Origin of the sequence: Microvirgula aerodenitrificans DSM 15089, assembly GCF_000620105.1 — a bacterium.
In the GTDB taxonomy this organism is placed as follows: Bacteria; Pseudomonadota; Gammaproteobacteria; order Burkholderiales; family Aquaspirillaceae; genus Microvirgula; species Microvirgula aerodenitrificans.
Genome location: NZ_JHVK01000026.1, coordinates 1 through 41,091, shown reverse-complemented (window position 1 = coordinate 41,091; position 41,091 = coordinate 1). Strand labels below are relative to the sequence as shown.

At 64.3% G+C, this 41,091-nt stretch carries 33 protein-coding genes; 21 read left to right on the top strand and 12 right to left on the bottom strand.

The features are described 5' to 3' along the window. Together Q352_RS23930 and Q352_RS0115880 are read left to right on the top strand one after the other, a co-directional pair. On the top strand, nucleotides 1–1,133 hold a 1,133-nt coding region (locus Q352_RS23930), incomplete at its 5' end, for an RHS repeat-associated core domain-containing protein (RefSeq protein WP_036386682.1). Between the two features lie 15 nt (nucleotides 1,134–1,148). After that, nucleotides 1,149–5,417 (top strand): hypothetical protein, encoded by a 4,269-nt coding sequence (locus tag Q352_RS0115880; RefSeq protein WP_036386680.1) that lies wholly within the window; start codon nucleotides 1,149–1,151, stop codon nucleotides 5,415–5,417. Nucleotides 5,418–5,428: 11 nt separating this feature from the next. Here the strand turns inward: Q352_RS0115880 and nudC are convergent, their stop codons facing one another. Then, nucleotides 5,429–6,208, bottom strand: a complete 780-nt coding sequence (nudC, locus tag Q352_RS0115875; RefSeq protein WP_028500189.1) for an NAD(+) diphosphatase — start codon at nucleotides 6,206–6,208, stop codon at nucleotides 5,429–5,431. 115 nt (nucleotides 6,209–6,323) lie between these two features. Here nudC and Q352_RS21535 point away from each other — a divergent pair, with 115 nt between their 5' ends. After that, nucleotides 6,324–7,106: a M90 family metallopeptidase gene (locus Q352_RS21535; RefSeq protein ID WP_199489890.1), complete on the top strand. Its 783-nt coding sequence runs from the start codon at nucleotides 6,324–6,326 to the stop codon at nucleotides 7,104–7,106. On the opposite strand, the gene Q352_RS0115865 is transcribed toward Q352_RS21535, so the two are convergent. The 3 genes from Q352_RS0115865 to Q352_RS0115855 are packed head-to-tail and all read right to left on the bottom strand — an operon-like array spanning nucleotide 7,094 to nucleotide 9,710. Continuing rightward, entirely contained in the window at nucleotides 7,094–7,852 is a 759-nt protein-coding gene (locus Q352_RS0115865) for a hypothetical protein (RefSeq protein ID WP_028500188.1), read from the bottom strand. The two genes, Q352_RS21535 and Q352_RS0115865, sit on opposite strands and share 13 nt — an antisense overlap. Continuing rightward, entirely contained in the window at nucleotides 7,849–8,748 is a 900-nt protein-coding gene (locus Q352_RS0115860) for a LysR family transcriptional regulator (RefSeq protein ID WP_028500187.1), read from the bottom strand. The genes Q352_RS0115865 and Q352_RS0115860 overlap by 4 nt, the downstream gene beginning before the upstream one ends. An 11-nt stretch (nucleotides 8,749–8,759) precedes the next feature. Then, complete coding sequence (locus Q352_RS0115855) at nucleotides 8,760–9,710, bottom strand: D-2-hydroxyacid dehydrogenase (protein ID WP_028500186.1); 951 nt, start codon at nucleotides 9,708–9,710, stop codon at nucleotides 8,760–8,762. Between the two features lie 434 nt (nucleotides 9,711–10,144). Here Q352_RS0115855 and cobA point away from each other — a divergent pair, with 434 nt between their 5' ends. Further along, on the top strand, nucleotides 10,145–10,900 hold the full coding sequence (gene cobA, locus Q352_RS0115850) for a uroporphyrinogen-III C-methyltransferase (RefSeq protein ID WP_028500185.1): 756 nt from the start codon (nucleotides 10,145–10,147) through the stop codon (nucleotides 10,898–10,900). A gap of 115 nt (nucleotides 10,901–11,015) precedes the next feature. Here the strand turns inward: cobA and Q352_RS0115845 are convergent, their stop codons facing one another. From Q352_RS0115845 to flhB, 5 genes are read right to left on the bottom strand one after another with little or no spacing between them, the layout of a single operon-like run. Further along, entirely contained in the window at nucleotides 11,016–11,753 is a 738-nt protein-coding gene (locus tag Q352_RS0115845) for an RNA polymerase sigma factor FliA (protein ID WP_028500184.1), read from the bottom strand. A gap of 10 nt (nucleotides 11,754–11,763) precedes the next feature. Continuing rightward, entirely contained in the window at nucleotides 11,764–12,633 is an 870-nt protein-coding gene (locus tag Q352_RS21530; RefSeq protein WP_051529020.1) for a MinD/ParA family ATP-binding protein, read from the bottom strand. Further along, complete coding sequence (gene flhF / locus Q352_RS0115835) at nucleotides 12,630–14,087, bottom strand: flagellar biosynthesis GTPase FlhF (protein ID WP_028500183.1); 1,458 nt, start codon at nucleotides 14,085–14,087, stop codon at nucleotides 12,630–12,632. Before flhF ends, Q352_RS21530 begins: the two co-directional genes overlap by 4 nt. Nucleotides 14,088–14,109: 22 nt before the next feature. Beyond that, nucleotides 14,110–16,194, bottom strand: a complete 2,085-nt coding sequence (gene flhA / locus Q352_RS0115830; RefSeq protein WP_028500182.1) for a flagellar biosynthesis protein FlhA — start codon at nucleotides 16,192–16,194, stop codon at nucleotides 14,110–14,112. Next, complete coding sequence (gene flhB / locus Q352_RS0115825) at nucleotides 16,194–17,381, bottom strand: flagellar biosynthesis protein FlhB (protein WP_028500181.1); 1,188 nt, start codon at nucleotides 17,379–17,381, stop codon at nucleotides 16,194–16,196. Before flhB ends, flhA begins: the two co-directional genes overlap by 1 nt. 265 nt (nucleotides 17,382–17,646) lie before the next feature. On the opposite strand from flhB, the gene Q352_RS0115820 reads away from it, so the two are divergent. From Q352_RS0115820 to Q352_RS0115785, 7 genes are all read left to right on the top strand, one after another. Then, complete coding sequence (locus Q352_RS0115820) at nucleotides 17,647–18,441, top strand: thymidylate synthase (protein ID WP_028500180.1); 795 nt, start codon at nucleotides 17,647–17,649, stop codon at nucleotides 18,439–18,441. After that, a complete protein-coding gene (locus tag Q352_RS0115815) occupies nucleotides 18,438–18,935 on the top strand; it encodes a dihydrofolate reductase (protein WP_028500179.1) in 498 nt (165 codons plus the stop codon). Before Q352_RS0115820 ends, Q352_RS0115815 begins: the two co-directional genes overlap by 4 nt. A 153-nt stretch (nucleotides 18,936–19,088) precedes the next feature. After that, complete coding sequence (locus Q352_RS0115805) at nucleotides 19,089–19,874, top strand: enoyl-CoA hydratase/isomerase family protein (protein WP_028500178.1); 786 nt, start codon at nucleotides 19,089–19,091, stop codon at nucleotides 19,872–19,874. 138 nt (nucleotides 19,875–20,012) lie between these two features. Beyond that, complete coding sequence (gene recA, locus Q352_RS0115800) at nucleotides 20,013–21,083, top strand: recombinase RecA (protein WP_028500177.1); 1,071 nt, start codon at nucleotides 20,013–20,015, stop codon at nucleotides 21,081–21,083. 124 nt (nucleotides 21,084–21,207) lie between these two features. Next, nucleotides 21,208–21,666: a recombination regulator RecX gene (gene recX / locus Q352_RS0115795; RefSeq protein ID WP_036386686.1), complete on the top strand. Its 459-nt coding sequence runs from the start codon at nucleotides 21,208–21,210 to the stop codon at nucleotides 21,664–21,666. Nucleotides 21,667–21,695: 29 nt separating this feature from the next. Further along, complete coding sequence (gene prmB / locus Q352_RS0115790; RefSeq protein WP_028500175.1) at nucleotides 21,696–22,601, top strand: 50S ribosomal protein L3 N(5)-glutamine methyltransferase; 906 nt, start codon at nucleotides 21,696–21,698, stop codon at nucleotides 22,599–22,601. Between the two features lie 8 nt (nucleotides 22,602–22,609). Then, a complete protein-coding gene (locus Q352_RS0115785) occupies nucleotides 22,610–23,347 on the top strand; it encodes a hypothetical protein (protein WP_028500174.1) in 738 nt (245 codons plus the stop codon). A 7-nt stretch (nucleotides 23,348–23,354) separates the two neighbouring features. On the opposite strand, the gene lysE is transcribed toward Q352_RS0115785, so the two are convergent. Then, nucleotides 23,355–23,966: an L-lysine exporter gene (lysE, locus tag Q352_RS0115780; RefSeq protein WP_199489891.1), complete on the bottom strand. Its 612-nt coding sequence runs from the start codon at nucleotides 23,964–23,966 to the stop codon at nucleotides 23,355–23,357. Nucleotides 23,967–24,067: 101 nt separating this feature from the next. Between lysE and Q352_RS0115775 the strand changes: the two genes are divergently transcribed. From Q352_RS0115775 to Q352_RS0115765, 3 genes are read left to right on the top strand one after another with little or no spacing between them, the layout of a single operon-like run. Further along, nucleotides 24,068–24,958, top strand: coding sequence for a LysR family transcriptional regulator ArgP (locus Q352_RS0115775; RefSeq protein WP_028500172.1), 891 nt, complete (start codon nucleotides 24,068–24,070; stop codon nucleotides 24,956–24,958). A gap of 57 nt (nucleotides 24,959–25,015) precedes the next feature. After that, nucleotides 25,016–25,630: a LysE/ArgO family amino acid transporter gene (locus Q352_RS0115770; protein ID WP_028500171.1), complete on the top strand. Its 615-nt coding sequence runs from the start codon at nucleotides 25,016–25,018 to the stop codon at nucleotides 25,628–25,630. Nucleotides 25,631–25,648: 18 nt separating this feature from the next. Continuing rightward, nucleotides 25,649–25,864 (top strand): hypothetical protein, encoded by a 216-nt coding sequence (locus tag Q352_RS0115765; protein WP_028500170.1) that lies wholly within the window; start codon nucleotides 25,649–25,651, stop codon nucleotides 25,862–25,864. A gap of 1 nt (nucleotide 25,865) precedes the next feature. Here Q352_RS0115765 and Q352_RS0115760 read toward each other — a convergent pair whose 3' ends face one another. After that, entirely contained in the window at nucleotides 25,866–26,645 is a 780-nt protein-coding gene (locus tag Q352_RS0115760) for an enoyl-CoA hydratase-related protein (protein WP_028500169.1), read from the bottom strand. 133 nt (nucleotides 26,646–26,778) lie between these two features. Between Q352_RS0115760 and Q352_RS0115755 the strand changes: the two genes are divergently transcribed. From Q352_RS0115755 to Q352_RS24190, 3 genes are all read left to right on the top strand, one after another. After that, complete coding sequence (locus Q352_RS0115755; RefSeq protein WP_028500168.1) at nucleotides 26,779–27,453, top strand: sulfite exporter TauE/SafE family protein; 675 nt, start codon at nucleotides 26,779–26,781, stop codon at nucleotides 27,451–27,453. Between the two features lie 67 nt (nucleotides 27,454–27,520). Beyond that, nucleotides 27,521–28,675, top strand: coding sequence for a UbiH/UbiF family hydroxylase (locus tag Q352_RS0115750; protein ID WP_028500167.1), 1,155 nt, complete (start codon nucleotides 27,521–27,523; stop codon nucleotides 28,673–28,675). Between the two features lie 98 nt (nucleotides 28,676–28,773). Next, complete coding sequence (locus tag Q352_RS24190; protein ID WP_276325000.1) at nucleotides 28,774–28,995, top strand: MGMT family protein; 222 nt, start codon at nucleotides 28,774–28,776, stop codon at nucleotides 28,993–28,995. A 384-nt stretch (nucleotides 28,996–29,379) separates the two neighbouring features. On the opposite strand, the gene dinG is transcribed toward Q352_RS24190, so the two are convergent. Beyond that, nucleotides 29,380–31,512: an ATP-dependent DNA helicase DinG gene (gene dinG / locus Q352_RS0115740; RefSeq protein ID WP_028500166.1), complete on the bottom strand. Its 2,133-nt coding sequence runs from the start codon at nucleotides 31,510–31,512 to the stop codon at nucleotides 29,380–29,382. 177 nt (nucleotides 31,513–31,689) lie between these two features. On the opposite strand from dinG, the gene Q352_RS21520 reads away from it, so the two are divergent. The 4 genes from Q352_RS21520 to Q352_RS0115715 all read left to right on the top strand — a co-directional run. Further along, the gene (locus tag Q352_RS21520; protein WP_036386676.1) at nucleotides 31,690–33,639 is read left to right on the top strand and encodes an aminotransferase class I/II-fold pyridoxal phosphate-dependent enzyme; all 1,950 of its coding nucleotides are present in this window, start codon (nucleotides 31,690–31,692) and stop codon (nucleotides 33,637–33,639) included. Between the two features lie 303 nt (nucleotides 33,640–33,942). Beyond that, on the top strand, nucleotides 33,943–35,172 hold the full coding sequence (locus tag Q352_RS0115725; RefSeq protein WP_036386674.1) for an argininosuccinate synthase: 1,230 nt from the start codon (nucleotides 33,943–33,945) through the stop codon (nucleotides 35,170–35,172). Nucleotides 35,173–35,279: 107 nt separating this feature from the next. After that, nucleotides 35,280–35,513: a DUF2788 domain-containing protein gene (locus tag Q352_RS0115720; protein ID WP_373280124.1), complete on the top strand. Its 234-nt coding sequence runs from the start codon at nucleotides 35,280–35,282 to the stop codon at nucleotides 35,511–35,513. 170 nt (nucleotides 35,514–35,683) lie between these two features. Next, nucleotides 35,684–41,091, top strand: a 5,408-nt coding sequence (locus Q352_RS0115715; RefSeq protein WP_028500163.1) for a two-partner secretion domain-containing protein, incomplete at its 3' end; no start/stop codon positions are given.

Genomic DNA, 41,091 nt, shown 5'->3' with positions numbered 1-41,091 from the left:
AACCGGGAGACGGCTACCGGCTGAGCGAAAACGGCGACTTTGTCTACGACGAAAGCGGGGAAGCGGTCAGCGGACCGCTGGCGGTGCGCTGGCAGGTGGCGGCGGGAGACGAGTGCAGCGCGGGCGGGCTGGCGCTGCTGCAGTATCCGGGCTACTGCGTGGACCGCAGCCGGCCGGCACGCGAGGCGCCGCCTCTGCCGTTTGCGCAGCAATACCGGGATGCGACATTGAAGCCGGTGCTGACCCAGCGTGGCGACGGCAACTACCGGCTGCAGCGGCCGTGCCCGTGGTATGTGGTCGGGCAGGACGAGAACGACAGTTATCAGGGGGAGAGCGAACCGGAGCCGGATCCTGAGCCCGAACCGGACAGCGACGGCCTGCAGGCGCCGGCGGGGAACGGGGATACTCGTCCGGAGATCGGCATGCGCAGTGAACGTATCGACTGGATCGGCCCACGCAGTCAGCAGTACATGCTGGGCAATGGCGTACGCAGTTACGATCCGGCCCAGCAGCGATTTCTGACCATGGACAGCCTGAGCCCCTTTGGCGCTGGCGGCATCAGCCCCTATGCCTATTGCCTGGGGGACCCCGTGAATCGGGCTGACCCGTCCGGCCACGTGAGCTGGGACCAGTGGTGGGATATTTCCCTGCAGGTTCTGGCCATTGCGCTGACAGTGGTCACGATGATTGTGGCTGCTCCGCTGGGGGGATTCATTCTTGGTTTGACCTTGATGGGTGGAGGGATTTTCATCGGGGCGCGGCTTGCACAGATTACGGCGACTGTGCTGGAAGAGAGCCACCCTGAGGCCGCATACGTTTTTAAATTGATTACGCTGGCGCTGGATGTCAATGCTGTCATTTTGATGGCACCGGTCAGTTTCATGGGATTTAAAAACGGGATGCGCCATATCGGGAAAAAACTGAAAGCCATCCCGGCAAGAAAGGCTGCCGGTGCAGTGGGCAGCCCAACCCTTTCTACGCACCAGAAATATTTCATGCAGAGTTATGCCAATCGTTACGCGCAGGGAGGACGGACATCATTGGGGTCGTTTCCTTATTCTGCTTATTCAGCACAGTCGGTGCAAAATGACTGGATGGCCAGTTTGAAGGACAAATTTGCACTCTCATTTTGACTCGGCGGAGTGATCATGCTTTTTTATTCCAACGTATTCAGCCTGATTGACTGGTCAATCAATGGCGTAAATCCTTGTACGCTAATGTACATTCAAAATTTGAAGCTGGCGCATGTGTTTGCCAATGATTTACAGGGGCCAAATTTTGAACTCTATCTTCGTTTCAATCAGTTCAATAACAAGGACTACGGTTTTGGAACGGGGTGGGAATTAAGCCTGTCCAGAGTGGACGAAGAAAACGATACAGAAGGTAATGTTGTAAAAACCCTGGTGTTGTCGGATGGCAGCCGTTACCGAATTGACAAAGAGGACGATACGACGGTAACCCTGAAATATAAAAAAACGAATACGTTCAAGGTGATGAAAGAAAATGACCTGTACACTGTTGTCTACAAGAATGGCTTGATGGAAGCCATAGATAACGGCCAAGTGGTCACGATCACAGGCGCGAATGGGAAGACGCTTGATATTACTTGGGCCGCCAACGGTGCGTTTACGATGATTGATGATGAGGGCATCGTCGTCTTGTCCGCTGAAGTGCTGGAGCCCGTTGCCGGAACAGGAAAGGAGAAGATTCAGGTCAATACGCCACGAGGCGTTTTTTCATATGCGATGACGCGATGGAGCAGTGATGTCCGGCAGCTGGATAGCGTTGCGGTGGCCGAGGGGATGTCCGAAATTATAATTTACAAAATGGGGTATGAAATCCATAATGACAATTATCTGGCAATTACATTTTTCAATGCCTGTGTCGAGTACAAAACCATTGCTTATATAAACTATGGCATGCTGTCTGCGCCAAGTGGATTCAGTGGGGATGCGCTGGCCGTTGTCTCGACCCGTACGTATCTGAGTGGCAAGCCGAAAAATGAAACATACCAGGAATGCACTTATGGCTTCACTGAAGGAAATTATCTGGGATCAGGCGTTGCAAGCGAGTGGAACGACAGTGTTGATAACCTGGAAGGATTGCCTGCTTCCACAGCGTTTTCCAGTTCGGAAACGGTAGAGAAAAATGACAAGGTGGCCGAAATTGCCCGGAAAACCATCTGGACACATAACAAATTTTACCTGCTGACGGCCCTGGATTGGGAACCAAAATCCGCACAGCGCTCCAGGTCGGAGTACTACGATTATGCGTTGGCACTGGATAATGCTATTGATGCGCAATGTGCGTATTTCATGCTGCCAGTGAAAAAAACAGAGCGGGTAACGGTCAAGCCTGGCAATGCCGCTGCGCAGAATATTGATCGGATCTATTCGTTTGAATACGATGATTATGCCAATGTGACGCGGCAAGCTGGTCCGGACGGGCTGGTTGAAAATTGCCTTTATTATGAGGGTGCAACGGGCGAAGACGGATCCTGCCCGCCGGACCCCAATGGTTTTGTCAATTATGTAAAATCCAGAACCATCATGTCCAGCCAGTCCGGTTATGGGGCAAAGACAAAAATATGGAACTATGCCTATAAATTGATAACGGGAACTGACCTTGTGCTGGTCACTCAGGAAGCTTTTTCTGTACTGCAGGCGGTGAACCCCGTGCCGCCTGCAGTGGTGCTCTGCAAGAAAGACTACAGTTATGAGGAAACGGACCCGGCCTTTGTCGGGCAATTGCGCGCTGTGATTTCAGGCAAGGCGGTGCAGGAAAAGGATGGCACGGGAGCGGAAATCATCCGTTATCTGAATACAAAAACGGCGCTTCAGGACTCGATGATGACGTATAAAAGCAAAAAAACCTGGAAGCGAATCCGGACGGTTACCGGGTTTGATGGGAAAAAAATAAGCAGCTCTCTTTTTCTGGATGGGGCGACCGGTGATGTTGTCTGCGTGGAAGATGAGAATGATATCACTACTGATTACGAATACGACAGCCTTGGCCGGGAAACAAGCTCGGTCCGTGAGGCGAGTCAGGGCGGGGAAATTTCTGAAACGACGACTTATTCTCCGGCTATCAATGAAAAAACCATCACGAGTTCGACTAATAAATTCAGCGAAATATATACATACGACGGATTGGGGAATATTGTAAAGGAAGAAATTGCTTTCATGGTGGGGGGTGAGAAAAAAATACTGATTCGGCGTGAGATGGCTGCATCAAAATACAATAATCTGGGTCAACAGATAAAAAAGACACTGTACGATTATCTGCTGGAAGAGCATTCGGGGGCGATACTGAAAAAATATGCCAAGGAAGAGAATTCCAAATGGAATATTTATGACGAGATAGTCAAGGAAATTCATGCCGATAACAGTGTGGACCGGTATCGGTACGATATGGACGTGACCGATGTTTTCAGAAGTACGCTTGCCATTGATCATGAGCCAGGCTCGGTAAGGAAAACTTTTTTCCATGATAAATATGGTTTGCTGGTGCAACGTAAAACCTTCAGCCCTGTTGATGCAGTCCATGCAGACATCACGGAGAAGTTTGCGTATGACAATTTTCTTCGCATGATCTCATCCAGTGAAACGGACAGGGAGCTGGTGCGCTATGCCTATGATGATTTCGATCGGAAGATCATGCAGGCAGGCCTGGAGAGTGGCAAGCAGGCGACTGAATACGCGGCCCACAGCATGGGAAACCTTGTGGCCAGGATTTCCATTGATGGCGTTGTCGTGGGTGAAAAAAGCCATGATGGCCTGGACCGTGAAATCTCGACAACGACGGCAGGTGTCACCACGCTGTATGACTATGCCAATTCTGCGGTCTATACTCGCCCCGGCAGTCAGTGCGTGAAAGACGGGCGTTATATCGAATATCAATACGATGCGTTGTTCGACAAACTTGTCAGCCGGAAAGTCCGGCTTGATAAAAGAGGCGCGCCCTGGATGGCGCTGCGTGAATTCACGTATGATCCGGCCACGGGGCGTCTGTTGAGCGCAAAAAACATATCGCAGGACAGAGAGACCGGACAGCCTTTTTTTGAGTTCAGGCAACTATATGCTTACAATCTGTTCGGGATTCTGACCGAGGAAAGCGGAGAGTGTGTCCTGCCAGACAGAAACAAATACAGTCATGCGCACACACTCACCCTGCGCGGACTTCGGGAGGGCTCTGTCATCAAACCCGCGCCCTCTGTCACCTTCTCGCGTTTTAATGGTTTCAACTCCCGTGGGCAGCTGACGTCTGCCAGATTTCTGTACAATGATACCGTGCTTTCTTCTTCCGTTATTTCCAGAAATCAGTATGGAGATATCGGAATGATCGAGCATGAGAGTTATCTGTACAGCAATCAGCCCTCTGCCGGAAATCTCAAGCCATTAATTCATAAAAGACATTATCATGCCCGATATAATACGGTCAGCGAAGTTTCGTTTTTTCATCAGTTTGAGGTGGGGGCCACTCCCAGGAAAACAAAAAAACAGGATCAGATCCTGGAGTGCCAATTTGAATATGATGCCCACCACTTGCTGACACGATTGAAAAACAAATTCTCTGCCACGAGCACATTCAACTGGTCTGAAAGATATCGTTATACAAGACTCGGGCAGTTGCAAAGCTGGAGCCGGCATGGGGATATGGTCTTTTTTGATGAATATGGCAATAAAATAGCCAGTCAAAAATTTTTCATGGACAAGATGGGAAATATGAAAAAATTGCTGACGGAAATAGAAGGCGTCAGCAATGAATCCACCTATTCATACACGAACAATTTCAGGTTGCTGCGTATAGACAACAAAAATGCATGGGCCAGACTGGCGGTGCCAAAGGTGGTCGATTTTACCTATAGTGCAGAAGGCCAGCTTATTACCAAACGCTACACCATTGGCGAACTCTCCATGGTTGATAATTATTCCTATGCCGGGGAGGATAATATTGTCCAGGTCTTGCAGACCATTACACCGGGCGATGAAACGCATCTGCGGAATTATTTTTATGATGCGCATGGGAATGTGGCACGATCGCTGCAGACAGATAAGGCCAGTACATTGGAGTTGCTGAACTACTATGATGGCAGCAATATCTTTTTCTCATTGAATACTGCGAGCACCTCCCCGGAGAAACCGGGCTACACGCTTTACCATCGCCTCGGAGAGGAGGTGGTGTTCATCACGCATATCGATACCGAGGGGGAGATCCGGGTCAGCCCCTGTCTGGGGCTTCCCAATGGCAACCAGATTGCACGCGGCCGCCCGTCATTGAGCTACCGCTATGACCGCCCCTACAAGAGCAAGTACACTTTCAATGTCCGGTATTTGTTCAATATCAGCGGTCAGAATGCCTATGGGATGAGCTTCGACCTGGCCGTGAATATTCCATTCCAGATGAAGGGATTGTGATTGGCCGCTGCTCAGCGCGGGATGCCGGCAACTGCCTGACCGATCAGCCAGTGGGCAATGCTGTGCCGGGCGGGGATGGCAGGCAGACGATCCACTGCGAACCACTGCGCATCGGCAATTTCCCCTTCTTGCGGCACGATGTCGCCGCTGTGGTAATCGGCTATAAAAGCCAGCATCAGCGAATGCGGGAAGGGCCAGGATTGCGAGCCGGCATAGCGCAGGTTGCCGATGCGCAAGCCGACTTCTTCCATCACCTCTCGGTGGACGCAGGCTTCCAGCGTTTCGCCGGCTTCGACAAAACCGGCCAGCGCCGAATACATGTCTGCCGGAAAGTGCGGCGCGCGGGCCAGCAGCAATTCGCGGCCGCGGGTCACGACCACCATCATCGCCGGCGCCAGCTTCGGGTAATAGGCGGCACCACAGCTCGGACACCCTTTGCCGCTGTCATGAGGGTGATTGTCGAGCGGATGGGCGCAGACCGAACAGAAACGGTGTTCGCGATCGAAACGGTGCAGCTGTCGTGCCCGGACCAGTGCCGGCGCCCACTCATCCGCCAGCAGCGAGAACGCCTGGCGCAACGGTACCCACAAGGCGCCCGGTGGCGGTTCGCCGACCAGCGAACCGGTCACGACCGGCTGGCCATCGAAGTCGCCAATGGGACGGATGCCGGTCAGTGGCAGGGCGCTCGAGAGCGCGGGAAGCTGCTGGTCTGTCAGCAGCAGGTTGTCGCCAAGCCAGATGATGGCGATGGCCGGGGTGGTGACGGATGGGGCGGACAGCGTGAACGGCATGGTATTCCGGGGACATCCGCGCTGAAGCCTTGCCGTGGGGGCAGGGCGCAACCGAGAATGCCGCAGTCTGATACGGAGGATTGCGATGTTATTCGGATTCTGGCGCCGGCGTCGAATGAAAAAAGCACTGGCTGGAGAGCCGATAGACCGGGCACGGTGGGCGCGCGAGGTGGCGGCGATGCCGCTGCTGGCCGGGCTGGACGCGACGGCGCTGCAGGCGCTGTATCAGCGGACCGCATGGCTGCTGGCTGACAAGGATTTTGCCGGTGCCGGTGATTACGCGGTCAGCTACGACATGGCGCTGTGCATTGCCATGCAGGCGGCGTTGCCGATCCTGGCACTGGATCTGGACAGTTATGGCGACTGGCAGACCATCGTGGTCTATCCGGATGCCTTCCTGACCCGCGAAGCCTGGGGGGACGAATTCGGTCTGGTGCATGAGGGCGAGCAGGAGCTGATCGGCCAGGCGCGCGGCGATGGCCCGCTGCTGCTGTCGTGGCCGGACAGCGCGCACTCGCCGCTGCTCGATGGCTGGAATGTGGTCATCCATGAGTGTGCGCACAAACTCGACATGCTGGACGGCACTGCCAACGGCTGTCCGCCGCTGCATGCCGGCATGCATGCCCGCGACTGGTCGGATGCTTTCGGCCGTGCCTATGAGCGCTTCTGCCACGATGTCGATCACGGGCGGGATGGCTGGCTGGACCCGTACGCCAGCGAGGCACCGGCCGAATTCTTTGCCGTCCTGTCAGAATATTTCTTTGAGGCGCCGCACTGGGTGCGTCGCGATTATCCGGCGGTGTACGAGCAAATGGTTCGTTTCTACCGTCAGGACCCGGCGCTGCGGCTGCCGGACTTGCCGCTCGATGCGCTGCTGCCGCCGGTTCACGCCGGCTGAGTGCTGCTGTCCGCCGCCTGTTGCAGCCAGACGGCCAGGCGGCGATCCATCTCGCTGGCCAGCGGCAGGCAGGCAATCAGCCAGTCGGCCAGCGCATCGGCAAAAGGGGGCGGGCCCTCGTCCGGTGGCGACAGTCTGCGCCAGCATTGTGCGGCGGTCAGCAGCGGTTCGAGCTGGGTGTCGTGCTGGCGCAGGCGATCCACCCAGTGGGTGATGTCCAGGGTTTCCGGTGACAGGGTTGACCACGGAGCGAGCTGGCTCAGCCAAAGATGGCGTACTGCTTCGGCGATGCCGTAGCTGAAGCTGGCCGCGCCGGCGCGACCGACCACGGCGAACAGCCCGGCCGTCGGTGCCAGTGCGTCCAGCAGCGGACGGCAGGTATCAATGGCGGCCGGGTCGTCGCTGCCGACGGCCAGTCCGAAGCCGAGCGTGGCACCGCAGGGGTGCCAGGGGCCGGCCAGTTCCAGATAGGTGCAGCGGAAGGTGGCTGCCTGCGCGGCCCGGGCCGCGATCTGCCCGAACCAGTCACCGGAGACATCGACAAAGCAGCGCGGTCCGGAGGCGGGAGGGGCCGCACACAGCCAGTTCCAGCCGGTGGCGTCGCCAATCAGCAGCGTGGCGTCGCCGACCGGCGGCGCCGTGACCCGCATCGCGGCCAGACCCTGGTGGTCCAGTCGCTCGCGCACCCAGTCCAGTCGTTCTGACTGGCCCGGGATGGCGATGAGGGTCGCGCCGGGAGTGTTCATGGCAGCAGCAGCCGATCCGGCATATCGGGTTCAGCCAGTCGCTTCAGCCACCACGACAGCGCACGGGCCGGGCGTTTTTCGGCCCAGGCATAGGAAATCGGCGTGCTGTGCAGCGGTTCTTCCAGCAGCAGCTCCACCAGGTCGCCCCGTTCCAGCGCATCATGCGCCAGTTGTGCCGGCAGGAAGCCGACGCCTAGACCGGCAATCTGCGCGGCCAGCTTGTCTTCCAGTCTCGGCACGGTCAGCGTGTCCTGCCCGGACAGCAGGGCCGAGGTGCGTGGTGCCAGAGTGCGCGAGCTGTCGGCGGCGACCACGGCGCGGAAGCGACGGATCACGTGCGGCGGCAGCGGCTGCGCCTCCTGCGCCAGCGGATGGTCGGGGGCAACGGCGAACAGGAAGTCGGCATGGCTCATCTGCCGGCTGAAGACGCCGGTCGGGGCTGCTTCGGAAGCGCCAATGGCGAGATGGGCCCGTTTGCTGATCAGCGCGTCCCAGGCGCCGCCGAAGACTTCGTGCAGGAACTTGATCCGCGTGCCGGCATTGATGGCGTCGAACTCCCTGACCAGCGGGTACAGCCGGGTCACCGGCACCCAGTCGCCGCAGGCGATGACCAGTTCGGTTTCCCAGCCGCGCGCTAGCTGCTTGACGCGCTGCTCGAGCGAAAACGCCGCATCGAGCAGATAGCGACCGTCGCGCAGCAGGGTCTGGCCGACCGGCGTCAGCCGCGCGCGATGGCCGCCGCGGTCGAACAGCAGCACGTCGAGGTCCTGCTCCAGCTTCTGCACGGCATAGGTGACCGCCGACGGCACCCGGTTCAGTTCCTCGGCGGCGGCGGCGAAGCTCCCCTTGCGGTCAATCGCGTCCAGCACCTGCAGTGCGTCGAGCGTCAGGCGCATGCCATCTCCTTTCAGGCCACCACATTGCGCGGCACGCCGGCCAGCCAGGCGTCGATATTGTCGACCAGCATGCGCGCCATCGTCGTCATCGCGCGGCCGCTGGCCCAGGCCACGTGCGGCGTCACGATCAGGTTCGGCAGTTCGACATCGAGCAGCGGGTTGCCGTTCACTGGCGGCTCCTCGCTCAGCACATCAAAGCCGGCGCCGGCCAGCGGGCCATCGCGCAGCGCGGCTACCAGCGCCGCCTCGTCGACCAGCCCGCCGCGGGCGGTGTTGATCAGCACGCAGCCCGGTTTCATCCGCGCCAGCTCGGCCGCACCGATCATGCCGCGGGTACCGTCATTCAGCGGCAGGTGCAGCGACAGCGCGTCGGCGCTGGCCAGCCCTTCGTCGAACGACAGATAGCCGGGGCGGACCGAAACGGCACCACGATGTTCAAGCTGGAACACTTCCATGCCGAAGGCGCGGGCCTTCTGCGCCAGATTGCTGCCGATATCGCCGCTGCCTGCCACCAGCAGGCGCTGGCCGGCCAGATCGGTGATCGGCGCCGACAGCAGGCAGAACTGCGATGACTGCTGCCAGCGCCCGGCCAGCATGTCGGTGCGGTAGGCGAGCAGATTGCGCTTCAGCGCCAGCAGCAGCAGGAAGGCATGCTCGGCCACGCTGTCGGCGCCGTAATTGCGCACATTGCACACGGTGATGCCGAGCCGCCGGCAGGCGTCAATGTCGACATTATTGACCCCGGTCGCGCAGACGGCGACCAGCTTCAGGTCGGGAAGCTGTGCCAGCGTGGCGGCGTCCAGCACATGCTTGTTGACCACGGCGACGCGGGCTCCGGCCAGCCGGGCAAGGGTATCGACCGGTTCGGTATGCGGATGGTCGATCCATTCGTGCGAGGCGACCGGTGCCGGCAGGGCGGCGGGCAGGCTGGCGCGGTCGAGAAAAACGATGCGGATAGTCATGGCAGCTGGCTGGACGAAGGGTCGGGGCAACGATTGTAGCCTGCCGGCACCGGCTTGCGTTCGTGCCGTGTGCCGACAAACGTGCCTGCTTTTGGTGCAATGCAACACGACAGTGCGGGGAATCGCGGCTATATTGGACTGCAAGCGCTGTTTTTCAGTTGTTTCATGCATTCGGACTGGCTGGCACGCTTGATGCTTTGTTATTGACGAGCCCCGGCGGCGGGGCTCTCAGGGTTGTGTTGAATCCGGCCAGGGTACTCCGGTGCCTGCGGCCACTTTGACAGCGGCGTCCATTCGCCTGCCGTGCCAGTCACGGAAAGCGGATGCGACGCCCTTTTTTTGCCTGCCTGTCCCGTCTTTGCATATCGCCACAAAGCCTTTCCCACTTGGCGCAGTTTTTGACATCGTGGCGTCCATCTGCATGAGGAATTCATATGAACGCTGGCAAAGTCTGGCTGGTCGGGGTCGGTCCCGGCGATGCCGAACTGATGACGCTGAAAGCCGCCCGGGTGCTTGGAGAGGCCGATGTGTGGCTGGTCGATGACCTGGTCGGTGACGACGTGCTGGCGCTGGCCAGGGCGGACGCGCGGCTGGTGCGGGTCGGCAAGCGGGGCGGCTGCCGCTCCACCCCGCAATCGTTCATCAACCGGCTGATGCTGCGCCATGCCCGCCAGGGGCGCCGCGTTGCCCGGGTCAAGGGCGGCGATGCAATGCTGTTCGGCCGGGGCGGCGAGGAGGCGGCGTGGCTACGCGCGGCCGGCATCGAGGTCGAGGTGGTCAACGGGCTGACTGCCGGCATGCTGGCGGCAACGGCGATCGGCGTGCCGCTGACCCATCGCGACTGCTGTCGTGGCGTGGCCTTCGTGACAGCCCATGCCCAGGATGGCGGCGAACCGGACTGGGCCGCACTGGCCCGTTCCGGGCTGACGCTGGCAATCTACATGGGCATGAAGCGGCTGGACCGTATCCGCGACGGACTGATGGCCGGCGGGTTGCCGGCGACGACACCGGTGGCCGTCGTGCAGTCGGCGAGCACGCCGAACCAGCAGCAACTGCTGACCACGCTGGCGCAACTGCCGGCACAGGCGCTGGCGGCCGGCCTGGGCAGCCCGGCCATCGTGCTGGTCGGTGATGTCGTCGCGCTGTCGTCACTGGCGGAATGGCCGGACGGTCTGTCGCGCGCGGCCTGAAAGCCGAGACGGTCTGCAAAGGTGCAGGTGCTCGCAAAAATGCGGCACGAAGAACTGAATCAGTCGGGCCTGCACCGACGCCACTCACCACGCAGGTGCCCACAAAAAGCGGCAGTCAAATCCAGCTGCGCAGTTTGCCGCGCAGGCGCGATACCGCCTGGCTGTGCAGCTGGCAGACGCGCGACTCGGTCACGCCGAGCACCGCGCCGATTTCCTTCAGGTTCAGTTCTTCCTCGTAGTACAGATTCATCACCAGCTGGTCGCGTTCCGGAAGCTCCTTGATGGCGGCGACCAGGTGTTCGCGAAAACGCTGGTCACCGAGCATCGCGAACGGGGTCTCCGCTTCGGGGCCGGCGACATGCTCGATGAACTGGGTGCTGCTGCCTTCGTCACTTTCGTGGCGGAAATCCTCGTAGTAGACCAGCTGGTGGCCCTTGCAGTCGTACAGCATGGACTGGTACTCGTCGATGCTCATTTCCAGCCGTTCCGCCACCTCGCTCTCGTGCGGGGCCCGGCCGAACTCCTGTTCCAGTGCCGTCAGCGCCTGCTCGATCTGCTTGGCGTTGCGGCGCGCCTGGCGCGGCAGCCAGTCGATGCGGCGCAGTTCATCGAGCATGGCTCCGCGTATGCGCTGGCTGGCGAAGGTTTCGAACAGCACACCCTGGCTGGTATCGAACTGCTGGGCCGCTTCGAGCAGGCCGATCATGCCGACCTGGATCAGGTCGTCGAGCTCGACGCTGGCCGGCAGCCGGCTGACCATCATGCTGGCCAGCTTTCTGACCAGTGGCGCGTGAGTAGCCACATCGACGGTTGTCGACGCGTCTGCGGGAAGATAGGCACGACGAAGTTTCATAAGTTGACAGCTAGACGATGATTTCTGACGGGTCGGGTTCGAGCAACCGTGCGGCATCACACAGTCGGGAAAACAGTTCATGCGCGACACCGGAGCCGGTGGCCCACAGTGGCAGGGCATGGGCGAGCTGGTTGGCGGCGGTGGCGATCTCGCTGGTGTCGAACGACTGGACTGCCGTCGTCTTCAGCACCGTGGCCCGCTTGGCCCAGTGGTCTTCCGGCACGTAGCCGACCCAGCGCAGCGAAACCGGCAGGTATTCGCTGGCTACCGTGGACAGCCGGGAGAACCAGTGCTGTGCCTCGTCCAGACTGTGCACACGGTTGACCAGGACGTTGAACTTGCGGCGGCCGAACTCGCTGACCAGGTATTTGACGGCAGTGTACGTCTCGGTCAGTCCGTCCTGATCGGGCGACAACACCAGTACGATATCGCCGGCCACCGCCGCCAGCAGCGGCGTCTGCGTGGGGGCGTCGATCAGCACGAATTCGGTGTCGCGGGTCAGGGCCAGATATTCGCTCTGCACGCGGTGGGCCGAGACGTCACTCAGCGCGGCCAGCACCGACGGGCGCGCATAGCCATTGAGCAGGTTGATGGTGCCGCCGAGCGGGCTGACGGCCGCATCCAGCGCCAGTTGCTGCGACAGGACCGTATCCAGCGTCTCGCTCGTCGACAGGTTGAAGCGGCGCAACAGCGGCTGGCCGGCATGGCCGTCGAGCAGCAGCACCCGCCGGCCATGGGTCACGCCGAGTGCGATGCCGAGTTCGGCGACCAGGGTGGTGACACCGGACGCCCGCCCGCCGAGAAAGGCGAAGCTGGCCGACAGCGCGTTGCCGAGCGACAGTCGCCTCAGGCTGGCCGCCTGATCGTCGAAGCGGGTCATGCGGTCTGGCCCCACTGGGCCGCCTGCAGGATGCGGTACTCGTCGGGTTCGTACGAGAACGGTCCGCGCGGCTGTTTCAACGGCTGGAACGTGCGTTCCACCAGATAATTGGCATCGGACAGGTACAGGTCTTCCGGCACCCGCTGACCATTGGTCACGTACAGCACCGGCAGCCGGTGGCGGATTGCCACGTCCAGCCCGACCCCGAGCGTCGGCGCCTCGTCGACCTTGGACAGGATGCAGCCGGCCAGGCCCTCGCCCTGATAGCGGGTGATGACATCCTGCAGCGTATGACCGGCGGCATTGGCCGACAGCAGCAGGATGCGCCGCACCGGCCGCTTGCCGGCCGCGTACATGCGCGTCTGTTCGCTGACGCGGTTGTCGCGCTGGCCCATGCCGACCGAGTCGATCAGCACCAGCTTCTTGTGGGCGAGGTCGGCCAGCGTCAGGTGCAGGTCGGCCTCGTTGTCGACGGCGTAAACCGACACGCCAAGGATGCGGCCATACAGTTTCAGCTGGTCCTGGGCCCCGATCCGGTAGCTGTCGGTCGAGATCAGTGCGATCGATTCCGGACCGTGCTTGATGGTGGCGCGGGCGGCAAGCTTGGCCACGGTGGTGGTCTTGCCGACGCCGGTCGGACCGACCAGCGCATAGACGCCGCCCTTGTCGATGATGTCCTCTTCCTCCGGCAGCACGCGCAGATTGTGCGCCAGCGCCGACTTTGCCCATTTCAGCGCGGCGGCTTCGTCGAAGTGCGCCGGCAGCTTGGCCACCAGCTGGCGGCACAGTGCCGGGCTCATGCCGACGGCAAGCAGCTGGCGGAACAGCTCGGCCTGGCGCGGGTGGTATTCCTCGAGGTTGGCCCAGGCCAGGCTGGCGAGCTGGGCGGTCAGCAGTGCCTTGAGTTCGCGCATTTCGTCGCCCAGCTCGTCGAGCTTGGCCTCGGCGCGAACCGTGGTCGGCGCCGCTTCGGCCGGTGCCTTGTCGCGCGGCGCTGCCTCTGCCGCCGGGGCCGGTTCCGGGCGGGGTGCCGGCTCGGCGCGGGCGGGTTCCTCGCGATTGGCGGCCTCCTCGGCACGGGCGATCAGGCGGCTGAAGTCGACACGCTTGATCGACGTGTCCGGTTCATTGGGCGGAATGATCCGCGCCACCGGCTCGGCCAGCGGCTCGACCGGCAGCGCATAGGTGCGCGCCAGCGCGCTGGCGACCGGGGACGGCTTGGCCGATTTCGGCGGCAGGGCGGCCGCACTGCCGCCATGTCGCGGCGGGTGCTTGACGTTGGTGGCCAGCGAAGCCGCCAGCGTGTTCACGTCGGCGTCGGCTACCGCCATGATTTCGATGCCGCCGCCGGGCACGCTGCGGTTGCTGAGGATCAGGGCATCGGTACCCAGCTCGTCACGCACCTGGCGCAGTGCATCACGAGTGGTTTTGCCGAAAAACTTTTTGACGACCATAAGGCGTTATCCCACTGTGAGACTAGCTGCGTGCCCCGACCACGCCGACCACGCGAATGGTCTTGCTGTCGGGAATTTCATTATGGGCCAGCACGGCGAGCTGGGGCAGGGCGCGGCGCATGAATTTGGACAGGACCGGGCGCAGGGCCTGTGGCGTGATCAGCACCGGGTTCAGCCCCTGCTGCTCGATCCGCTCGGACTCCTGGGCCGCCGACTGCAGCAGGGTTTCCGCCAGACCGGGTTCGAGGCCGCCGCCGGCCTTGCTCTGCATGGCGCCGATCAGGATGCTCTCCAGCTGCGGATCCAGCGTCAGCACCGACAGTTCGTTCATGCCGGGGAACAGCTGGGCGACGATGGCGCGCGACAGCGTGATGCGCACGGCCGCGGTCAGATCGTCGATGTCCTGGGTTTGCGGCACGTGTTCGGCCAGCGTCTCCAGTATGCTCTTCATGTCGCGGATGCTGATGCCTTCGCCGAGCAGATTCTGCAGCACTTTCTGCAGCGTGCCGATCGGGATGATCTTCGGCACCAGCTCCTCGACCAGCTTTGGCGATTCCTTGCCGACATGATCGACCAGTTGCTGGGTTTCCTCCCGGCCGAGCAGCTCGGCGGCATGGTTCTGCAGAATATTCGAAATATGGGTGGCGACCACCGTGCTGGCGTCCACCACGGTATAGCCGAACGTCTGCGCTTCCTCGCGCTGGCGCGCCTCGATCCACAGCGCCGGCAGTCCGAAGGCCGGGTCGGTGGTCGGGACGCCCTTGATTTCGCCGAGCACGCGGCCCGGGTTGATCGCCAGGTACTGGCCGACAAAGGCCTCACCGCCACCGACCTCGACCCCCTTGAGCAGGATGCGGTAGGCGTTCGGGCGGATTTCCAGGTTGTCGCGGATATGCACAGCCGGCAGCAGGAAGCCGACTTCCTGTGCCATCTTCTTGCGGATGCCGCGAATGCGGCGCAGCAGCTCGCCGTCCTGGGTGCGGTCGACCAGCGGAATCAGGCGGTAGCCGACCTCGAGGCCGACAGCGTCGACCGGCTGCACGTCGTTCCAGCTGACTTCGGCCACCGGGGTTTCCGGCGGCGGCGGCGACTCGGATTCGGCCCGCGCCTGGGCTGCAGCCAGCTCCCTGGTGCGGTGGTCCTGCCACCATGCCAGCCCGGCCAGAATGGCGGCGATCAGCAGGAAGGCGAAGTGCGGCATGTTCGGGATCAGGCCCATCAGCCCGATCACGGCCGCAGTGATGTACAGCACCTGCGGCTTCATGAACAGCTGGCCGAGGAACTGCTCGGACAGGTCCTTCTCGGTGCCGACGCGGGTGACGACGATGCCGGCGGCGGTCGAGATGATCAGGGCCGGGATCTGGGCGACCAGGCCGTCACCGATGGTCAGCAGCGTGTAGGTCTCGGCCGCGACGCCGACCGGCAGGTCGTGCTGGACGATACCGACGATCAGCCCGCCGATGATGTTGATCAGCATGATCAGGATGCCGGCGATGGCATCGCCGCGCACGAACTTGCTCGCGCCGTCCATCGAGCCGAAGAAGTTCGCTTCCTCGGTGATCTCCTGCCGGCGGCGGCGGGCGTCGTCCTCGCCGATCAGGCCGGCATTGAGGTCGGCGTCGATGGCCATCTGCTTGCCGGGCATCGCGTCGAGGGTGAAGCGGGCGCTCACTTCCGCAATCCGCCCGGCCCCCTTGGTGATGACCACGAAGTTGATGATGGTCAGGATGACGAACACCACGATGCCGATCGCGTAGTTGCCGCCGACCAGGAAGTGACTGAAGGCCTCGATGACCTTGCCGGCCGCGTCAGCGCCGTTGTGACCTTCCATCAGGATCACGCGGCTCGACGCGACGTTCAGCGACAGCCGCAGCAGGGTGGTGACCAGCAGGATGGCCGGGAAGGCGGAGAACTCCAGCGGCTTCTTGATCTGCAGGCCGACCATCAGCACGATGATCGACACGGCGATGTTGAAGGTGAAAAACACGTCGAGGACCACTGTCGGCAACGGCAGGATCATCATCGCCAGGATGAGCAGGATCAGGACCGGACCGGCCAGCGCCGCGACGTTCAGGTTGAAACGCTGGAGCAGCAGGGAAAAATTCATTACGCGCGAGGCTCCTCATGCGGCGAAGTGTCGGCGGGGGCTTCATTCGCTTTTTTCTTGCTTTCCGGGTCGAGCTCGGTCGGCACGGGCAGCGATTCCGGATACAGCGGCGCGATGCCGCCATTCGACTGGTAGTTCTTCAGCTGGAATACATAGGCCAGCACCTGCGCCGCGGCGGTGTACAGCGCGGACGGGATTTCGTCGCCGATCTCGGCGTTGTGGTACAGCGCGCGGGCAAACGGCGGCGCCCGCATGATGGTGATGTTGTGCTCGCGTGCCTGCTCGATGATCTTCTCTGCCAGTTTCAGCGTGCCCTTGGCCAGAATGCGCGGTGCGCGCATGCCGTCCGCGTACTGCAGGGCCACTGCGTAGTGGGTCGGGTTGGTGACGACGACGCTGGCGTTCGGAATCTCGCTCATCATCCGGCGGCGCGCAGCCTCGCGCTGCAACTGGCGAATGCGGCCCTTGACCTCGGGACTGCCTTCGCTTTCCTTCATTTCCTGCTTGACCTCTTCCTTGGTCATGCGCAAATTCTTGTGATACTGCCAGATCTGGAACGGCACATCGACGACGACCAGCAGCACCAGCGCGCCGGCAACGATCAGCAGCGTGTGCTGGGTCAGCTCGATGGTCCGGGTCAGACTCTGGTCCATCGACAGCTTGACCAGACCGATGATCTCGGCACGTTCGTTCCAGATCACCCAGGTGGCGACGCCGCCGATCAGCATGCTCTTCAGGATCGCCTTGCCGCCCTCGACCAGGCTGTTCGGCGAAAACATGCGTTTGATGCCGCTGAACGGGTTCATCTTCGAGAACTTGGGCTCGAGTGCCTGCCAGCTCAGGTTCCAGCCGCCCATCAGCAGCGGGGCGACCACGGCGACAATCATCAGGGCCCCGAAAATCGGCATGATGGCGATCAGTGCATCCAGCCCAAGGTCATGCAGCCGGCGCGTCATGATGTCGGGTTCGGCCAGCGTCGGCTGATCGAAGGTCAGCGCCTTGCTCAGCACCAGCCGCATCTGCTGGTACAGCGAATTCCCATAGGCGATCAGCATGGCCACGGCCGTCATGGTGATGGCGAACGTACCCAGCTCCTTTGACCGCGGAACCTGCCCTTCGGTGCGGGCCTGCTGCTGTCGCTTGGGTGTCGCATCTTCTGTGCGTTCGAGACCGCTGTCTTCCGCCATGGCAATCGTTGGTCAAGGTTTTGTAAATGAATGTGAGCGCGAATTGTATCACGCAAGGGTCAGGATATTTCCTGGCGATGGTGAGGGGTTAAGCAAACATTAATGTGTCAAATCCAGAAAATATGTAGGAATGATCTTAAATTTTATCAGCACTCTGGCTGCATCCAGGCCGGGCAGGGGGTAACAACATCTCTCCTGTCTGCAGGGGATGGCGTGATGGCCGCAGGCCGGCTACAGTAACCGGTTTTCCGCTGGGCAGTGAGCCATGAAGCCTTATCTCGATCTGATGCGCCATGTCCTTGAACACGGCAACCTCAAGACCGACCGCACCGGCACCGGCACGCGCTCGGTGTTCGGCTGGCAGATGCGTTACGACCTCGCCGCCGGTTTCCCGATGGTCACCACCAAGAAACTTCACCTGCGCTCTATCATTCATGAGCTGCTATGGTTCTTGCGTGGGGATACGAATATTGCCTACCTGCAGCAGAACGGCGTGCGCATCTGGGACGAGTGGGCCGACGAGAACGGCGACCTCGGTCCGGTCTATGGCTACCAGTGGCGCAGCTGGCCGGCGCCGGATGGCCGCCATATCGACCAGATCGCCAATGTGGTCGAGCAGATCCGGCGCAACCCGGACAGCCGGCGACTGATCGTCAGTGCATGGAACCCGGCACTGGTCGACGACATGGCCTTGCCGCCATGCCACGCGCTGTTCCAGTTCTACGTGGCGGACGGCAAGCTGTCGTGCCAGTTGTACCAGCGTTCGGCCGACATCTTTCTGGGCGTTCCGTTCAATATCGCCAGCTATGCGCTGCTGACGCTGATGGTGGCGCAGGTGTGCGGGCTGCAAGCAGGCGAATTCATCCACACGCTGGGCGATGCCCACCTCTATCTGAACCACCTGCCGCAGGCCGAACTGCAGCTGTCGCGCGAACCACGTCCGCTGCCCACCCTGCGTCTGAACCCCGAGGTGAAAGACTTGTTCGCGTTTACCTTCGACGATATCGAGCTGGTCGACTACGACCCGCATCCGCACATCAAGGCCGAGGTCGCCGTATGAGCGCCCCCCGTCTGGCCATGGTGGCGGCGCGTGCGCGCAACGGCGTGATCGGGCTCGACAACCGGCTGCCGTGGCACCTGCCGGAAGACCTGGCGCATTTCAAACGCGTCACGCTCGGCAAGCCGGTGATCATGGGCCGCAAGACCTTCGAGTCCATCGGACGACCGCTGCCGGGGCGGACCAATATCGTGGTGACCCGCAACCCGGACTGGCAGGCTGACGGCGTGACTGTCGTCCTGTCGCTGGATGCGGCCCTCGAGGCGGCGGGGGAGACCGGCGCCGACGAAGCGATGCTGATCGGCGGGGCCGAGCTGTACCGGCAGGCGCTGTCGCGTACTGACGAAATCTTCCTGACCGAAATCGATGCCGACTATCCGGGGGATGCCCATTTCCCGTCGCTCGATCCGGCGGTGTGGCAGCCGGCCGAATCGGAAACCCTGCGCCGCGAGAGCGATGGCCTGGGCTGGCGCTACGTGCACTATGTTCGGGGATGACGACATCTGAAATCACGCCGAGCTGTCTCAATTCTGCATCAACAGCCGGTTTTTCCCGCTGCGTACCGTGCCGGCCACCCGCCTGTCATCTGCACGGAACGTGGCGGGGGCTACAATGATCATTCGACTCCCGATTGCAAGGAAACCTGATTCATGAACGACGCCATCCTCTACTCCCTGGATACGCGCGGCGTGGCTACGCTGGCGCTGGACCGCCAGGAGCTGCACAACGCGTTCGATGACGCGCTGATCCAGGCGCTGACCGCCAAGCTGGAGGAGATCGATGCCGACCCGGCGGTGCGCGTGCTGGTGCTGACCGGCACCGGCATCAGCTTCTCCGCCGGCGCCGACATCAACTGGATGCGTCGCATGGCCGGTTACTCGCGGGACGAGAACCTGCGCGATGCCACCTATCTGGCTGCGCTGATGCAGCGGCTGGATACGCTGCGCATGCCGACCATTGCCCGCGTGCAGGGCTCGGCCTTCGGCGGCGGTACCGGGCTGATCGCCTGCTGCGACATCGCCGTGGCGGTGTCCGATGCCCTGTTCTGCTTCTCCGAGGTCAAACTCGGCCTGATCCCGTCGGTCATCTCGCCGTATATCGTGCGCTCGATCGGCGCCAGCGCGGCGCGACGCTATTTCATGACCGCCGAACGCTTCAACGCCGGCAAGGCGCAACGCCTGGGGCTGGTGCACAAGGTGGTCGAGCGCGACGAGCTCGACAGCACGATCGGACTGTTCGTCGAGCAGGTGCTGCACAACGGCCCGGCGGCGATGACGGCGGCCAAGCGACTGGTGGCGGATGTCTATGCGCAGCCGATCGACGGCACGCTGATCGAGATGACCACCAACCGCATCGCCGATGTCCGCTCCAGTGCCGAGGGCAAGGAAGGGCTGTCGGCCTTCCTCGACAAGCGCAAGCCGGACTGGCTCGCGTAAGCGTTCCGTTTTCATCCGGACGGCGACCGGCGACGGTCGCCGTCATGCATTGTTCCCCCCCCCCGGTTTTTTCCGTGCCGGGTGGTGGCTATGCGATAATCCGTCCCGACTAAACCGACTCATTGGAGACTCGCCGAAATGGCCGATAACGACAAGCAAAAAGCCCTGTCCGCTGCGCTCGCCCAGATCGAGAAGCAGTTCGGCAAGGGTTCGATCATGCGCATGAACGAAACCCAGGTGACCGACAACATTCAGGTCATTTCCACCGGTTCGCTCGGTCTTGACCTGGCGCTTGGCGTTGGCGGCCTGCCGCGCGGCCGCGTGGTCGAAATCTACGGTCCGGAATCGTCCGGCAAGACCACGCTGTGTCTGCAGGTGGTGGCCGAAGCACAAAAGCTGGGCGGCACCTGCGCCTATATCGATGCCGAAAACGCGCTGGACCCGTCCTACGCCAACAAGCTCGGCGTCAAGGTCGATGACCTGCTGATCTCGCAGCCGGACACCGGTGAGCAGGCGCTGGAAATCTGCGACATGCTGGTGCGTTCCGGCGGCGTCGACATCATCGTCGTCGACTCGGTCGCCGCGCTGGTGCCGAAGGCCGAAATCGAAGGCGAGATGGGCGACAGCCACGTCGGCCTGCAGGCGCGACTGATGAGCCAGGCGCTGCGCAAGCTGACCGGCAACATCAAGCGCACCAACACCCTGGTGATCTTCATCAACCAGATCCGCATGAAGATCGGCGTGATGTTCGGCAACCCGGAAACCACTACCGGCGGCAATGCGCTGAAGTTCTACGCGTCCGTGCGTCTCGATATCCGCCGTACCGGCGGTATCAAGAAGGGCGACGAGATCGTCGGCAACGAAACCCGCGTCAAGGTGGTGAAGAACAAGGTCAGCCCGCCGTTCCGCCAGGCTTCGTTCGACATCCTGTACGGCGAGGGCATTTCGCGCGAGGGCGAGATCATCGAACTCGGCGTCGAGCACAAGTTCGTCGAGAAGTCCGGCGCCTGGTACAGCTACAACGGCTCCAAGATCGGCCAGGGCAAGGACAATTCGCGCGAATGGCTGAAGGAAAACCCGACCATTGCCCGCGAGATCGAGCAGAAGATCCGTACCGCCGTCGGCATCGGCGCGAGTGCGGCACCTGCCTTCGCCCCGACGGACGAAGAGCGGGCTGAAGCGGCCCTGTCGGAAGACAGCGACGCCTGACACCGGCCGGCGCCCTGGTGCGCCGCCGCTGTCGCCAGTCTGACGACGCCACGAGGCGCAATCCTCGTGGCGCTTTGTTTCCATGGCCCGCCCGCGGCGGGCGCCGCCCGATGCCATAGCCGCCATGTCCGAACCCTCGCTGAAATCCCGCGCCTATGCGCTGCTGTCCCGCCGGGAAATGTCCCGCGCCGAGCTGCGCAGGAAACTGGCGCCGCACGCCGACAGTGAAGCGCAGCTCGATGCGCTGCTGGACGAACTGACCGAAATCCGCCATCTGTCCGACGCCCGCTTTGCCGAAGCCTGGGTCAACAGCAAGGTCACCCAGCATGGCGCGCGTCGCCTGCGGCATGATCTGGCGTCGCGCGGGGTCGATGACGACACCATCCGCGACGCGCTGGACGGCATCGGGGACAGCGAAGTCGCGCGCGCCCGCGCGCTGTGGCTGAAGAAATTCGGTACGCTACCGGAAAACCTGCAGGAAAAGGCCCGGCAGATCCGCTTTCTGGCCGGGCGTGGATTCGACCTCGGCGTGATCCGGAAGGCCCTGCGCGACATCGACCTGGACGATGTCGGCGACGCCTGAACCCCGCCCGCCCCACAACAGGACCCCCCATGTTCGATATTGCCCGCCAACACCTGAAGACCCCGCGCGACCTGCTGCGTTTCGCCATGTCGCGCTTTACCGAGGCCGGGCTGTTTTTCGGCCACGGCACCGATAACGCCTGGGACGAGGCGGCCTACCTGATTGCGCACACGCTGCACCTGCCGATCGACCGCTTCGATGCCCTGCTCGATGCCCGGCTGCTGCCGTCCGAGCTCAACGATGCGCTCGACATTCTCGAACGGCGGGTGAGTGAACGCGTGCCGGCTGCCTACCTGACCCGCGAAGCGTGGCTGGCCGGGCACGACTTCTATATCGACGAGCGGGTCATCGTGCCGCGCTCGTTTATCGCCGAACTGCTGCCGGACGGCCTGTCGCCGTGGATCGAGCATCCGGAACTGGTCCATCGCGCCCTCGACCTGTGCACCGGCTCCGGCTGCCTGGCCATCCTGCTGGCCGATGCGTATCCGGATGCCGAGGTCGATGCCGTCGACCTGTCGACCGACGCGCTCGACGTGGCCACGCTGAATATCGAACGCTACGGGCTGGAACAGCGGGTCACGCCGATCGAGAGCGATCTGTGGGCCGGCGTGGCCGGCAACCGCTATGACCTGATCGTGTCGAACCCGCCGTATGTCGATGCCGAATCGGTGGCCGCGCTGCCGGATGAGTATCTGAAAGAACCGGAACTGGCGCTCGGCTCCGGCGAGGACGGCCTCGATGCGACCCGGGCCATTCTTGAACAGGCAACGCATTTCCTGAACCCGTTCGGGGTGCTGGTGGTCGAAATCGGCCATAACCGCGATGTCCTGGAAGCGTTGTACCCGGCCCTGACCTTCACCTGGCTCGACACCTCGGGCGGTGACGGCTTCGTGTTCCTGCTGACGCGGGAAGACCTGGTCACCGGCGGCCTGTGAGGCCGGCCATGCCGCCCCGGCGACCGCTCGCCGCGCTGATGTCGCTGCTGCTGGTCGCCTGTGCCGGCGCCCCGGTACAGAAACCGGTCAACGGGGACCGGTTTTCGGTCGGGGAAGTGGCGCAGAGCGATGCGAACCGGGTCGCCAACCTGGTCATGCGCGACAATCTGGACAGTCTGGCACTGCTGCTCGACAAGCTGTACCGGCGCAATCCGGCCGAGTGGAAGAAAAGCGGCGCCGCCAGCCGCGAGGCCGCCGTCCGCGCGGTGATGACGGCGGTGCGCGACGGCCAGCCGTTGCCCGCGCTCGGTCAGGCGCGCTCGGTCGGTGCCTTGCTGCGCGCATTCGATGCCGGCTATGGCGGCGACCGTGCCGGTGCGCTGATCTACGGCCTCGGCACGATGCTGACCGAGCTGTACGGTGGCCGGCGCTCGCTGTACCTGGTCAACGGTCTCGACGCGCAGCGGGTCGCCAATGCCTCGTTCAATGTGCAGGTGGCGGTATGGATGCTGTCGAACCGGACCGGTCCCGACGGCAAGCCGCTGCTGCTGTCGAACGAAATCGGCTTGGCCGGCAGCAACCTGTCGTTCGAGCGCGAGTTCGGCCGGGTCATCGGCCGGCTGGAACTGCTGGCCGAACTGGCCGACGAGTCCACCCGGCGCGGTTTCATCAATTACGTGCAGGGTCTGCTCGGCGCGCCGCTGCTGCAGTTCCTGCCGCTGGACGCAGTCAGCGCGGTCAAGTAGCGTCGTTTCAGCCCAGAACCAGTCTTGCCGCCAGCGCGAACATGATCGTGGCCACCGCCAGATCGAGCACCCGCCATGCCGCCGGGCGAGTGAACAGCGGGGCCAGCAGCCGGGCGCCGTAGGCGAGCGAGAAGAACCAGACGAATGACGCGCTGATGGCGCCGGCACCGAACAGGTAACGGCTGTGGTCCGGCTGTTGCGCGGCCAGCCCGCCGAGCAGCACCACCGTATCCAGATACACGTGCGGGTTCAGCCAGGTCACGGCCAGCGTGGTCAGCAGCACCATGCCCAGCGTGCGGCCGTCATCGCCTTCCAGCCGCATCGACTCGCCCTGCCAGGCGCGCTTCAGTGTCGCCAGCCCGTACCAGAGCAGAAAGGCCACGCCGCCCCAGCGGGCAATGTCGACCAGCAGCGGATGCGACGAGATCAGGGCACCAGCCCCGGCGACGCCAAGACCGATCAGCAGCATGTCGGAGACCGCGCAGGACAGGGCAATCGGCAGCCGGTGACGGCGACGAATGCCGTTGGACAGCACAAAGGCATTCTGCGCGCCGATGGGGATGATCATGCTCAGGCCGATGGCAAAGCCCTCGATGGCCGGCATCCAGTTGGGAATCATGATGAAGTCCTGTAACAAGCAGTTCGATTGCCACTACGGTATCTTTTCTCATGGTATGAAGTAAAATTCATTGTTCTACATCTTCGTTAGAAAAATTCAGGATGCTGGATTACAAATTGCTGGACGCGCTGCAGGCCGTGCTGGCGGAAGGCAGTTTCGAGAAGGCGGCGCGCGTGCTGTGCATCACGCCGTCGGCGGTGTCGCAGCGCATCCGCCAGCTGGAAGAGCGCTTCGGCCAGATGCTGCTGGTGCGCAGCACCCCGGTGCGGGCCACCGCCGCCGGGCACCGGCTGCTGCGCCATGTACGCCAGGTCGGCGTGCTGGAAGGGGAACTGGAAAGCGAACTGACCGAAGAGGCCGGCGACGGCTGGATGACGCTGCCGATCGCGGTCAATGCCGACTCGCTGGCGAGCTGGTTTCTCGACGCGGTCACCGATGTCGTGCTGCGCGAGCGGCTGCTGATGCAGATGACGCTGGATGACGAGGGGCACACGCTGTCATTGCTGAAAAACGGCGACGTGATCGGCTGCGTGACCAGCGCCGATACCCCGCCGACCGGTTGCGTCAGCGAGCGGCTGGGGGTGATGCGCTACCGCTGCATCGCCACCCCGGACTTTGCTGCGCGCTATTTCGCCGACGGTGTCGACCGCCGTCAGTTTACCCGGGCGCCGGCGGTCATCTTCAACCGCCGCGATACCATGCACCTCGGCTTTCTTGAATCGCGCTACGGCATCGGCCCCGGTGATTTCCCGCACTCGATCGTGCCCTCGGTACCCAGCCTGCTCGATGTGGTATGCGCCGGCATCGGCTACGGACTGACGCCGGAGCTGCAGGTGGCCAGCCTGCTGGCCAGCGGCGAGCTGGTCGACCTGCTGCCGGACGTACCGCCGCAGGTGACGCTGCACTGGCACTGCTGGGCACTGCAGGCGCCGCGGCTGGCGCGGTTTTCCGGTGCGCTGGTGGCCGAGGCGCGCGCCAGGCTGGTGCCCTGAAACCGGGCTTTGACATAGAATAAGCGTCAATTCATTTGTCGTTTGGCTGTGTCATCCATGTCGTTCCACTTTCCGGCCTTCTTTTCCGGGCTGACCATCGCACTGGGCCTGCTGGTCGCGATCGGTCCGCAGAATACCTTCGTCCTCAAGCAGGGCATCGCCCGGGCACAGATCGTGGCCATCGTCACGGTATGCATCCTGTGCGACATCCTGCTGATCACGCTGGGCGTGGCCGGGCTGGGCGCCTTTATCAGCAGCCAGCCGATGCTGATCCGCATCGCCACCTGGGGCGGGGCGGCGTTCCTGGCGCTGTACGGTTTCCGCTCGTTCCGCTCGGCGATGAAAGCCAGCTCGCTGCAGACCGGTGGCAGTGTGCAGACCACGCGGCGCGGCGCCATCCTCGCCGCCATGGCGTTCACGCTGCTGAATCCGTACGTCTACCTCGATACCGTGGTGCTGATGGGCGCGGTGTCGAGCCGTTTCAGCGAGGCGCTGCCTTCATACTGGCTGGGGTGCGTCACCACGGCCGTGTGCTGGTTCGGCGGGCTGGGATTTTTCGCCGGCCGGCTGGCGCTGCTGTTTGCGCGGCCGTTCAGCTGGCGGGTGCTGGACTCGATGGTCGGCGTGATCATGTGCGCGACCGCCTGGCATCTGCTGTCGAGCTTCGGCTGAAGAGAACGGGGAGGGCATATGGACGGGGAACGGGAACGGATCGCGGCGCTGGTCCTGGCGGCAATCCAGGCCGAACTGCAGCGGCAGGGCCGCAGCCCGGACTATCCGGGCACCAGCGCCGCAGTCGGAGCACCGGAACGGGCGGCGCTGGCCGGGGTCTTCGACCTCGAAGAAGTGGCGGATGCCGTGTGCCTGGCACTGGCGCGCGGCACCGCCGCCGCGCCGGACGTCTGAACTACTGCTGCCAGCCCGGGGCACGGCGCTCGAAGAACGCCTGCGCCCCTTCCTGCTGCTCTGCCGAATCGATGCGTGCCCGCGCCGCTGCCAGCTCCGCCTCCATGGCGGCGCGCAGCGCCGGCAGGCGCTCGGCCTGCAGCAGGGTCTTGGCCGCCCTGGCCGCGGCCGGGCCGGTGTGGCTGGCCTGGTCAGCCACCGAAATGGCGACAATCTTGGCAAAGCCGGCATCGACACACTCATCGACCAGACCGATGCGCAGCGCGCGTTCGGCACGCAAGGCTTCACCGGTCAGTGCCATCCGCCGCGCCCAGCCATCGCCGACCAGTTGCGGCAGGCGGCAGGTGCTGCCGCCGCAAGGGGGCAGGCCGAGGCGGCCTTCGGGCAGGCCGAGTTCGATCTGGCGCTCGGCAATGCGCACATCGCAGGCCATGGCCAGCGACAGGCCGCCGCCCAGCGCGTAGCCGTTCAGCGCCGCCAGGGTCAGTCCGTTGAACTGCACCAGCGCCAGTGCCGCGTCGTTCAGTGCCTGCAGCAGGGCCTCGGCCTTGCCATGGCCGGAGCGGGGGGCGTGGAACAGCTCAATGTCCGCACCCGGCGAGAAGAACTGGTCGCCTGCGCCGGTCAGCACCAGCGCCCGGACCTCGGGATCATCATTCAGAATGTCCACCTGCCGGCGCAGCTCGGTCAGGGTGGCGACCGTCAGCGCGTTTACCGGCGGATGGTTCAGCGTCAGGATGGCGGTCCGGCCAAGACGTTCGACAATCAGGTTTTCGTTCATGGTACTTCTTTCACTGTAATGGCCGTGCGGGGAAGTCGTCGCACCGCGCCCACGGCGATTTGCCGACAGGGATGACCGGGGCGGGGGGTACGACGGTTACAATGTCGACATCACTGTTTTTATAGCTATTACCATGCCGGAATACAGCCTGGCCGCATTGTTCCTCGTCGGCCTGCTTGGCGGCGGTCATTGTCTCGGCATGTGCGGCGGTCTGGTGACCGCCCTGTCGCTGCAATTGCCGGCCGCACGTTCGCGAACACCGTTCATCCTGGCCTACAACATCGGCCGTGTCGCCAGTTATACCGCAGTCGGGGCCATCGCCGGCGGCATCGGCGGACTGGGCCTTGCCGCATTGCGGCTGCAGGCGGCGCAACTGGCGCTGTTCGTGCTGGCGCAGGGGCTGATGATCCTGCTCGGCCTGTACCTGGCCGGCGTCTCCGCCTGGATCACCCGGGTGGAAAGCGTCGGTCGCCCGCTGTGGCGGCGCGTGCAGCCGCTGATGAAACGCCTCATTCCGGTGCGTTCCCCGGCTGGCGCGCTCCTTGTTGGTGCATTGTGGGGATGGCTGCCGTGCGGGCTGGTCTACTCGGCCAGCCTGACCGCACTGGCAAGCGGCAGCGTCGCCGGCGGTGCGGCCGGCATGTTCGCCTTCGCACTCGGCACCCTGCCGAATCTGCTGGCGATGGGCGCTTTCGCCGAAGTACTGAAAACCTGGCTGACCCGGCGCTGGGTGCGGGTGGTTGCCGGTTGCAGCGTGATTGCCGTGGCCCTGTGGCAACTGTCTCACGTGGTACGGCAACTGGTGTAGCCACACCCGGTTCGGGCACAATCCCGCTCCGGACTGTTTAATTGATCAAGTGGATCGGCGTCTGAGCATGAATACCCATTTCGACATCCTTATCCTCGGTGGTGGTCTGGTTGGCGCCAGTCTGGCGCTGGCGCTGTCCGGCGGGCGGCAACGCGTCGCACTGCTGGAAACCCGGCCGCCGCAGGTCGACGGGCTCGATCGCGACGACGACTGGGATGCCCGGGTCTATGCGGTCAGCCCGGCCAATCGCCGTTTCCTGCAGCAACTGGAGGCCTGGCCGGCCGACGACCGTGTCGGCATGGTCACCGCCATGGACGTGCGCGGTGACGCCGGCGGCCGCATCCGCTTTGATGCCGCCGAAGTCGGCGGTGAAGCGCTGGCGTGGATCGTCGAGAACCGCTGGCTGCTGGCCGCGATCTGGCGCCGGCTGGCCGACAGCGATGTCGAGCTGCTCGATCCGGCCGAGGCGACGGCCTTCGCCAGCGACGCACGCGGGGCGACACTGACCCTGGCTGGTGGCCGCACGCTCGGCGCACGGCTGGTGATCGGCTGTGACGGCGCCAATTCGTGGCTGCGGCGCGAAGTCGGCATCGGCGCGGCCGTGTCCCCTTACGGACACAGCGGCGTGGTGGCGAACTTCCTGTGCGAACGCGACCATGATGGCGTGGCACACCAGTGGTTCACCGGCGACGGCGTGCTGGCTTACCTGCCGCTGCCGGGACGCCGGATGTCGATGGTGTGGTCGTGCGCGGACCCGGAACGCTTGCTGGCGCTGTCGCCGGATGCCCTGTGCGCGGCGGTGGCGGCACGCGGCGGCCGGCAACTGGGCGAGCTGCAGCTGGTTACGCCGGCAGCCGGCTTCCCGCTGCGACTGATTCGCCCGGAACGGGTGATCGGCGAGCGGGTCGCGTTCGCCGGCGACGCCGCCCATACCGTGCATCCGCTGGCCGGACAGGGGGTCAATCTCGGCTTTGGCGACGTGCAACTGCTGGCGACGCTGCTGCGCGACGCCGACGATCCCGGCGCCTACGGCGTGCTGCGCCGCTATGAACGTGGCCGGATCGAAGCGGTGCGCACCATGCAGTACACCTGTGACGGACTGTTCCGCCTGTTCACCCATCCGCATCCGCTGGTCGGCTGGCTGCGCAATACCGGCCTGTCGCTGACCAATGTGGCCGGACCGGTGAAAAAACGCCTGATCCGCGAAGCGATCGGATTCTGACCATGACCGCGACCGCGTCCCCGATTCAGGCCGCGATCCGCGCGGTAGTGGCCCGGATTCCGCCGGGGCGGGTGTGTACCTATGGCGAAGTGGCGTGACTGGCCGGTTTTCCGCGCCATGCGCGGCTGGTTGGCCGCTCGCTGCACGGGCCGGCCGACGCCGTGCCGTGGTTCCGTGTGATCAATCATCAGGGCCGCATCAGCCCGCGCGGGCTGGATGGCAACGACGACTACCAGCGCATCCTGCTGGAGGACGACGGCGTGAAGTTCGACGCCAGCGGCCGCATCGACCTGAAAGTGTACGGCTGGCACGGCGACTGAACTACGCCTGCCGCCAACTGCCGAAAGCCGTCGGGCGTGTACCGACGCCACTCAAATCGTCTGCGCCCGTCCCGATCGGCAGTCGAACGGACGAGCGCAGCGAGGTTTCCCCGCGGCGGCGGGGACGGAAGGGGGCGGGGTGAAACAGGGGACTGCCGTGCCCGCACCGTGTTGCAGTCAGTCGGGCAGGCACCGACGCCACTCAAGTCGTTTGCGCCCGCCCCGATCGGCAGTCGAACGGACGAGCGCAGCGAGGTTTCCCCGCGGCGGCGGGGACGGAAGGGGTCGGGGTGAAACAGGGGACTGCCGTGCCCGCACCGTGTTCCAGTCAGTCGGGCAGGCACCGACGCCACTCAAGTCGTTTGCGCCCGCCCCGATCGGCAGTCAAATGCGCCGGAACGGCGGCAGCGCGGCGAGGATCTTCTTGCCGTAGGCGGCCGTCTTCAGCCGGGTGTCGAGAATGCTGACCCGGCCATAGTCGCTCTCGGTACGGATCAGACGACCGACCGCCTGGATCAGCTTGACCGACGCCTCCGGTACCGACAGCTCGATAAACGGATTGCCGCCCTGGCTTTCAATCCACTTTGACAGCGTCAGCCCGACCGGATCATCCGGCATGGCGAACGGCAGCTTGGCGATAATCACGTGTACACAGGCCTCGCCCGGCAGGTCCAGCCCCTCGGCGAACGAGTCCAGCCCGAAAATCAGGCTGGCGCGACCGTCGGCGACCGCTTCCAGATGGCGGGCCAGCAGCTTGGACTTCGGCAGCGTACCCTGCACCAGCACGCGCTCGGCGAACTCCGGCGGCAGACGGTCGGCTACTTCCTCCATCTGCCGGCGCGACGAAAACAGCATCAGCGTGCCGTTCGGCTGCGACAGGTCGACCAGTCGCGGCAGCCATTTGACGATTTCGGCGGTATGGCCGGCGGCGTCCTTCGGGCTGGCCGCCAGCGGCGGCAGATACAACTCGCCCTGGTGGGCAAAATCGAACGGCGAGTCCAGCGCCAGCGTGCTGGTTTCCGGCAGCCAGACCAGGCCGGTCTGGCGCAGCAGCAGGTCGAAGCTGTTCAGAGAACGCAGCGTGGCCGAAGTCAGCACCGCACCGGCCGCCTTGCGCCACAGCGTGCTGGCCAGGCTGCCGGCGGCCGACACCGGCGAGGCCGACACCCGGTAATCGCGGCGGTTACCGACTGCGCGTGCGGTAATCCAGCGCGCGATCGGCGGCGCCTTGTCCTCGGGCTCGGTGACAAACAGCGTCCACACTGCCGCGAATGGTTCGGCGCGGGAAATGAAGAAGCCCAGTTCGCTGGACAGGCGGTCGATCAGCAGCATGTCGCCGCCGGACTTGTCCTTGCGCGCTTCGGCCAGCGCGTCGGACAGCTGTTCGAGCTGCTTTTCCAGCGCGGCGCTGGTCAGTTGCAGGTTGGCGGCCAGCTGGTCGACGCCCTCGGGCAGCGGGCCGGCCGGCAGCAGCCAGGTCGGTTCGTCGTCGCCGTCGTTGCCGGACAGCGCCTCGATGCCGTCGAGCACGGCGATGAACTGGGTCAAGTGCTCGATACTGGCCGCCGCCGAATCGATCAGCAGATCGACCAGTTCGTGCTTGTCGAGCAGCGTGTCGGCGTGGCTGGCGAGCGTCGCCACCTTGTCCAGCCAGCCCAGGGTCGGGCCACTCTGGAAGTCGGCGGCAAACTGGTTGACCGCCTTTTTCGACAGATGGTGCGCCTCGTCGATGCAATAGAAGCTCTGTTCCGGCGCCGGCAGAATCACGCCACCGCCCATCGCACAGTCGGCCAGCAGCAGGTCGTGGTTGGTGACCACCACGTCGACGTTCTCCAGCGCATCGCGGGCAATGTAGAACGGGCATTCCGGCCGGTTCGGGCAGGCCGCCTTCAGGCAGCCGTGGCGGTCATTGGTGACCCGCAGCCACAGCGCATCGTCGATCATTTCCGGGTAATCGTCGCGATCCCCGTTCCATGTCTTGTAGTAGAACGCGTCGGCCAGCGCCTTGATTGCCGCCAGCTCGGCAGCCTCCGGCTTGCGCTCCCACAGTGCGGCGGCCGGATCAGGCGCCAGCAACTCGCCCTGGGTCGAATCGGCGGTCAGCTGGAACAGGCGGTAAGGACACGCATAGCGGCCACGCCCCTTGGCCAGCGCATAGGTCAGCGGCAGCTCGCTGTGCTCGACCACGAACGGCAGGTCGCGATTGACCAGCTGCTCCTGCAGCGCCACCGTCGCCGAACTGACAATCAGCTTCTTGGCGCGGTTCTTGGCCATCACGCCGCCGGCGATCAGATAGGCCACACTCTTGCCGACCCCGGTTGGTCCCTCGACCGCCAGAATGCTTTCGCCTTCCCGCTCCGGCAGTTCATCGCCGTCGCGCTCCTTGCAGCGGGACAGGGCATTGGCGATTTCCGCAATCATCCGCCGCTGCGACGGCCGCGGCTTGAAGCCGGGCAGCGCGGTGGCCAGCGTCTGGTAGTGATGGCGGATGGCGTCTTTTTCGAGATCGGTCAGCATGCGCACATTTTACAGACTGCGGGCGGCTTGGGGCGGCGCGATCGACGCCGGGCGACCGGGCGCGATCATTGCATCGCAGCATGACGTGTGTGCATACCGTGCGTAGGATTAGCTAGCGAATCGGCGGAAATTCATTCCGCCAGACAGAACAACAAAATCACGCTCTGCGAGGACACAATGAACAAACCTGGCTGCAAGGTCCTGGTGGTCGGCCGCGATGCGGTGTGGCTGCGCGAGGCGATCAAGGGCTTGAACCACAATGCGCATCAGGAAAGCGGTGCGTTCGGGCTGAGCTTCGTACCGGCGGCGTCGGCGGCCGACGCGCAGGTGGCCGTGCGGGACGACGGCAGCATCCAGATCGTGCTGATCGACAGCCAGGATCTGGACCAGCCGCTGCTGCCGTTCGTCGACTGGCTTGGCGACTTCCGGCCGGAACTGTCGCTGTACGTGCTGCTGGGGCGGGGCGAGGAGCGGGCGCAGGTGGCCAATCTGCTGGGCGAAACCCTGTCCGGCTATTTCATGCGCGACGAGCAGGACTGGGCCGGCTGGCGCCATATCCTGCAGGCGGAAATCGCCGAGAAGGCGGCAACGCCGTTCTTCGATGCCCTGAAGCGCTACGTTGAACTGGCCAAGGACTCGTGGCACACGCCGGGCCATTCCGGTGGCGACTCGCTGCGCGGCAGCCCGTGGGTCGGCGACTTTTACCAGTTTCTTGGCGAGAACACCCTGCGCGCCGACCTGTCGGTCTCGGTGCCGATGCTGGACTCGCTGCTGCACCCGGCCGGGGTGATCAACGATGCCCAGGCACTGGCCGCCCGGGCCTTCGGTGCCCGTCGCACCTATTTCGCCACCAATGGCAGCTCGACGGCCAACAAGGTCATCCTGCAGACCCTGCTGGCGCCGGGCGATACCCTGCTGCTGGACCGCAACTGTCACAAATCGGTCCATCACGCGACCATCCTGTCCGGCGCGCGCCCGGTCTACCTCGAATCGACCCTGAATCGCCGCTACGGCCTGTTCGGTCCGGTGCCGAAGCAGACCATCCTCGATGCGCTGGCCGCCCACCCGTCCGCACGGGTGCTGATCCTGACCAGCTCGACCTATGACGGCCTGTGCTACGACCTGGCGCCGATCATCGCCGCCGCACACGAATGCGGGGTCAAGGTGGTGGTCGACGAGGCGTGGTACGGCTTTGCCCGCTTCCATCCGGCCATGCGGCCGACCGCGCTCGAATGCGGGGCCGACTACGTGACCCAGTCGACGCACAAGGTACTGTCGGCGCTGTCGCAGGCGAGCATGATCCACGTGAACGACCCGGCGTTCGACGCCCACCTGTTCCGCGAGAACTTCAACATGCACGCGTCGACCAGCCCGCAGTACTCGATCATCGCCAGCCTGGACGTGGCGCGAAAGCAGGCGATGATGGAAGGCTACACCCTGATCGACCGTGCGCTCGGCATCGCTCGCGAACTGCGCGAACTCATTGCCGGGACCGGCGTGTTTCGCGTACTGGAACTCGACGACCTGCTGCCGGCCGAACTGGCGAGCGACGCCATCCGTCTCGACCCGACCAAGCTGACCATCGACATCAGCGACTCGGGCTATTCCGGCGCCGAACTGCGCGACATCCTGCTCGAACGCTTCAATATCCAGGTCGAGAAAACCACCTTCAACACCCTGACACTGCTGGTCACCATCGGCACTACCCGCAGCAAGGCGTCGCGGCTGCTCGATGCACTGATGCGGGTCGCGCGCGACAAGCGCACCCCGCGGCGGCCGCCACAGCTGCCGGCGCTGCCGGGTCTGGGCCGGCTGGTCTGCCTGCCGCGTGATGCGTTCTACGAGGCCGGCGAAATGCTGCCGCTGCTTGATGACGACGGCCGGCCCAACGTCGAACTCGCCGGACGCGTCGCCTGTGATCAGGTGACGCCATATCCGCCGGGCATTCCGGTATGGACGCCGGGGCAGCAGATCAGCGACGAGGCCGTGTCCTATCTGGGGCGCGTGACGCGGATGCAGAAGGATCTGGAGTTGCACGGGGTCGAGCAGGACGGCGACGGCTATTACGTGCGGGTATTGCGGCTTGAAGATGAGCAAATGCTTAAATTTGACCGGAATGCAAGATAGCGCTTGCATCTGTGTCGCAATTCCGTAAAAATCATCGACAGACCTTGGCTGACGTCCAGCGGCACGGACCCGGCTCCACGATCGAATTTCAGGGATGAACCAGATGCTTGACGCTTTCCACCAACTTGATGCGCTGCGACGTAGCCGCGCGGACGGCGCACGACGAGTGCGCCGCGTCCGCGGCTATCTGCATGCGTCGTTGGTGGGCGAGGGCTAGAGGCTCAGCGTTCATCTCAACCCCAAAACGGGCGGCGCTTATTCATTTAAGCGCCGCCCTTTTTTTATCCGGACGGGAAAATAGAAATGCACCACGATGTAAAGAAAGTTGTACTCGCCTATTCAGGCGGCCTGGACACCTCGGTCATTCTCAAATGGCTGCAGGACACCTACCAGTGTGAGGTGGTGACCTTCACCGCCGATATCGGCCAGGGCGAGGAAGTGGAACCGGCGCGCAAGAAAGCCATTGCGCTCGGCATCAATCCCGACAACATCTTCATCGACGATCTGCGCGAAGAATTCGTCCGCGACTTCGTGTTCCCGATGTTCCGCGCCAATGCAGTTTATGAAGGCGAGTACCTGCTCGGCACCTCGATCGCCCGTCCGCTGATCGCCAAGCGCCAGATCGAGATCGCCAACCAGGTTGGCGCCGATGCCGTCAGCCATGGCGCAACCGGCAAGGGCAACGACCAGGTGCGTTTCGAACTCGGCTACTACGCACTGAAGCCGGACGTGACCGTCATCGCTCCGTGGCGCGAATGGGACCTGCTGTCGCGTGAAAAACTGCTGGCCTATGCCGAGAAGCACGGCATCGACATCAGCAAGAAAAAGAACGGCGGCAGCCCGTACTCGATGGATGCGAACCTGCTGCACATCTCCTACGAAGGCACCGTGCTGGAAGATCCGGCCCAGGAGCCGGAAGAAGACATGTGGCTGTGGACCTGCTCGCCGGAACAGGCACCGGATGAAGCCGAATACATCGAGCTGGAATACAAGGGAGGCGATATCGTCGCCATCAACGGCACGGCCCTGAGCCCGGCTGCAGTGCTGACCAAGCTGAACCAGCTTGGCGGCAAGCACGGCATCGGCCGCCTCGACATCGTCGAGAACCGTTATGTCGGCATGAAATCGCGCGGCTGCTACGAAACCCCGGGGGGCACCATCATGCTGAAGGCGCACCGCGCGATCGAATCGATCACGCTGGACCGCGAAGTCGCCCACCTGAAGGACGAACTGATGCCGAAGTACGCCAGCATGCTGTACACCGGCTACTGGTGGAGCCCGGAACGCAGGATGATGCAGGCGATGATCGACGCATCGCAATCGACCGTGAACGGCTGGGTGCGGCTGAAGCTGTACAAGGGCAACGTGATCGTGGTCGGCCGCGAATCGAAGACCGACAGCCTGTTCGATCCGACCATTGCCACCTTCGACGAAGATGGCGGCGCCTACAACCACGCCGATGCAGCCGGCTTCATCAAGCTGAACGCCCTGCGGATGCGGATTGCCGCCAATGCCAGGGTCAAGCGTGGCTGAGACAGTCTGAGGTAAAAAACGCGAGGCGCTGTCCTCGCGTTTTTTTGCTATCAGGTTGCGGCACGTCAACCGATATAATCGGCTGATCTGCTAAAGGGGAGTGTTACATGGATTTCAGCAAGTGGGATCTGAGCAATCTGAGCGAAGAACAATTCACCAACATCTCGATGGTCGTGCTGCTTGGCGGCCTGATCGTCTTCATGGCTTTCATCATCCTTGATCTGGGACGCAAGTCCGGCGCCGGCAAGTTCGGTACTTTCGTGCTGTTCCTGGCGCTGTTCGCCGGCGTGATCGGTTTCGTGTTCAAGAACCTGCTGGTCGAGTTCCTGATCCTGAAGTAACCGTTGACCGAAGAGGGCTGGGGCACTGAACCCGGCTTTTTCTGTCTCTCTTCACAGTAAAAACCAGCAAATAATCAGCGGCTTCCCGTTTCAACTCGGGAATCCGGCAGATGGCATGCGCGCCTGTGCCGCGTAGCGTGACGGAGTCCAATCCGTCCCGCGCCGTCACCATGCCCCTCGTCCGCCGCTGCGTGCCGTCCCTGCTGCTTCCGCTGCTGTTCCTGCTGGCTGCCGGTGCCGGCGCGGACGGCATCGTCGCTGATCCGGGGGCCGCGAGCACGCAGCAGCCGGTGGTGCAGCGCACCGCCAGCGGCCTGCCGCAGGTCGACATCCAGACCCCCAACGCCGCAGGCGTTTCGCACAACCATTACCGCCAGTTCGACGTCGGCCCGCGCGGCGCCATCCTCAACAACGCCCGCCACGACGTGCAGACCGAGCTTGGCGGCTGGGTGCGCAGCAATCCGGCCCTGGCCAACGGCAGTGCCCGGCTGATCATCAACGAGGTCAACAGCAGCCAGCCCAGCCTGCTGCGCGGCCTGCTGGAAGTGGCCGGTCCTCGCGCCGACGTCATCGTCGCCAACCCGTCCGGCATCACCTGCGCCGGCTGCGGTTTCATCAATGCCGACCGCAGCACGCTGAGCACCGGCCGGCCGCAGCCCGGCCCGCAGGGCAATCTGGACAGCTTTCGCGTCAGCAATGGCACGGTGCGCATCGAGGGCGCCGGGCTGTATGCCGGCTTGAGCAGCCACACCGCGATCTTTGCCCGTGCGGTCGAAATCAACGCCGGGCTGTGGGCCAGACACCTGCGGGTGGTGACCGGCGCCAACCGCATCAGCGCCGACGGCGACAGCGTGAGCCCCGAGGCCGCCGACGCGGCCACCCGGCCGCAGTTCGCGCTGGATTCGGCCCTGCTCGGCGGCATGTATGCCGGCAAGATCTTCCTGACCGGCACCGAGCACGGCGTCGGCGTCAACCTCGGCGGCAAGGTTACCGCCGGCGACGGCGGACTGGTGCTGCATGCCGACGGCCGGCTGGAAGTCAGCGGCACGGTGCACAGCGAGGGCAGCGCCCGGCTGACGGCACATGCGCTGCACCAGCGTGGCACGCTGAGTGCCGGTGGCGAACTGAGCGTGCATGCCGGGCGACAGCAGCACAGCGGCCAGCTCAGCGCCCGCCATGTCCACCTCCACAGCGAGGGGGCCTTGCAGGCGAGCGGCACGCTGAGCGCGAGCGATTCGCTGACACTCGGTGCCGCCAGCGTCGACCTCGACGACAGCACGCTGAAGGCCGCGACCATCACGCTGGACAGTGACGGCCCGCTGAGCCTGCGCCGGGCAAAGCTGACCGCCGGCGGGCGGCTGGCCTTTGCCACCCCGGGCCAGATGGTCAGCGACGGGGCGGTGGTCAAGGCCGGGCAGATGACACTGCGGGCGGGGTCGCTGTCGGCGCCCGACAGCAAGTGGTCCAGCCGGGGTGCGCTGACGCTGAATGTCGACGGTGACGTCACCCATCGCGGCCAGTGGCAGGCCGACGGCGAGGCCGCACTGCATGTCGGCGGGCATCTGTACAACCACGGCAAACTGCTCGCGGTGGGCGCCCTGACACTGCGCGCTGCCGCCCTCGACAACGCCGCCACCGGCGAGATCCGCGCCGGCGAGACCCGGCTGCACATCGCCGGCCGCTTGCACAACCTGGGCCTGATCGATGGCGACCGGCTGGCGATCGCCAGCGCGTCCGTGCTCAACGAAGAGGGAGGCACCCTCGCCGCGAGCGAACAGCTGGACGTCGGCACCGCGTCGCTGCTGAACCGGGAACGGGGACTGCTGTTCAGTGCCGGCGGGCTGGCGATCGGCGGCACGCTGGACGCGCAAGGCCGCGCCAGCGGCCGGGCGCAGACGCTGGTCAACCGCAGCAGCACCATCGAGGCGCTCGGCGATCTGCAGATCGCGGCGGCGCAGATCCGCAATGACAACGATCACTTCGCCAGCGAGGTGGTGCCGGTCAGCGAGGAGGCCATCACCGAATTCCAGCCGTATGGCTCGCCAGACCGCTACCGGCGTGAGCGGCCCGGCATCGAGAACTTCAAAGACGAAGTGATGCGGCTGCGCACGCCGGAAGGCAAGACCGACCGCTACACCCAGTACAGCTATACCCGGCGGACCTACGCAAGCCGGATCACCACGTCGGCCCCCGGCCGGATCCTGGCCGGGGGCCGGATATGGCTGGAGGCGGACCGGCTGGTCAACGACAAGAGCCACATCCTCGCCGGCGGCCTGCTGGACGGCCCCATTGGCAAGCTGGACAACCTCGACGCGACCGGCACCCGGATCGTCCGCGACGATGGCGTCGCCGACAGCTACTGGCGCATCAAGCGGACCCCCAGCCTGCTGGAAAAGCACAAGAAGGACTGGCAGGGCTACGCGTCGCGGCCGTACACACCGCAGACCGAGCAGACGATCGGCCTCGGCGTGGTCGACTATCGCGGCCACAGCCAGCCGGTGGGCAGCGGCACGCAACTGAAGCCACGGCCGGGGAAGAAGGCGTGGACCGAGGTGGAGCGCCCGGACAGCGTGGTCCGTACCGGCGGACTGGAGCTGGAGCAGGATGACAGCCGCCTGTTCCGCCCGGCACAGGAACCGGACCGTTACGTGGTCGAAACCGACCCGCGCTATACCGACCGCCGGCGCTGGCTGTCGTCGGATGCGCAACTGGCCCAGTTGCAGGTCGACCCGCGCCATGTCCAGCGCCGGCTGGGTGACGGCTTTCATGAACAGCGGCTGGTGCGCGAACAGGTCATGGCGCTGACCGGTCGGCGCTTCCTCGGCCAGCATCGCAACGACGAGGCGCAGTACCGGGCACTGCTGGACAGCGGCGTGACCCAGGCGCGGGCGTGGCAACTGGTGCCCGGCGTGGCGCTGAGCGCCGCACAGATGGCACAACTGACCAGCGACATGGTGTGGCTGGTCGAGCACGACATCCGGCAGGCGGACGGCAGCACGACCCGGGCACTGGTGCCGCAACTGTACGTGCAGGTCCGGCCCGGCGACCTTGACGGCAGCGGTGCGCTGCTGTCGGCCGACCGGATCGGGCTCAAGATCGACGGCACGCTGTACAGCAGCGGCAAGCTTGCCGGCCGCGAACTGGCGCTGCGCGCCGGCCAGATCCGGCTGGCCGGTGGCCGGATCAGCGGCGATGAGCTCGACCTCCGCGCCACGGGCGATATCGGGCTGTACGGCACCGCCGTCGACGGCGCATCCCGGCTCGACATGCAGGCCGGGCGCGACCTGACCGTCAGCACCACCACCCGGCACACGGCGCATGCCCAGGGCAGCAGCACCCATGTTGACCAGGTGGCGCGGCTGACCCTGCGCGGGGACGATGGCCGGCTGACCCTGCGCGCCGGGCGTGACCTGCAGGTCATGGGGGCAGAACTCGACAGCCGGGGTCAGACCGGCGTGCACGCCGGTCGTGACCTGAGCCTGGGCAGCGTCGCCACCGGCAGCACGCACCTGACGCAATGGAGTAACAGCAACTGGCGCCACGACGCCCGGCGCGACGACGTCGGCAGCCGGCTCCAGAGCCGCAGCGACCAGGTACTGAGCGCCGGCCGCGACCTGCATACCCGCGCGGTGCAGGCGCGCAGCGAACACGGCGACCTGGCCGCCGTGGCCGGCCGCGACCTGCGCCTGATCGGCGGCGAGGCCTGGCAGCATGTCGACCAGCTGCTGCAGGTACAGCACCGCGGTCAGCTGAGCAGCACGCTGGAGACCACCCGCGACACACTGGACCAGCAGCAGATCCGGGCCAGCACCCTCAGCGGCGAGCGGCTGCAGCTGCAGGCCGGCCGGGACCTTGAACTGAGCGCCAGCCAGGCAGCGTCGACACAGGACACCCGGCTGCAGGCCGGCCGTGACCTGGCGCTCAGCGCCGGGTACAGCCGGCACACGCTTGACCACTACCGGCAACAACTGACCAGCGGGGTGTTCCGGGGCGGCAGCATCGGCTTCACTGCCGGGGAGCAGGAACAGCGGCACCGGCAGCGGGAGGAGGGGGAACGTGCCGTGGCCAGCCTGGTCGGTGCCACCGACGGCGGGGTGACCCTGTCCGCCGGCCGTGACTACCGGCAGACCGGCAGCCAGGTGCTGGCGCCCCGCGGCGACATCGGACTCGATGCGCAGCGGATCACACTGGGCGAAGCCCGCGAGCGCAGCGAACAGCGCAACGACACCACCTTCCGCCAGTCGGGTCTGTCACTGCGGGTCAGCAGCCCGGTGATCACCGCTTACGAAACCGCCCGCCAGCTGCAGCAGGCCTCGGCCGACAGCGACGACCCGCGCCTGAAACTGCTGGCCGGCGCCGGCGGCGCCCTGGCCGGCAAAAACCTGTACGACGCGCTGAAGGCCAATCCGAAGGGGGGCGGCATCACCGTCAGCCTGACCGTGGGCAACAGCCGCAACGAGCAGCGACAGCAACGACACGGCGAACAGGCCCGGGGCGCCCAACTGGTGGCCGGCGGCGACGCCAGCCTCCGTGCCCATGGTGCGGGCGAGGACAGCGGAATCCGGCTGCGCGGCAGCGAGATCCGCGCCGGTGGCGGCCTGAGCCTGAGCGCGGACGGCGCCCTCACCGTCGAAGCGGCCCGGCACTGGCAGCAACAGCGCCGCCGACAGCACGGCAGCCAGGGCGGATTCGGCCTCGCCGCCAGCTACGGCGGGGGCCAGGGCAAGGGAGCGGCGGTCGGCTTCCATCTCCGCGGCGGTCTCTCGCAGGGTCGAAGCGAGGGCGACGACGTGGAACAGCTGCCCGGCCGGCTGGCGGCCGGCGGGACGCTGACGCTGAACGCCGGTGGCGACATCACGCTGCGCGGCGCCGAAGGGCGCGGTCGGCGGATCGAACTCCGGACCGGGGGCGGCCTGAGCCTGGAAAGCCTGCAGGACCGGCACGACTTCAGCCAGCGAGACATGTCGCTGAACGCCAGCGGGACCTACGGCTATGGCTACTCGGTCAGCGCTGACGCCAGCCTGCAGCAGATCGACAGCGACTACCTCAGCGTGCGCGAACAGACGGCACTGCGCGCCGGTGACGGCGGCTTCGACCTTGACGTGGCCGGGACGACCACGCTGAAGGGTGCGGTGATCGACAGCACGGCGGCCGCGACGCAGAACCGGCTGCGGACCGGCTCGCTGAACCACAGCGCCCTGATCAACCGTGCGGCCTACCGTGCCAGCAGCTTCAGTGCCGGCGGCGGCTACAGCGGAGGCGGGGGAGGGACGGGGACCCCGCAACAGGACACCCCGCAGGGCGACGCCCCTGCCGGCGACAAGCAGCCCGGCGACCCCCAAACCCGCAGCCCGCTGCAGGGCGGCGGGGTCAGTATCGCCCCACCGGGCGCGATGGCGGCCAGCGACAGCGCGAGCAGCGTGACGCGCAGCGCGATGGCGCCCGGCACGCTGGAAGTGGCCGACAGCAGCCCGGCCCAGACCGCTGCCCTGGCCAGCCTGAGCCGGGATACCCGCGCCACCGGCAACGCCCTGAAACCGATCTTCGACCAGAAGCAGATCGAAGCCGGCTTCGCCAT

Excerpts from the sequence above, each read along its gene's own strand:
- Q352_RS0115765 (WP_028500170.1), top strand. The coding sequence starts at position 25,649 with ATGGACGGGGAACGGGAACGGATCGCGGCGCTGGTCCTGGCGGCAATC.
- Q352_RS0115760 (WP_028500169.1), bottom strand. The coding sequence starts at position 26,645 with ATGAACGAAAACCTGATTGTCGAACGTCTTGGCCGGACCGCCATCCTG.
- Q352_RS0115805 (WP_028500178.1), top strand. The coding sequence starts at position 19,089 with ATGAACGACGCCATCCTCTACTCCCTGGATACGCGCGGCGTGGCTACG.
- nudC (WP_028500189.1), bottom strand. The coding sequence starts at position 6,208 with ATGCCGTTCACGCTGTCCGCCCCATCCGTCACCACCCCGGCCATCGCC.
- Q352_RS21520 (WP_036386676.1), top strand. The coding sequence starts at position 31,690 with ATGAACAAACCTGGCTGCAAGGTCCTGGTGGTCGGCCGCGATGCGGTG.
- Q352_RS0115755 (WP_028500168.1), top strand. The coding sequence starts at position 26,779 with ATGCCGGAATACAGCCTGGCCGCATTGTTCCTCGTCGGCCTGCTTGGC.
- dinG (WP_028500166.1), bottom strand. The coding sequence starts at position 31,512 with ATGCTGACCGATCTCGAAAAAGACGCCATCCGCCATCACTACCAGACG.
- Q352_RS0115820 (WP_028500180.1), top strand. The coding sequence starts at position 17,647 with ATGAAGCCTTATCTCGATCTGATGCGCCATGTCCTTGAACACGGCAAC.
- Q352_RS0115855 (WP_028500186.1), bottom strand. The coding sequence starts at position 9,710 with ATGACTATCCGCATCGTTTTTCTCGACCGCGCCAGCCTGCCCGCCGCC.
- Q352_RS0115770 (WP_028500171.1), top strand. The coding sequence starts at position 25,016 with ATGTCGTTCCACTTTCCGGCCTTCTTTTCCGGGCTGACCATCGCACTG.
- flhB (WP_028500181.1), bottom strand. The coding sequence starts at position 17,381 with ATGGCGGAAGACAGCGGTCTCGAACGCACAGAAGATGCGACACCCAAG.
- flhA (WP_028500182.1), bottom strand. The coding sequence starts at position 16,194 with ATGAATTTTTCCCTGCTGCTCCAGCGTTTCAACCTGAACGTCGCGGCG.
- lysE (WP_199489891.1), bottom strand. The coding sequence starts at position 23,966 with ATGATTCCCAACTGGATGCCGGCCATCGAGGGCTTTGCCATCGGCCTG.
- recX (WP_036386686.1), top strand. The coding sequence starts at position 21,208 with ATGTCCGAACCCTCGCTGAAATCCCGCGCCTATGCGCTGCTGTCCCGC.
- Q352_RS21535 (WP_199489890.1), top strand. The coding sequence starts at position 6,324 with ATGAAAAAAGCACTGGCTGGAGAGCCGATAGACCGGGCACGGTGGGCG.
- Q352_RS0115845 (WP_028500184.1), bottom strand. The coding sequence starts at position 11,753 with ATGAAACTTCGTCGTGCCTATCTTCCCGCAGACGCGTCGACAACCGTC.
- Q352_RS0115860 (WP_028500187.1), bottom strand. The coding sequence starts at position 8,748 with ATGCGCCTGACGCTCGACGCACTGCAGGTGCTGGACGCGATTGACCGC.
- Q352_RS0115720 (WP_373280124.1), top strand. The coding sequence starts at position 35,280 with ATGGATTTCAGCAAGTGGGATCTGAGCAATCTGAGCGAAGAACAATTC.
- Q352_RS21530 (WP_051529020.1), bottom strand. The coding sequence starts at position 12,633 with ATGACCCGCTTCGACGATCAGGCGGCCAGCCTGAGGCGACTGTCGCTC.
- Q352_RS0115785 (WP_028500174.1), top strand. The coding sequence starts at position 22,610 with ATGCCGCCCCGGCGACCGCTCGCCGCGCTGATGTCGCTGCTGCTGGTC.
- Q352_RS0115750 (WP_028500167.1), top strand. The coding sequence starts at position 27,521 with ATGAATACCCATTTCGACATCCTTATCCTCGGTGGTGGTCTGGTTGGC.
- Q352_RS0115725 (WP_036386674.1), top strand. The coding sequence starts at position 33,943 with ATGCACCACGATGTAAAGAAAGTTGTACTCGCCTATTCAGGCGGCCTG.
- flhF (WP_028500183.1), bottom strand. The coding sequence starts at position 14,087 with ATGGTCGTCAAAAAGTTTTTCGGCAAAACCACTCGTGATGCACTGCGC.
- Q352_RS0115880 (WP_036386680.1), top strand. The coding sequence starts at position 1,149 with ATGCTTTTTTATTCCAACGTATTCAGCCTGATTGACTGGTCAATCAAT.
- cobA (WP_028500185.1), top strand. The coding sequence starts at position 10,145 with ATGAACGCTGGCAAAGTCTGGCTGGTCGGGGTCGGTCCCGGCGATGCC.
- Q352_RS0115865 (WP_028500188.1), bottom strand. The coding sequence starts at position 7,852 with ATGAACACTCCCGGCGCGACCCTCATCGCCATCCCGGGCCAGTCAGAA.
- prmB (WP_028500175.1), top strand. The coding sequence starts at position 21,696 with ATGTTCGATATTGCCCGCCAACACCTGAAGACCCCGCGCGACCTGCTG.
- recA (WP_028500177.1), top strand. The coding sequence starts at position 20,013 with ATGGCCGATAACGACAAGCAAAAAGCCCTGTCCGCTGCGCTCGCCCAG.
- Q352_RS0115775 (WP_028500172.1), top strand. The coding sequence starts at position 24,068 with ATGCTGGATTACAAATTGCTGGACGCGCTGCAGGCCGTGCTGGCGGAA.
- Q352_RS0115815 (WP_028500179.1), top strand. The coding sequence starts at position 18,438 with ATGAGCGCCCCCCGTCTGGCCATGGTGGCGGCGCGTGCGCGCAACGGC.